The sequence below is a fragment of the Streptomyces sp. 142MFCol3.1 genome (genome assembly GCF_000424945.1).
Taxonomy (GTDB): Bacteria; Actinomycetota; Actinomycetes; order Streptomycetales; family Streptomycetaceae; genus Streptomyces; species Streptomyces siamensis.
This window is the reverse complement of record NZ_AUKV01000041.1, coordinates 1-55,892: the sequence shown is the minus strand read 5'-3', so window position 1 is coordinate 55,892 and position 55,892 is coordinate 1. Positions and strand designations below refer to the sequence as shown.

At 72.0% G+C, this 55,892-nt stretch carries 55 protein-coding genes and 1 pseudogene (1 of these 56 running past the window's edge); 22 read left to right on the top strand and 34 right to left on the bottom strand.

Annotation, left to right across the window (positions count from 1 at the left end; all coding sequences use genetic code 11):
• The 3 genes from H305_RS0138090 to H305_RS0138080 form a co-directional block, all read right to left on the bottom strand.
• Positions 1-168, bottom strand: the 5' end (the start) of a protein-coding gene (locus H305_RS0138090) for a serine/threonine-protein kinase (protein WP_028805076.1). The gene continues 2,211 nt to the left of window position 1, outside the view; the window shows 168 of its 2,379 coding nt (coding positions 1-168); its start codon is at positions 166-168; the stop codon falls past the left edge of the window.
• A gap of 146 nt (positions 169-314) precedes the next feature.
• Positions 315-2,225 (bottom strand): serine/threonine-protein kinase, encoded by a 1,911-nt coding sequence (locus tag H305_RS0138085; RefSeq protein ID WP_028805075.1) that lies wholly within the window; start codon positions 2,223-2,225, stop codon positions 315-317.
• Between the two features lie 101 nt (positions 2,226-2,326).
• A complete protein-coding gene (locus tag H305_RS0138080; RefSeq protein WP_028805074.1) occupies positions 2,327-3,175 on the bottom strand; it encodes a menaquinone biosynthetic enzyme MqnA/MqnD family protein in 849 nt (282 codons plus the stop codon).
• A gap of 332 nt (positions 3,176-3,507) precedes the next feature.
• On the opposite strand from H305_RS0138080, the gene H305_RS0138075 reads away from it, so the two are divergent.
• Entirely contained in the window at positions 3,508-3,711 is a 204-nt protein-coding gene (locus H305_RS0138075; protein WP_028805073.1) for a cold-shock protein, read from the top strand.
• 137 nt (positions 3,712-3,848) lie between these two features.
• On the opposite strand, the pseudogene H305_RS55895 reads toward H305_RS0138075, so the two are convergent.
• The 3 genes and pseudogenes from H305_RS55895 to H305_RS0138060 form a co-directional block, all read right to left on the bottom strand.
• Positions 3,849-4,361: pseudogene (locus H305_RS55895) on the bottom strand (helix-turn-helix domain-containing protein); the annotation flags it as partial.
• A gap of 74 nt (positions 4,362-4,435) precedes the next feature.
• On the bottom strand, positions 4,436-6,331 hold the full coding sequence (locus H305_RS0138065; RefSeq protein ID WP_028805072.1) for an AMP-dependent synthetase/ligase: 1,896 nt from the start codon (positions 6,329-6,331) through the stop codon (positions 4,436-4,438).
• Positions 6,332-6,767: 436 nt separating this feature from the next.
• The gene (locus H305_RS0138060) at positions 6,768-8,117 is read right to left on the bottom strand and encodes an acetyl-CoA C-acetyltransferase (RefSeq protein WP_028805071.1); all 1,350 of its coding nucleotides are present in this window, start codon (positions 8,115-8,117) and stop codon (positions 6,768-6,770) included.
• Between the two features lie 86 nt (positions 8,118-8,203).
• Here H305_RS0138060 and H305_RS0138055 point away from each other — a divergent pair, with 86 nt between their 5' ends.
• Together H305_RS0138055 and H305_RS0138050 are read left to right on the top strand one after the other, a co-directional pair.
• Complete coding sequence (locus tag H305_RS0138055; protein ID WP_028805070.1) at positions 8,204-9,586, top strand: 3-oxoacyl-ACP reductase; 1,383 nt, start codon at positions 8,204-8,206, stop codon at positions 9,584-9,586.
• Positions 9,587-9,811: 225 nt separating this feature from the next.
• Positions 9,812-10,756, top strand: coding sequence for a MaoC/PaaZ C-terminal domain-containing protein (locus H305_RS0138050; protein ID WP_028805069.1), 945 nt, complete (start codon positions 9,812-9,814; stop codon positions 10,754-10,756).
• Here the strand turns inward: H305_RS0138050 and H305_RS0138045 are convergent, their stop codons facing one another.
• The 8 genes from H305_RS0138045 to H305_RS0138010 form a co-directional block, all read right to left on the bottom strand.
• Entirely contained in the window at positions 10,757-11,404 is a 648-nt protein-coding gene (locus tag H305_RS0138045; protein ID WP_028805068.1) for a TetR/AcrR family transcriptional regulator, read from the bottom strand. It lies immediately after the preceding gene.
• A gap of 81 nt (positions 11,405-11,485) precedes the next feature.
• Positions 11,486-11,788, bottom strand: coding sequence for a DUF4229 domain-containing protein (locus tag H305_RS0138040; RefSeq protein WP_028805067.1), 303 nt, complete (start codon positions 11,786-11,788; stop codon positions 11,486-11,488).
• A gap of 127 nt (positions 11,789-11,915) precedes the next feature.
• A complete protein-coding gene (locus tag H305_RS0138035; protein ID WP_028805066.1) occupies positions 11,916-12,452 on the bottom strand; it encodes a GNAT family N-acetyltransferase in 537 nt (178 codons plus the stop codon).
• Positions 12,453-12,459: 7 nt separating this feature from the next.
• On the bottom strand, positions 12,460-13,623 hold the full coding sequence (gene mqnE / locus H305_RS0138030) for an aminofutalosine synthase MqnE (protein WP_028805065.1): 1,164 nt from the start codon (positions 13,621-13,623) through the stop codon (positions 12,460-12,462).
• Positions 13,624-13,709: 86 nt separating this feature from the next.
• Positions 13,710-14,165, bottom strand: coding sequence for an Lrp/AsnC family transcriptional regulator (locus tag H305_RS0138025; protein ID WP_028805064.1), 456 nt, complete (start codon positions 14,163-14,165; stop codon positions 13,710-13,712).
• A 184-nt stretch (positions 14,166-14,349) separates the two neighbouring features.
• Positions 14,350-15,030 (bottom strand): UbiX family flavin prenyltransferase, encoded by a 681-nt coding sequence (locus tag H305_RS0138020; RefSeq protein WP_051371424.1) that lies wholly within the window; start codon positions 15,028-15,030, stop codon positions 14,350-14,352.
• Positions 15,031-15,061: 31 nt separating this feature from the next.
• Entirely contained in the window at positions 15,062-15,964 is a 903-nt protein-coding gene (gene mqnP, locus H305_RS0138015) for a menaquinone biosynthesis prenyltransferase MqnP (protein WP_028805062.1), read from the bottom strand.
• The gene (locus H305_RS0138010) at positions 15,961-17,412 is read right to left on the bottom strand and encodes a menaquinone biosynthesis decarboxylase (protein ID WP_028805061.1); all 1,452 of its coding nucleotides are present in this window, start codon (positions 17,410-17,412) and stop codon (positions 15,961-15,963) included. The genes mqnP and H305_RS0138010 overlap by 4 nt, the downstream gene beginning before the upstream one ends.
• Positions 17,413-17,501: 89 nt before the next feature.
• Between H305_RS0138010 and H305_RS0138005 the strand changes: the two genes are divergently transcribed.
• Positions 17,502-17,897, top strand: a complete 396-nt coding sequence (locus H305_RS0138005) for a PLD nuclease N-terminal domain-containing protein (protein WP_028805060.1) — start codon at positions 17,502-17,504, stop codon at positions 17,895-17,897.
• Entirely contained in the window at positions 17,897-18,793 is an 897-nt protein-coding gene (locus H305_RS48285) for a LysR family transcriptional regulator (protein WP_037766667.1), read from the top strand. Before H305_RS0138005 ends, H305_RS48285 begins: the two co-directional genes overlap by 1 nt.
• On the opposite strand, the gene H305_RS0137995 is transcribed toward H305_RS48285, so the two are convergent.
• The 3 genes from H305_RS0137995 to H305_RS0137990 form a co-directional block, all read right to left on the bottom strand.
• Positions 18,690-19,649, bottom strand: coding sequence for a DMT family transporter (locus H305_RS0137995; protein ID WP_028805059.1), 960 nt, complete (start codon positions 19,647-19,649; stop codon positions 18,690-18,692). The genes H305_RS48285 and H305_RS0137995 overlap by 104 nt on opposite strands.
• 110 nt (positions 19,650-19,759) lie before the next feature.
• Positions 19,760-19,873: a DUF397 domain-containing protein gene (locus H305_RS56210; protein WP_324608134.1), complete on the bottom strand. Its 114-nt coding sequence runs from the start codon at positions 19,871-19,873 to the stop codon at positions 19,760-19,762.
• Entirely contained in the window at positions 19,836-20,783 is a 948-nt protein-coding gene (locus H305_RS0137990; protein WP_028805058.1) for a helix-turn-helix domain-containing protein, read from the bottom strand. The genes H305_RS56210 and H305_RS0137990 overlap by 38 nt, the downstream gene beginning before the upstream one ends.
• Positions 20,784-20,894: 111 nt before the next feature.
• On the opposite strand from H305_RS0137990, the gene H305_RS55360 reads away from it, so the two are divergent.
• On the top strand, positions 20,895-21,440 hold the full coding sequence (locus tag H305_RS55360) for a hypothetical protein (RefSeq protein WP_420708198.1): 546 nt from the start codon (positions 20,895-20,897) through the stop codon (positions 21,438-21,440).
• Here the strand turns inward: H305_RS55360 and H305_RS0137980 are convergent.
• On the bottom strand, positions 21,428-21,769 hold the full coding sequence (locus H305_RS0137980; RefSeq protein ID WP_028805057.1) for an ArsR/SmtB family transcription factor: 342 nt from the start codon (positions 21,767-21,769) through the stop codon (positions 21,428-21,430). The genes H305_RS55360 and H305_RS0137980 overlap by 13 nt on opposite strands.
• A 96-nt stretch (positions 21,770-21,865) precedes the next feature.
• Between H305_RS0137980 and H305_RS0137975 the strand changes: the two genes are divergently transcribed.
• From H305_RS0137975 to H305_RS48270, 4 genes are all read left to right on the top strand, one after another.
• A complete protein-coding gene (locus H305_RS0137975) occupies positions 21,866-22,840 on the top strand; it encodes a quinone oxidoreductase family protein (protein WP_028805056.1) in 975 nt (324 codons plus the stop codon).
• Positions 22,841-23,533: 693 nt separating this feature from the next.
• The gene (locus H305_RS0137970; RefSeq protein ID WP_028805055.1) at positions 23,534-23,992 is read left to right on the top strand and encodes a nucleoside deaminase; all 459 of its coding nucleotides are present in this window, start codon (positions 23,534-23,536) and stop codon (positions 23,990-23,992) included.
• Complete coding sequence (locus H305_RS0137965) at positions 23,985-24,968, top strand: isopenicillin N synthase family dioxygenase (RefSeq protein WP_028805054.1); 984 nt, start codon at positions 23,985-23,987, stop codon at positions 24,966-24,968. The genes H305_RS0137970 and H305_RS0137965 overlap by 8 nt, the downstream gene beginning before the upstream one ends.
• Before the next feature lie 128 nt (positions 24,969-25,096).
• Positions 25,097-27,271: a hypothetical protein gene (locus H305_RS48270; protein ID WP_051371421.1), complete on the top strand. Its 2,175-nt coding sequence runs from the start codon at positions 25,097-25,099 to the stop codon at positions 27,269-27,271.
• A gap of 116 nt (positions 27,272-27,387) precedes the next feature.
• Here the strand turns inward: H305_RS48270 and H305_RS0137955 are convergent, their stop codons facing one another.
• The 8 genes from H305_RS0137955 to hemL form a co-directional block, all read right to left on the bottom strand.
• A complete protein-coding gene (locus H305_RS0137955) occupies positions 27,388-27,795 on the bottom strand; it encodes an SRPBCC domain-containing protein (protein ID WP_028805053.1) in 408 nt (135 codons plus the stop codon).
• A gap of 114 nt (positions 27,796-27,909) precedes the next feature.
• On the bottom strand, positions 27,910-29,001 hold the full coding sequence (gene ccsB / locus H305_RS0137950; RefSeq protein WP_028805052.1) for a c-type cytochrome biogenesis protein CcsB: 1,092 nt from the start codon (positions 28,999-29,001) through the stop codon (positions 27,910-27,912).
• A complete protein-coding gene (gene resB, locus H305_RS0137945; RefSeq protein WP_028805051.1) occupies positions 28,998-30,785 on the bottom strand; it encodes a cytochrome c biogenesis protein ResB in 1,788 nt (595 codons plus the stop codon). The genes ccsB and resB overlap by 4 nt, the downstream gene beginning before the upstream one ends.
• A gap of 3 nt (positions 30,786-30,788) precedes the next feature.
• A complete protein-coding gene (locus H305_RS0137940; RefSeq protein WP_028805050.1) occupies positions 30,789-31,550 on the bottom strand; it encodes a cytochrome c biogenesis CcdA family protein in 762 nt (253 codons plus the stop codon).
• A 21-nt stretch (positions 31,551-31,571) separates the two neighbouring features.
• Positions 31,572-32,195 (bottom strand): TlpA family protein disulfide reductase, encoded by a 624-nt coding sequence (locus H305_RS0137935; protein ID WP_028805049.1) that lies wholly within the window; start codon positions 32,193-32,195, stop codon positions 31,572-31,574.
• Positions 32,196-32,344: 149 nt separating this feature from the next.
• Entirely contained in the window at positions 32,345-33,637 is a 1,293-nt protein-coding gene (locus H305_RS0137930) for a hypothetical protein (RefSeq protein ID WP_028805048.1), read from the bottom strand.
• A gap of 157 nt (positions 33,638-33,794) precedes the next feature.
• Positions 33,795-34,487: a histidine phosphatase family protein gene (locus H305_RS0137925; RefSeq protein WP_028805047.1), complete on the bottom strand. Its 693-nt coding sequence runs from the start codon at positions 34,485-34,487 to the stop codon at positions 33,795-33,797.
• Complete coding sequence (hemL, locus tag H305_RS0137920) at positions 34,484-35,800, bottom strand: glutamate-1-semialdehyde 2,1-aminomutase (RefSeq protein WP_028805046.1); 1,317 nt, start codon at positions 35,798-35,800, stop codon at positions 34,484-34,486. Before hemL ends, H305_RS0137925 begins: the two co-directional genes overlap by 4 nt.
• Positions 35,801-36,245: 445 nt before the next feature.
• On the opposite strand from hemL, the gene H305_RS0137915 reads away from it, so the two are divergent.
• The 3 genes from H305_RS0137915 to H305_RS0137905 all read left to right on the top strand — a co-directional run bounded on the left by H305_RS0137915 (position 36,246) and on the right by H305_RS0137905 (position 40,536).
• Entirely contained in the window at positions 36,246-36,899 is a 654-nt protein-coding gene (locus H305_RS0137915) for a hypothetical protein (RefSeq protein ID WP_199791518.1), read from the top strand.
• Positions 36,900-37,139: 240 nt separating this feature from the next.
• Entirely contained in the window at positions 37,140-38,186 is a 1,047-nt protein-coding gene (locus H305_RS0137910) for an alcohol dehydrogenase catalytic domain-containing protein (protein WP_037766664.1), read from the top strand.
• A 400-nt stretch (positions 38,187-38,586) separates the two neighbouring features.
• Positions 38,587-40,536: an APC family permease gene (locus H305_RS0137905; protein ID WP_028805044.1), complete on the top strand. Its 1,950-nt coding sequence runs from the start codon at positions 38,587-38,589 to the stop codon at positions 40,534-40,536.
• Between the two features lie 38 nt (positions 40,537-40,574).
• Here H305_RS0137905 and H305_RS0137900 read toward each other — a convergent pair whose 3' ends face one another.
• The 4 genes from H305_RS0137900 to H305_RS0137885 all read right to left on the bottom strand — a co-directional run bounded on the left by H305_RS0137900 (position 40,575) and on the right by H305_RS0137885 (position 44,707).
• Positions 40,575-42,029 carry a HAMP domain-containing sensor histidine kinase gene (locus H305_RS0137900; RefSeq protein ID WP_199791517.1) on the bottom strand — a complete coding sequence of 485 codons (1,455 nt, stop codon included), beginning with the start codon at positions 42,027-42,029 and terminating at the stop codon, positions 40,575-40,577.
• A 66-nt stretch (positions 42,030-42,095) separates the two neighbouring features.
• Positions 42,096-42,827, bottom strand: a complete 732-nt coding sequence (locus H305_RS0137895) for a response regulator transcription factor (RefSeq protein ID WP_028805042.1) — start codon at positions 42,825-42,827, stop codon at positions 42,096-42,098.
• A 111-nt stretch (positions 42,828-42,938) separates the two neighbouring features.
• Positions 42,939-43,622: a CE1759 family FMN reductase gene (locus tag H305_RS0137890; RefSeq protein WP_028805041.1), complete on the bottom strand. Its 684-nt coding sequence runs from the start codon at positions 43,620-43,622 to the stop codon at positions 42,939-42,941.
• On the bottom strand, positions 43,619-44,707 hold the full coding sequence (locus tag H305_RS0137885) for an LLM class flavin-dependent oxidoreductase (RefSeq protein ID WP_028805040.1): 1,089 nt from the start codon (positions 44,705-44,707) through the stop codon (positions 43,619-43,621). Before H305_RS0137885 ends, H305_RS0137890 begins: the two co-directional genes overlap by 4 nt.
• A gap of 131 nt (positions 44,708-44,838) precedes the next feature.
• Here H305_RS0137885 and H305_RS0137880 point away from each other — a divergent pair, with 131 nt between their 5' ends.
• Together H305_RS0137880 and H305_RS0137875 are read left to right on the top strand one after the other, a co-directional pair.
• Complete coding sequence (locus H305_RS0137880; RefSeq protein WP_028805039.1) at positions 44,839-45,675, top strand: helix-turn-helix domain-containing protein; 837 nt, start codon at positions 44,839-44,841, stop codon at positions 45,673-45,675.
• Between the two features lie 58 nt (positions 45,676-45,733).
• The gene (locus tag H305_RS0137875) at positions 45,734-47,152 is read left to right on the top strand and encodes an MFS transporter (protein ID WP_028805038.1); all 1,419 of its coding nucleotides are present in this window, start codon (positions 45,734-45,736) and stop codon (positions 47,150-47,152) included.
• Positions 47,153-47,215: 63 nt separating this feature from the next.
• Here the strand turns inward: H305_RS0137875 and H305_RS0137870 are convergent, their stop codons facing one another.
• A complete protein-coding gene (locus H305_RS0137870; protein WP_028805037.1) occupies positions 47,216-48,097 on the bottom strand; it encodes an NADP-dependent oxidoreductase in 882 nt (293 codons plus the stop codon).
• Positions 48,098-48,209: 112 nt separating this feature from the next.
• Here H305_RS0137870 and H305_RS0137865 point away from each other — a divergent pair, with 112 nt between their 5' ends.
• On the top strand, positions 48,210-48,608 hold the full coding sequence (locus tag H305_RS0137865; protein WP_028805036.1) for a winged helix-turn-helix transcriptional regulator: 399 nt from the start codon (positions 48,210-48,212) through the stop codon (positions 48,606-48,608).
• Here the strand turns inward: H305_RS0137865 and H305_RS0137860 are convergent.
• Together H305_RS0137860 and H305_RS0137855 are read right to left on the bottom strand one after the other, a co-directional pair.
• Entirely contained in the window at positions 48,590-49,072 is a 483-nt protein-coding gene (locus H305_RS0137860) for a MarR family winged helix-turn-helix transcriptional regulator (protein WP_037766661.1), read from the bottom strand. The genes H305_RS0137865 and H305_RS0137860 overlap by 19 nt on opposite strands.
• Before the next feature lie 357 nt (positions 49,073-49,429).
• Positions 49,430-49,894 (bottom strand): hypothetical protein, encoded by a 465-nt coding sequence (locus H305_RS0137855; RefSeq protein WP_037766658.1) that lies wholly within the window; start codon positions 49,892-49,894, stop codon positions 49,430-49,432.
• A gap of 205 nt (positions 49,895-50,099) precedes the next feature.
• Between H305_RS0137855 and H305_RS0137850 the strand changes: the two genes are divergently transcribed.
• From H305_RS0137850 to H305_RS53675, 3 genes are all read left to right on the top strand, one after another.
• Entirely contained in the window at positions 50,100-50,438 is a 339-nt protein-coding gene (locus tag H305_RS0137850; protein WP_028805033.1) for a YnfA family protein, read from the top strand.
• A gap of 148 nt (positions 50,439-50,586) precedes the next feature.
• Positions 50,587-51,369, top strand: a complete 783-nt coding sequence (locus H305_RS0137845; RefSeq protein WP_028805032.1) for an SDR family NAD(P)-dependent oxidoreductase — start codon at positions 50,587-50,589, stop codon at positions 51,367-51,369.
• Positions 51,366-51,608 (top strand): hypothetical protein, encoded by a 243-nt coding sequence (locus H305_RS53675; protein ID WP_158690651.1) that lies wholly within the window; start codon positions 51,366-51,368, stop codon positions 51,606-51,608. Before H305_RS0137845 ends, H305_RS53675 begins: the two co-directional genes overlap by 4 nt.
• 212 nt (positions 51,609-51,820) lie before the next feature.
• Here H305_RS53675 and H305_RS0137835 read toward each other — a convergent pair whose 3' ends face one another.
• Positions 51,821-53,014: an RtcB family protein gene (locus H305_RS0137835; RefSeq protein WP_028805031.1), complete on the bottom strand. Its 1,194-nt coding sequence runs from the start codon at positions 53,012-53,014 to the stop codon at positions 51,821-51,823.
• 203 nt (positions 53,015-53,217) lie between these two features.
• On the opposite strand from H305_RS0137835, the gene H305_RS0137830 reads away from it, so the two are divergent.
• From H305_RS0137830 to H305_RS0137820, 3 genes are all read left to right on the top strand, one after another.
• Entirely contained in the window at positions 53,218-54,060 is an 843-nt protein-coding gene (locus tag H305_RS0137830) for a hypothetical protein (RefSeq protein WP_028805030.1), read from the top strand.
• A gap of 147 nt (positions 54,061-54,207) precedes the next feature.
• Positions 54,208-55,071 (top strand): DUF3558 domain-containing protein, encoded by an 864-nt coding sequence (locus H305_RS0137825; RefSeq protein WP_078629445.1) that lies wholly within the window; start codon positions 54,208-54,210, stop codon positions 55,069-55,071.
• 163 nt (positions 55,072-55,234) lie between these two features.
• A partial coding sequence (locus H305_RS0137820) for a DUF2637 domain-containing protein (protein WP_028805028.1) occupies positions 55,235-55,892 on the top strand: 658 nt, incomplete at its 3' end.

The following is a 55,892-nucleotide window of genomic DNA, read 5'->3' as shown; positions in this document are numbered from 1 at the left end:
GCGGAAGTCGGCGTCCGCGGCCAGGTCGGGGCGCACCACCTTCACCGCGACCGTGCGTCCGCCGGGTGAACGGGCCAGGTACACCCGTCCCATGCCGCCCGCGCCCAGTCTTCGCAGCAGCCGGTAGCTCCCCAACTCCCGCGGATCGTCCGGCTGCAGTGTCTCCATGGTCGGGCCTTCCCCGTTGTCGACGCCCTGAACGGCGTCCCGTCGCGGTGTGGTTGCGAGCGGTGCGGTGATGTTCGCTATCGCAGACACAGTAGTGACGGGTGGGACGGGTGGGACGGGCGGGGCGGGCGGGGCGGGGCGGGCCGCTAGTCCACCTTGGACATGCGGGCCACCGGGTCCCCCGCCTCCGAGTTGTCCGTCTCGTACCTGAGGTCGTCGCCGACGGGGGTGAGCCGCACCTCGTGCCGGCCCTTCGTGCACACGTCGCGGTTGGACCTGGCCGCGACGCTCGTGGCGACGAGTTGCTGCCTGCTGACCTTCTTGAGCACGAACACGGCGTCGCAGATGCCGCCGATCTGGTCGGTCTGCCGGAAGGTGCCCAACTCCTCACCCACGGCGGCCTGGTGGAGGGTGACACGGAAGGTGCCCATGGGGAGCGTGCCGCCGAGGGCGAGGGCGTCGCCCTCCCAGGTGCCGAGGTACGCGGCGGGGACGGTGCCGGGGGCCTCGCCGGCGTCCGTGCCGGACGGGCCGGGAGTCGCGCTCGCGGTCGCGGCGGGACCGGTCTGCGCCGGGCCGGCACCCTGGTCGTTGGTGTGGTCGCCGCCGCCCGGCATCAGGTCGAACACGAACACCGAGCCCACCGTGACCGCTGCGAGGGCCCCCGCGACGGCCAGCGCGACGGTGCAACTGACCTTCCGCCCCCGTCCGTTCGCACCGGTGACCGAGGTGGCGGCGACGCTTACGGAGACCTTGCCGGGGTGGCCGGCGGAGGGGGACGTCCCCGCGGGCGCGGCGTCCTGCGACTGTGCCGGGCGCTGCTCGGGCAGGTGTGCCGGCCCGGGAGGCATGGTGGGCGGCGGCCCGAAGCCGGCCGGCGGCGGCCCGAAGCCCTGCGCGGGCGGCCCGAACGCCCCGCCGCCGGACGGGAGACCGCCGTCGGCGGACGCCGTGCCCGACTCGGCGGGCGCCTCCGTGGCGGAGCCCTGACCTGTCGGAGCGGACGTCCCCGGAACGGACGCTCCCGGGGCGGAAACCTGCCCGGGCCAGGAGTGCGCCGCCCCCGCGACAGGGGCGTCCGTGGCGCCGGACGTCCCGGACGCGCCGCCCACCGAGGGACTGCTGAACCCCACCGGCCCGGACGGCAGTGCGGTGTCCACCGCCTCCAGGTTCAGCAACTGCACGGCGCTGCGGCTGACTTGCTCCACCAGCGGGCCGGGCAGCCAGCCCGCCGTCACCAGCCGGGCCGCCCCTTCGGGGGCCAGGCGTCCGGCCACCTCGTCCGGCGCCGGGCGCGCGGCCGGGTCCTTGGCCAGGCAGGCCGCCACCAGTTCGCGCAACTCCCCCGGAACGGCGTCCAGCCGGGGCTCCTCGTGCACCACCTTGTAGAGGAGGGACGCGGAGGAGTCGCCGGGGAAGGGGGGTTCGCCCGTCGCCGCGTAGACGAGAACCGCACCCAGCGAGAAGACGTCCGCCGCCCCGGCGACGCCTTTGCCGAGGATCTGTTCGGGTGACATGTAGCCGGGGGAGCCGACCGAGACGCCCGTCGAGGTCAGGGAGGCGGTGCCGTCCGTGGCACGGGCGATGCCGAAGTCGATGAGGAGGGGGCCGTCGAGGGTGAGCAGGACGTTGGACGGCTTGACGTCGCGGTGCACCAGACCGAGCGTGTGGACCGCCGACAGCGCCTCGGCGAGGCCGGCGCCCAGCACCCGTACCGAGTGCGGGGGAAGGGGGCCGCGGCCGTCCGTGACGGCGGTGGCGAGAGAGGGGCCGGCCGCGTAGCCCGTGGCGACCCACGGGACGGACGCCTCGGGGTCCGCGTCGAGGACGGGCGCAGTCCACGCGCCGCCCACCCGTCGCGCGGCCTCGACCTCGCGGCGGAAGCGGGCACGGAACTCCTCGTCGAGCGCGAAGTGCGGGTGCACGATCTTGACGGCGACCGTGCGGCCGCCCGCGCTGCGCCCCAGGTACACGCGCCCCATGCCGCCGGAGCCCAGCCGGCCGAGCAGCCGGTAGGGCCCCACGACGGTGGGTTCGTCGGCTCCGAGCGGCTGCATGGCGTCATCCCCTCCCCCGTACGCTCTGGACGCACTGCCCAGCAGCGTAGTTCCGTACGCGCCCCGGGCCCCGGCACGCGCGGCCCGGGGACTCGGCGGACTCAGGCCTCCAGCAGCCGTACGTCCACGTCGGCCGGGAAGCCGGTGGTCGTGCCGACCCGGCGGGCGAACTCCCGTACGGCCTCCAACTGGGGGCCGCCGAACCGGAAGTCGAGCGTCGTGAAGTACTGCTCCAGGACCTGCTCGTCGAAGGCCTCCCAGCGGGCCGCCTGCTCGGCGACCTTGGTGACCTCGACGAGGGAGAGGTCCCGGGAGGACAGGAAGGCCTCGTGCACCTTGCGCGTGACGACGGGCTCGCGCTCCAGGTAGTCGCGCCGGGCGGCCCACACGGCGAAGACGAACGGCAGGCCCGTCCACTCCTTCCACAGGCTGCCGAGGTCGTGCACCTCCAGGCCGTACTTCGGGCCGTCGAGGAGGTTGGCGCGCAGGGCGGCGTCGCCGATGAGCACGGCGGCATCGGCCTCCTGCATCATCAGGCTGAGGTCCGGCGGACACGTGTAGTACGACGGCTGGACGCCGATCTTCTCGGCCAGCAGCAGCTGGGCGAGGCGCACGGAGGTGCGGGAGGTCGACCCGAGTGCGACCCGGGCGCCGTCCAGCTGGTCCAGCGGGACCTGCGAGACGATCACGCAGGACATCACCGGGCCGTCGCAGCCGACGGCGATGTCGGGGAAGGCGACGAGTTCGTCGGCGTGCTTGAGGAACTCGACGAGCGTGATGGGCCCGATGTCGAGATCGCCCTGCACCAGCTTCTCGCTGAGCTTCTCCGGGGTGTCCTTGGTGAGCTCGAAGTCGAGGAGCGTGCCCGTTCTCGCGAGCCCCCAGTACAGGGGCAGGCAGTTCAGGAACTGGATGTGGCCGACGCGCGGCCGGGTGCGAGAATTGTCCACATCGCGAGGCTAGCCCCCATGGGGTACCGTGCTGGCTCCAGGGTCCCCGACGGATACCGGAAAGGCCCTCGGCCCCTTCTGTCAACCCTCGTGACACCGCTACGTCAACCCGCTTCCGACCTGGGTCAAACATTCGGGTGACGTGATCTTGCCCTCTATTGCTTTCGGCTGCCTGCATGCTAGGCTCGCCGCAAGTTGCAGTTTGGTTTCCCTTGCAGTACAGAGCCTGCGGAGCATGTGACCGCGGGCTCTAGTCGTTTTCAGACGTATGCAGTTGTTTACACAATCGCAGGTTCTGGAGCAGGGCAACCCTTTGGGCCCAAGGAGGGCTTATGGCTACCGGAACCGTGAAGTGGTTCAACGCCGAAAAGGGCTTTGGTTTCATCGCCCAGGAAGGCGGCGGCCCGGACGTCTTCGTCCACTACTCCGCGATCAACGCGAGCGGCTTCCGCTCTCTCGAGGAGAACCAGTCGGTTTCCTTCGACGTCACGCAGGGCCCGAAGGGTCCGCAGGCGGAGAACGTCACCCCGATCTAAGCCTTCGGCTCCATGAGCCCGATGCTTTGACCCGGACCTGATAGCAGTACCCAAGGAGCCCCGTGCCGTTCGGCAGCGGGGCTCCTGCCTTTCCCCTCCGCTTTCCCGCCTTTTCCCCGCCGAGCGGGCGGAGCGCCTCACGCGTGCTGCATGACCAGGACGAAAGCCGTTCCGGGTGCAAGCGCCTCGTACGCGTGCGGAACGTCGCCCCGGTACGACATGTAGTCACCGGCGCCGAGTTCGACCGTCTCGCCGCGCGGGCCCGCCGCCAGCCGTCCGGCGCCCACGATCAGATGCTCCACCGTCCCCGGGATGTGCGGGTCCGGCTCACGGACCGCGCCGGGCTCCATCCGCAGGCGGTAGATGTCCCGCCGGGCCCCCGGAGGGCTCGCCGACAGGAGCGTCGCCGCGTGGTCGGCCCGCTCCGGGTGGACGGCCGGGCCCTCTCCCGCGCGGATCACCTGGACGGCCGGCGCCGGCGGTTCGACCAGCGCGCTGAACGGCACGCCGAGCGCGACGCCCAGCGCCCACAGCGTCTCCACGCTCGGGTTGCCGCCCGCCGTCTCCAGCTGGGACAGCGTGGACTTCGCCATGCCGGCGCGTTTGGCCAGCTCGGAGAGGGACAGCCCGGCGCGGGTCCGTTCGCGGCGCGGTGGTGGTGCTGGGAGCGGGCGCGACTACCACTGCCCTGCGGGCGGCGGGGCTGGGCTGAGCGCCCCGGCCCTCACTTCGCGTACAGGCCCTCGATCGCGTCGGCGAAGTCCCGGGCGATCGCTTCCCTGCGCAGCTTCATCGACGGGGTCAGATGGCCCGCCTCCTCGGTGAAGTCCCTCGGCAGGACGGTGAAGCGGCGGATCGACTCGGGCCGCGAGACGAGCCGGTTGGCGTCGTCGACGGCACGCTGGAGGATCGCGAGCAACTGCGGGTCGTCCGTGAGGAGTTCCGCGGGGACGGCGTGCTTGCCGTTCATCCGGCGCCAGTGGGCGACGCCCTCGGGGTCCAGCGTGATGAGGGCGGAGACGTACGGGCGGCGGTCGCCGACCACCATGCATTGCGCGATCAGCGGGTGGGAGCGCAGCCAGTCCTCCAGCGGTGCCGGGGCGACGTTCTTGCCGCCCGCGGTGATCAGGATCTCCTTCTTGCGGCCGGTGATGGCCAGATAGCCGCCGTCGTCGAGTTCCCCCAGGTCTCCCGTCGCGAACCAGCCGCCCGGCGCGGCGTCCACCACACCGCCCGCGTGCGGGTCCCAGTAGCCGCGGAAGACCTGGCCGCCGCTGAGCAGGATCTCGCCGTCGGCGGCGATCCGCACCCGGGTGCCCGGCAGGGGCCAGCCGACCGTGCCCAGCCGGGGTTTCTGCGGTGGGGTGACGGTGGCGGCGGCGGTGGTCTCGGTGAGGCCGTACCCCTCGTATATCTCGATGCCGGCGCCCGCGTAGAACGCGGCGAGACGACGGCCGAGCGGGGAGCCGCCGCAGATGGCGTAACGGACCCTGCCGCCCAGCGCGTTGCGGATGCGGCGGTAGACGAGCGGGTCGTACAGGGCGCGGGCGGCGCGCAGTCTGCGGCTGGGTCCGGGGCCCGTGCCGTGCTGCCGGGCCTCGACCGCCTCGCCGTAGCGGCGCGCTATCCCGGCCGCCCGGTCGAAGGAGGCGCCCCGGCCCATGCGTTCGGCCGTCGCACGGCCGGTGTTGAAGACCTTCTCCAGGACGTACGGGATGGCCAGCAGGAAGGTCGGTTTGAAGGAGCCGAGGTCCGCGAGCAGGTCGTCCGTCTGGAGGCTCGGCGCGTGGCCGATCTTCACCCGCGCGCGCAGACAGGCGATGGCGACCATGCGCCCGAAGACGTGGGACAGGGGCAGGAAGAGGAGCGTCGAGGCCGCGTCGGAGGTCTTGGCCTTGAAGATGGGATGGAGGAGTTCGATCGCGTTGTCGACCTCGGCGAAGAAGTTGCCGTGGGTCAGGGCGCAGCCCTTGGGGCGGCCGGTCGTGCCGGAGGTGTAGATGAGGGTGGCGAGGGTGTCGGGCCCCAGCACCCCGCGGCGCACGGCGGCTTCCTGGTCGGGGACCTCCTGGCCGAGTTCCGCGAGCCGCTCCACGTGCCCCTTCTCGAAGACCCACATGTGCCGCAGGTCGGGCATCCGGTCGAGTTCCGGGCCGAGCGCGGCGGCCTGGGACACGGACTCCGTGGCGAGCGCGACGGCACCGGAGTCCTGGAGGATCCACCGGGTCTGGAAGACCGAGGAGGTCGGGTAGACGGGCACGGTCACCAGCCCGGCGGCCCAGGCGGCGAAGTCGAGGAGCGTCCACTCGTACGTCGTGCGCGCCATGATGGCGATGCGGTCGCCCGGTACGAGCCCTTCCGCGATCAGCCCCTTCGCCACCGCGAGGACCTGCGCGGCGAACTCCGCGGCGGACACGTCCTTCCAGGTGCCGTCCTGCGCCTTGCGGCTCAGGACCACGTCGCCGGGCGCCGCGTCCGCGTTGTCGAAAGGGATGTCCGCGAGGGATCCGTGCCGCACCTGACCGACCAGAGGGGGGACGGAGACCTCGCGCACCACACCGTCCAGCCGCCTGATTTCGGGCTCCAGGAGGGGAGGTACGGGGGAGTACGGGCTGGGCACGGGGCGGCTCCTTGTCGACCGGGGGCCGAGGTGGTGTGAGGGTCGCGAACCCTCGTACGGCCCTGGGAGACGGGCGGTTCACGAGAGGTTTCGCGCGGGGCGCGGGGGTGTGGAGGGGGGACGGGGGCGCGGAGTGGCCGCAACCACGCGAGACGGGGATCGTACGGCTCCCACGTGTGGGGTTTGTGGGGCTTTGGGGCGGGCGCGGTGCGAGTTACCCCTGGTATCCGAGGTTTCTCCGGGGTCCGGCCTTCGCTTCTGCGCTTCGGATACGTCTTCCGCCACAACACCCCTCCGCGTCCACATCTCCTCCACCTCCGCGCCGCGGCCCCCCGCGACCGGACCGATCACGGGGGCAGGCCGGCACCGGCGGCGCGACCCGTTCCGGATCCGGCCCGGGGACGAGCCCGCGCGGGCCGGGCCGGGCGGACGACCCCTAGGCGGGCCGTTCCAGAATGGCGGTGACGCCCTGGCCGCCCGCCGCGCAGACGGAGATGAGGCCACGCCCCGGCGCGTCCCGTTCCGCGAGGAGCTTCGCCAGCGTCGCCACGATGCGGGCGCCCGTGGCGGCGAAGGGGTGTCCGGTCGCGAGAGACGAGCCCGCGACGTTCAGGCGGGCGCGGTCCACCGGCCCGAGGCCACGCTTCTCCCATGCGGCCAGGGTGGCGAGGACCTGGGAGGCGAACGCCTCGTGGACCTCGACGAAGTCGAAGTCGTCCAGGGCGAGTCCGGCGCGCTCCAGCATGCGCGGGACGGCGTGGGCGGGGGCCATCAGCAGACCGTCCTCGCCGCCCGCCACGTCGCCCCCGACGAAGTCGACGGCGGCCGTCTCGTACGCGGTCAGGTACGCGAGCGGTGCCAGACCGCGCGCCTTGGCCCACTCGTCGCTCGCGAGGAGGACCACGGCGGCGCCGTCCGTCAGGGGAGTCGAGTTCCCCGCTGTCATCGTCGGGCCGGGGCCGTCGAGCCCGAACACCGGCTTGAGGGCGGCGAGTTTCCCGGTGGTCGAACCGGGCCGCAGGTTCTGGTCGCGCTCCAGCCCCCGGAAGGGGACGACGAGGTCGTCCAGCAGCCCGCGTTCGTACGCCGCGGCCAGCCGCTGGTGGCTGGCGGCCGCGAGTTCGTCCTGCGCCTCGCGCGTCACGCCCCACGCGCGGGCGGTCACGGCGGCGTGCTCGCCCATGGACAGGCCGGTGCGCGGCTCCGCGTTGCGCGGGACGTCCGGGACGAGATGGGAGGGGCGGATCCGGGACAGCGCGCCGAGCCGCGCCCGCACCGACTTCGCGCGGCGCGCCTCGAGGAGGATGCGGCGCAGCGCGTCGTTGACGCCCAGCGGGGCGTCGCTCGCCGTGTCGGCGCCTCCGGCGACCGCGGACTCCGTCTGGCCGAGGGTGATCTTGTTGGCGGCGGCGACGACGGCCTGGAGGCCGGTGCCGCAGGCCTGCTGGATGTCGTACGCCGGGGTGCGGGCGTCGAGCGGCGAGCCGAGGACCGTCTCGCGGGCGAGGTTGAAGTCGCGGCTGTGCTTGAGGACCGCCCCGGCGACCAACTCCCCCACGGCGCCGGGGCCTTCCAGCCCGAAGCGCCGGACGAGGCCGTCGACCGCCGCGGTCAGCATCTCCTGGTTGGAGGCGGTGGCGTAGGGGCCGTCGGACCGGGCGAAGGGGATGCGGGTGCCGCCGACCACGGCGACGGGGCGGGTGCGCGCGAGTCCTGGTGCCGGTCGGTCCGGCCGCGGCCGGTCCGGCTCCGGCCGGCCGGGCGTCGGGGGTTCTTGGGGGCTCATCTCGACCTGTTCCTTGCCCTTGACGTAGCCTTACCCTCGGTAACCTTACTCCGGAGTAAATTTACGCCCTAGCAGGGAGTTGGACAATGGCCGACCGCTATCTGAGCTTCACCGGCACCGCGCCCGGCCGCTTCCTGACCCGTCGGCTCGGGCTGCCGCAGCCCGCCGCGCTGCACCGCTGGTCGGCCGGACGCCCGCTGCTGGAGGGCGGGTTGCTGCACCTCACGGCGGCCAGGCCGGGCCTCGACGGGCTGGCCGGTGTGCTGGCCAGCACGGGGCCGCACGCGCGGACCTTGGACGGCCTCTTCGCGGACTCCGTTCCGGCCGCCGAGGGGAGTTCCGGCAGCGGCGACGGGCGTTTCGCCGCCGTCGTCCTCGACGCGACCGGTGTCGCCGACGTGGACGCGCTCGCCGAGGTGCACGCGGCACTGCACCCCGTGGTGCGCTCGGTCGCCGACAGCGGCCGGGTGGTCGTCCTCGGTGCACCCCTCGACCCGGCCGACCACCGGCAGGCCGCCGCCCAGCAGGCCCTGGAGGGCTTCGTACGGTCGCTCGGCAAGGAGATCGGGCGGGGCCGGACGGTGACACTGCTGCGGCTCACCGACGCCGGCGCCGCCGAGTCGACGCTCCGCTTCTTCCTGTCGCCCAAGTCCGCCTACGTCAGCGGCCAGGTCGTCGAGGTGACCGCGCCGGGGCGGCCGGACGACGGCCTCGTCGAGGCCCCCGCGGACCCGGACCGGCCCCTGGCCGGGCGGACGGCGCTCGTCACCGGGGCCGCGCGGGGCATCGGCGAGGCCGTCGCCGAGACGCTGGCACGGGACGGCGCGCGGGTGGTGTGCCTGGACGTGCCGGCCGCCGGGGCCGGGCTCGACGCGCTCGCCGCGCGCCTCGGGGGTGTCGCGCTCCCGCTCGACATCACCGGCGCCGACGCGGGGGCGCGCATGGCGGCCGCCCTGCCCGACGGGCTGGACGTGCTCGTGCACAACGCGGGGATCACCCGCGACCGCAGGCTCGTCAACATGGCCGCGGAGCACTGGAGTTCGGTGCTCGACGTGAACCTGGCGAGTGTGCTGCGCACGACGGACGCGCTGCTCGGCGCCGGGACGCTGCGGCCGGGCGGGCGGATCGTCGCGACCGCCTCGATCGCCGGGATCGCGGGGAACGCCGGGCAGACCAACTACGCCGCGTCCAAGGCGGGGATCGTGGGGCTGGTGCGAGCCCTGGCACCCGGGGCCCTGGCGGAGCACGGCGTCACGGTGAACGCGGTGGCTCCCGGATTCATCGAGACGAAGATGACGGCGGCGGTGCCGCTGTTCATCCGCGAGGCCGGGCGACGGATGAACTCCCTGGCGCAGGGGGGACTTCCCGTGGACGTCGCCGAGACGACGGCGTGGCTCGCGCATCCGGGATCCGGGGCCGTGAACGGGCAGGTCGTCCGGGTGTGCGGGCAGAGTCTGCTCGGTGCGTGAGGGCGGGCCGGGGCGAGCCCGTCCGAGACCCTCGGCCCGACCGGACCCGTGGCCCGACCGCCTCTCCCCGACCACACCCCGGGCCCGACCCCCTCGCCCCGACCACACCCCGGGCCCGACCCCCTCGCCCCGACCGCACGCCGGGCTCCGGCCCCCAGTCCCCTTCTCGGCCCGAACGACCCGTCCCCCGAACGCCGGACCGACCGCCATCCCTCTGGAGCCCCCATGGACACCCGCACGCTCACCTCCTCACCGGCCCTCCTCCCGGCACTCGCCCGCGGTGCGCTGCTCTCGCCCCTGCGACGGCCCCGGTCCGACGCACCCGTGCCGCCGGCCCGGCTCGTCCTGCCCGGGGTGCGCGTCGATCTCGCCCGGCTGGCCGCCTACGAGCGGGTGTGCGGCTTCGCGACGGGATCGCGGGCGCTGCCGCCGACCTATCCGCATGTGCTGGGGTTTCCGCTGGCCATGCGGATCATGGCGGGCTGGGGGTTCCCACTTCCGCTGCTCGGCCTCGTGCACACGTCGATCGAGATCACGCAGTGGAGCGCACCGCCCGTGACGGCCGAGTACGAACTCGCCGTGCACGTCGAGCGGCTGGTGCCGCACCGGCGGGGCACCGAGGCGCGGGTGGTGACCGAGGCTCGGGTCGACGGCGGACTGGTGTGGGAGTCGAGGAGCACGTATCTGGCACGGCACCGTCGACGCGACGGCGATACGGCCCCCGAAGCCGCGACCACGGACCCGAGCGGCGCGGACGGGACGGGCAGCACGGACGGGACGGGCAGGACGGGCAGCGCGGACGGCGCAATCGGCACGGAGGGCACGAGCGGCACGGAAGGCACGTCGCTTCCCTCGCGGGCCGAGTGGCGGCTGGCCGGGGACGTCGGGCGCCGGTACGCGGCCGTGTCCGGGGACCGCAACCCCATTCACCTGCACCCTTTCACCGCCCGCCTCTTCGGCTTCCCGCGTGCGATCGCCCACGGCATGTGGACCGTCGCCCGCTGTCTCGCCGAGTACGGGCCGGGGGACGAGGTGACCGTTCGCGCCGATTTCAGGGCGCCGGTCCTGCTGCCGGGCACGGTGACGTACACCGCCGAGGGCCCGGCCTTCGAGCTCCGGGGCGGAGACCGCGTGCACCTCACTGGCCAGGTGCGCCCGGCCCTGTGGTGATCAGTCCTGCGGCGGCGGGGACCAGGGACGGCCCTCCATCAGGTTGCCGAGGCCCGACCAGGCGAAGTTCATGAGCGTGGCCGCGGCCTGCTTGGCGGAGATGCCGGGGGTGGCGTTGGCCCAGGCCGCGAGGGACTCGGCGGCGCCGACAAGGGCCTCGGCGAGTCCCGCGACCTCCCGTTCGGGCAGGGACGGGTCGCGGTGCGCCTCGCGGGCGGCGACGACGATCAACTGGGTGACGAACACGACGAGTTCCTCGCGCATGGCGAGCACCTCGGCGGCGAACGGCTCCCCGTGCGTCCGGGCCTGGAGGTGCAGGACCGCCCAGCCGTCCGGGTTCTCGGCGGTATGCGTGAAGAACGCCCGCAGCCCTTCCCAGAGTTGGCGGTCGGCGGGAATGCCCGGCCGGACGCCGGCGCGGACGGCATCGGTGAGCGCCTCGGCCTCACGGCGGATGCAGGCGGTGAAGAGGTCTTCCTTGGAGTTGAGGTACAGGTACACCAACGGCTTGGACACGCCCGCCAGATCGGCGATCTCGTCCATCGAGGCGGCCCGGTACCCGCGCTGGCCGAAGGTCCGTACGGCGGCGTCCAGCATCTGCTGTTCACGCACCGCGCGCGGCATCCGCTTGTTCTTCACAGCACCCATGCGGGCAAGCGTACGATCGGCCGCCGCCGGGGCGGACCGTACGGAGCGCGAGGTGCGGCCGCCGGGGGACCGCGCGGGGCCCTAGGAGGGCTGGCCCTGCGCCCCGCGGGCGGCGTCGTCGGCGATGTCCTCCTGGCCGCGGTTGCGGTCCAGGTTGGCCTTGGCGCGGTCCACGCGTGCGACGACATGGGCCGAGGCGCGGTCGCGTTCCTTGCGCAGGACGACGAAGCTGATCGGCGCGGAGATCACCAGGGCGAGCAGGACGACCCACATGAAGTTGGAGTCGCCGAGGCCACGGGGGGCGATCCCGGAGTAGACGAGGCCCCAGACGACCACGAGGCAGCCCGCGAAGATCCCAAGGCGCATCAGTGTGTAGCGGAGCATGTCCATCCACTCTTCCGTTCCGAGGGCGTCCGCCCGGCCCGGGCGGGGCCCGGAACCCGGGAAAACGTCCCAAAGGTCACCGTCCAGTGAAGCACGAGCGGACGGCGATCTTTCCGGGGGGTCCGACTCAGGCCGCGATCCGCGACAGGGGCCGCAGCATCGTGATGTCGTCCCGGTCGTCGCCGGGCGCGACCCGGATGGCCTCGGGGACCCGGCCGACCTCCTTGTAGCCGCAGGAGGCGTAGAAGTTCTCCAGACCGAGGCCGCCGCGGCAGGTCAGCCGTATCGCCTCGACGCCGTCGAGGCCGCACGCGGCGTCCTCGGCGGCGGCCAGCAGGTCGCGCCCGTACCCCTTGCCCTGGTGACGCGGGTGCACCATCACCGTGTACAGCCACACCCAGTGCCGCATGAGCCGGTGGGTGTTGTGCGTGAGGAACGCCGTCGCGGCGACGGCGCCGTCCTCGTCCCGGCCGACCAGCAGCCGGGTGCGGCCCTCCACCATGGCGACGAGGTGCTTCAGGAGTTCGGGCCGTACGTCGTCCCGGGCGACGGGCGGCACGAAGCCGACGGAGCCGCCGGCGTTCGTGACGTCCACCCACAGATCCAGCAGTTCGTCCCGCAGGGCGGGGGTCGTCGCGGGATCCAGTTCGAAGCTCAGTGCCACGTGCCTGTCACACCCGCATCGGCTGGGGCGACTCGCGGCGCGCCGGGTCGGGACCGTCGTACTCGCGGATGATCTCGTACCGGGTGTTCCGCTCCACCGGGCGGAAGCCCGCGTCGCGGATCAGGTCGAGGAGGTCCTCACGCGTCAGCTTGTTCGGCGTGCCGTAGTTGTCCGCGTCGTGCGTGATCTTGTACTCGACGACCGAGCCGTCCATGTCGTCGGCGCCGTGCTGGAGGGCGAGCTGGGCGGTCTGCACGCCGTGCATCACCCAGAACACCTTGACGTGCGGCACGTTGTCGAAGAGGAGACGGGACACGGCGAAGGTCTTCAGCGCCTCGACCCCCGTCGCCATCTGGGTGCGCGCCTGGAGACGGTTGCGGACCTTGCCGTCCTTCATGTCGACGAAGTCGTGCTGGTAGCGCAGCGGGATGAAGACCTGGAAGCCGCCCGTCTCGTCCTGGAGCTCACGCAGGCGCAGCACGTGGTCGACGCGGTGGCGGGGCTCCTCGATGTGCCCGTACAGCATCGTGCACGGGGTCTTCAGACCCTTCTCGTGCGCGAGGCGGTGGATGCGCGACCAGTCCTCCCAGTGGGTGCGGTGGTCGACGATGTGCTGCCGGACCTCCCAGTCGAAGATCTCGGCGCCGCCGCCGGTGAGGGACTCCAGACCGGCGTCGATCAGCTCGTCGAGGATCTCCGAGGCGGACAGCCCGGAGATCGTCTCGAAGTGGTGGATCTCCGTGGCGGTGAAGGCCTTCAGCGAGACGTCGGGCAAGGCCTTCTTCAGCTCGCTGAGCGAGCGCGGGTAGTAGCGCCAGGGCAGGTTCGGGTGCAGTCCGTTGACGATGTGCAGCTCGGTGAGGTTCTCGCTCTCCATCGCCTTGGCGAGGCGGACGGCCTCCTCGATGCGCATCGTGTACGCGTCCTTCTCGCCCGGCTTGCGCTGGAACGAGCAGTACGCGCAGGACGCGGTGCACACGTTCGTCATGTTGAGGTGACGGTTGACGTTGAAGTGGACCACGTCGCCGTTCTTGCGGGTGCGCACCTCGTGGGCGAGCCCGCCGAGCCAGGCCAGATCGTCCGACTCGTACAGCGCGATGCCGTCCTCGCGGGTCAGCCGCTCACCGGCCCGGACCTTGTCCTCCAGCTCGCGCTTGAGCCCGACGTCCATGCTCTTACCTCTCCTCGTGACGAACCGTGACAACCGTACTCCCCCGACTTCGCGGCGGGAGCGGCCCCCATCAGGGGCTTCGTGCCCTACTCCTCCTCGGGCAGCTCGCCGACCCGGTTCTCCCACTTCGTGGAGAGGACGATGGTCGTGCGGGTGCGGGAGACGCCCTTGGTGCCCGACAGGCGCCGGATGGTCTTCTCCAGGCCGTCCACGTCGCTCGACCGCACCTTGAGCATGAAGGAGTCGTCGCCCGCGATGAACCAGCAGTCCTCGATCTCGCCGAGGTCCCGCAGCCGGCGGGCCACGTCCTCGTGGTCGGCGGCGTCGGAGAGCGAGATGCCGATCAGGGCGGTGACGCCGAGGCCGAGCGAGGCCGAGTCGACCGTCGCGCGATATCCGGTGATGACACCGGCCGCCTCCAGCCGGTTGATGCGGTCGGTGACGCTGGGTCCCGACAGACCGACGAGGCGCCCCAGCTCCGCGTAGGAGGCCCGGCCGTTCTCCCTCAGGGCCTGGATGAGCTGCCTGTCCACCGCGTCCATGCGATCGATAGCCTTCCGCTGAAGAGTTCTGAAAAGTCCTGAACCGAACTGCCTGTACTGAACCGTCTGTGCTGAACGAACTGCCTGGTGTGAACCGTCCGTGCCGCGCTGTCCGTGCTGATCCGACCGAGTCGTACCGTCCGAAGCGAGGTGCCTGCGCCTGCCGCGCGGGTGGTGCGGCCTCTCAGGTGGCGCCGCCGCGGGAGCCCCCGCCGAGTTCGCCCTCCCACCGGCGGTACAGGTCGTGTTCCACGCCCGCCGCGTCGAGGACCCGTCCGGCCACGAAGTCCACCAGGTCCTGGATGTGCGTGGCCCCCGCGTAGAAGGCCGGTGAGGCCGGCAGCACGGTGGCGCCCGCCTCGTCCAGGGAGACCAGGTGCCGCAGCGTCTGGCCGTTCAGCGGGGTTTCCCGGACGGCGACGACCAGCTTGCGCGACTCCTTGAGCGTGACGCTCGCGGCGCGTTGCAGCAGGTCCTTGGAGAGGCCGAGGGCGACCCCCGCCACGCAGGCGGTCGAGGCGGGCACGATGAGCATGCCCTTCGCCGGGTACGAGCCCGACGAGGGGCCCGCCGCGAGGTCGCCCGCGCTCCAGTGGCGTACGCCGTCGACGCTCACGTCGAAGGTGCCGGGCTTGCCGTCGGCGCCCCGGGCCAGCCACTCGCGCAGGTCGTCCTGCCAGTGGGCGTCCCGGAAGGGCAGGCCGGTCTCGTCGAGCAGCGTGAGCCGCGAGGCCCTGCTGACGACCAGGTCGACGTTCTCCCCGGCCGCCAGGAGCGCACGCAGCACCGCGGCGGCGTACGGCGTACCGGAGGCGCCCGACACCCCCACGATCCAAGGCCGGCGCTGCGTCTGTCCTGGCTTCATGATGTCGAGCCTATCCGGCCACTGCCCGGTTTCAGACCGTGAGCCCGCGCACCAGCAGATCGAGCAGGGCGCAGACGAACAGGGCGATGCCGATGAATCCGTTGACGCTGAAGAACGCGCGGTTCAGGCGGGACAGGTCGTGCGGCTTGACGATGGAGTGCTCGTAGAGGAAGGCGCCCGCCACGATCACCAGGCCGAGCCAGAAGAACGCGCCGGCGCCGGTGGCGACGGCGTACCAGACGAACAGGCCCGTGGTGACGGCGTGGCAGCCGCGCGCGCCCCAGATCGCGGCCGGGATGCCGAAGCGCGCCGGTACCGACATGACGCCGATCTCGCGGTCCGTCTCGACGTCCTGGCACGCGTAGATCAGGTCGAAGCCGCCGATCCAGATGCCGACGGCGAGACCGAGGACGACGGCCTCCCAGGACCATTCGCCGGTGATCGCGAGCCAGCCGCCGACCGGGCCCATGGCCTGGGCGAGGCCGAGGATGGCCTGCGGGAAGTTCGTGAACCGCTTGCCGTAGGGGTAGACCACCATCGGGATCACCGCGACGGGGGCGAGGGCGAGACAGAGCGGGTTGAGCAGCGCCGCCGAGCCCAGGAAGATCACGACCGCGATGAGGGCGCCCGTCCAGGCGTGCTTGACCGACATCGCGCCGGTGACGAGCTCGCGGTGGGCGGTGCGCGGATTGCGGGCGTCGATCTCCCGGTCGATGATCCGGTTGACCGCCATCGCGAAGGTCCGCAGGCCCACCATGCAGACGGTGACCAGCAGCAGCCGGCCCCAGTGGATGTTCTTGTCCCACTGGAACATCGCGGTGAGGGCGGCGATGTACGCGAAGGGCAGCGCGAACACCGAGTGCTCGATCATCACGAGGCGCAGGAACGCCTTGGTGCGGCCCGGCTGCGGGATCGCCGCGGAAGCTGAACTCACAGGCCGTACTCCTTCCAGCGGCGGTCGACCTTCGCCGCCGTCTCCGGGTCGGACAGGACCATCTCGGGCCAGCCGCCGTCCCGGGTGTAGCCCTCCTCGGGCCACTTCTTCGTCGCGTCGATGCCCGCCTTGCCGCCCCAGAACTGCTGGTAGGAGGCGTGGTCGAGATGGTCGACGGGGCCGTCGACGACGCTGAGGTCGCGGGCGTAGTCCGTGTTGCCCAGCGCCCGCCAGGCCACTTCGTGCAGATCGTGCACGTCGCAGTCCGCGTCGACGACCACGATGAGTTTGGTGAGGGACATCATGTGGGCGCCCCAGACGGCGTGCATCACCTTCTGGGCGTGTTTGGGGTACTTCTTGTCGATCGAGACGATCGCGCAGTTGTGGAAGCCGCCCGCCTCGGGCAGGTGGTAGTCCACGATGTCCGGCACGATGATCTTCAGCAGGGGCAGGAAGAACCGCTCCGTCGCCCGGCCGAGCGGCCCGTCCTCGGTGGGTGGACGGCCGACCACGATCGACTGGAGCAGCGGCCGCTTGCGCATGGTGACGCAGTCGATGGTGAGGGCCGGGAAGGGCTCCTGCGGGGTGTAGAACCCGGTGTGGTCGCCGAACGGCCCCTCCGGGAGCATCTCGCCCGGCTCCAGCCAACCCTCCAGGACGACCTCGGCCTGCGCCGGGACCTGGAGCGGCACGGTCTTGCAGTCGACCATCTCGATCCGCTTGCCCTGGATGAACCCGGCGAAGAGGTACTCGTCGATGTCACCGGGCAGCGGGGCGGTCGAGGCGTACGTCACGGCCGGCGGGCACCCGAAGGCGATCGCGACCGGCAGCCGCTCGCCGCGGCGGGCCGCGACCTGGTAGTGGTTCCGGCTGTCCTTGTGGATCTGCCAGTGCATGCCGATGGTGCGCTTGTCGTGGCGCTGGAGCCGGTACAGCCCGAGATTGCGGATGCCGCTCTCCGGGTCCTTGGTGTGCGTGAGCCCCAGGTTGAAGAAGGAGCCGCCGTCCTGCGGCCAGGTGAACAGGGCCGGAAGGGTGTCGAGGTCCACGTCGTCGCCGCGCAGCACCACCTCCTGCACCGGCGCGTCCTTGACCTTCTTCGGCGGCACGTGGGTCATCGCGCCGAGCTTCCCGAAGGCCTCGCGCACCCCGACGAAGCCGTGCGGCAGTTCGGGCCTGAGCAGTCCGCCGATCTTGTCGGAGATCTCGGCGTATGACTTCAGCCCGAGGGCCTTCAGCAGCCGCCGGTCGGTCCCGAAGACGTTCATCGCGAGGGGCATCGCGGAGCCGCGCACGTTCTCGAAGAGCAGCGCGGGCCCGCCGGACTTCTGCACCCGGTCGACGATCTCCCCGACCTCCAGATACGGGTCGACCTCGGCCTTGATGCGCTTGAGGTCGCCCTCGCGCTCCAGCGCCCGGAGCAGGGAGCGAAGATCGTCGTAAGCCATGTGTCCAAGTATCGGCCACCGGCTACCCTGTGCCCGTCACCGGGGCCCCTGTGCCGCCCCGCAACTGCTCACTGGGGGTTCGTTCGGGCATGGTCAGGTATCTGCCGTTCCTTCTGGTCCTGGCGCTGTGGATCTACGCGTTCATCGACTGTCTGAACACGCCGGAGGAAGAGGTCCGTGGCCTGCCGAAGGTGGTGTGGGTGATCATCATCCTGCTCTTCGGCGAGGTGCTGGTCGGGCCCATCGCCTGGCTGGCGGCCGGCAGGACCCGCCGGGCCCCGGTGGGCGGTTCCACCCCGTCGGAGTGGCACCGCAACGCCCGCACCCAGTACGTCGCCCCGGACGACAATCCCGAGTTCCTCAAGTCCCTGAAGGCGGAGAACACCAAGGACGAGGCGCTCCTGAAGGACTGGGAGGCGGACCTGCGACGCCGCGAGGAGGAGCTGCGCCGCCGTGAGCACGGCGAGGAACCGAAGGACAGCTGATGGAACTGCGGCTGCTGGTCACCTTCGAGAAGGTCGCGACGGTACTGAGCTTCACGCAGGCAGCCGCCGAGCTGAAGTACGCCCAGTCCAGCGTGACCGGTCAGATCCGTGCGCTGGAGTCCTCGCTGGGCACGGAGCTGTTCGACCGGCTGGGCAGCCGTATCCGGCTGACGGAGTCAGGTGAGCGGCTGCTGCCCTACGCCCGGCAGATCATCGAGCTGACCGAGGAGGCCCGGGCCGCGGTCGTGGGCGCCGAGGAGCCCTCCGGTGCGCTGACCGTCGGCACCATGGAGTCGCTGACCTCGTACCGGCTGCTGCCGCTGCTGGAACTGTTCCACCACCGCTACCCGGGGGTGCGGCTGTCGCTGCGCACGACGATCGGGGACGAGACCCGTCAGGCGTTGCGGCAGGGCGTGTACGACGTGGGCTTCCTGATGGAGGAGGAGACCCGGCACGCGGGGCTGGACGTCGCGGTGCTCGCGGTGGAGCCGCTGGCGCTGGTGGCGGCGCCGGGCCACGCCCTCGCGGGGGCGCGGGCCGCGCGGACCGCGGATCTCGTCGGGCAGTCGCTGCTGGCGACCGAACCGGGCTGCGCCTACCGGGACTTGTTCGAGCGGGAGCTCAACTCCGTCGAACCGGCGGGCTCCGGGGTGTCCTTCACGGAGTTCGGCACGATCGAGGCGACCAAGCGGGCCGCGGCGGCCGGCCTCGGGATCGCGTTGCTGCCCGAGGTGACGGTCGCCGCGGAACTCGCGGAGGGAGCGCTGGTGCGGTTGCCGTGGGAGGCGCCGTTCACGCTTCGGACGCAACTGGCGTGGCGGGCCGGGAAGCGGCTTCCCGGTCATGTGCGGCTGTTCGTGGAGCAGGCGCGGCGGCTGGTGTCCGAGGAAGGGTGACCCGCAGGCTCGCGGTCACGATCAGCGGGACGCCGAGGGCCTGCACGAGCCCGATGTGGTGCCCGTAGACCACCCAGTCCATGACCATGGCGACGGCCGGGTAGGTGAAGGCCAGCACGGCGATCTTCGCGGTGGGGAGCTTGGCGTACGCCGCGTACATCAGCACGTACATCAGGCCGGTGTGGATGATGCCGAGGCCGACCAGCCAGCCCCAGTCCGCGCCGGTGCCCCGCATGGCGCCGAAGTCGGCGAGGGGCAGCAGCAGCGGGATGCCGACGAGGACCTGGACGAGGGCGATGAGGTGCGGGCGGACGCCCGTGATGCGCTTGGTGACCAGTGTGGACAGGCCGTACAGCAGCGCGGCGAGGAGGGCCTGGCCGACGCCGAGGAGGTAGGTGCCGCCGCTGGTGAAGTCGGCGGGGGTGACGCCCGAGACGAGGACGAGTCCCGCGAAGGCGACCGCGACCCAGCCGATCTTCGACGCGGTGAGCCGCTCGCGGAAGAGCAGGGCGCCCAGCAGGACCACGTAGAACGGCTGGGTGTGGTAGACGACCGTGGCGACGGAGATCGAGGTGTTCTCGTACGACTGGAAGAGCAGGACCCAGTTGAAGACGATGAACACGCCGCCGAGCGCGGCGAGTCCGAGGGTGCGCGGGGTGAAGCCGTGACCGCGGAAGTAGCCGCGGGCGAGGGCGTAGCCGCCGAGGGCGAGCGCCCCGAAGAGCACACGGAAGAAGACCACGTTGAAGGGAGAGGCTCCGGACTCGACGACGAAGACGCCGAGGGTCCCGGAGAGCATCATGGCGGCGGTGAGCTGGGCGGTGCCCTTGCTCTCGAGTGCGCTCTTGGAGGTCATGGGCACGAAGGTAGGAGCGGGTGCCGGGGTGGGGCCACGGGCCAGTGGGGCGTCCTGCCGATGGCCCCATCGGCGGCGTCGATGAGACCTCGTCGGGGCCCGGTGGTCGGTCAGCGCAGCGCCGCGGTGAACGCCGCCCACGCGGTCCGGGTGATCAACAGGACAGGTCCGTCAGGGGTCTTGCTGTCACGGACGGGGACGAGACCGGGGGTAGCGGGGGCCACTTCGACGCAGTCGCCGCCGTTTGCTCCGCTGTAACTGCTCGTGATCCAGCGGGCTGTGCTCAGATCGTGGCTCTTCATGATGCTCGTACCCTTCCATCACGTCGCTGATCAGAGCGGCGGACTGAGGGGCTGACAGAGCGTCCGCCCGGAGCACATCATAGGTCCGGCTGTGGCGCGCGAAGAGGGCCGGATCGTCGCTGAAATGCCCCCGGTCCAGGGACTCCGAGTAGACCCACCGGTGCCTGTCGGGCAGCTCGATCAGTGACAGGGAGGTGTCCGGGCGGTCGATGTCGGCACGCTCCAACGGGACTACCTGGATACGGATGTTGGGGCGCCGGCCGATGCCGAGCAGGTGCGCGCACTGGTCCCGCATCACTGAGGGGCTCCCCACCACATGGCGCAGACAGATCTCGTCCAGCACCACGAGGTAGAGCGGTCCGTCGTCGGCGTGGAAGCGCTGCTGTCGGCTCAGACGTGCCCTGACCCGCTCCGCCACGTCGTCGGGCCGGGCAAGGCGACGAGCGAACAGGGCGGTTGCGTAGTCGGCCGTCTGCAACAGACCCGGTACCACCTGCGTCTGATACGCGCGTACGGCGACAGCCTCGGCGTCCATCCGCGCCCTGCGGTCGAACCAGTCCGGATGCTCCACCTGCGGATACCAGTCGATGCGGCCCCACAGTCGCGTCAACACCCCGCCCGAGCCCAGCAGTTTGTCGCACCGCTTGGCGAAGGTGTCCTGTGGCACCCGGGTCCCCGCCTCGACGCGGGCCACGTGGGACCGGTCGCAGGGGATCTCGCGCGCGAGGCCTTCCTGGGTGAGGAGCGCGACCTCACGGAAGTGCTTCAGCACCTCGCCGAACACGGCGGCGGTACTGGCCGCCGCCCCTCCCTCCGCGTTGCGTCGGCTCACGGCACCCCCCTCCGTGACAGTGCGCCACTGTCACGCGTCCGGCATTGATACCGACCGTTCCCCTCCGCGACGCTCGGTACACACAGGGTGACCGATCGGTGCGGAGCGAACATGGCCGGGCAGGCGAAGCAGTGGGAACCGGGAGCGATCGTCCACGACCCGCGGACGGGCAGGGTGGGCGAATACCGCGGCCAGGCGGGCCCGTACGCGATACTGCGGCCCGTCGGCGGCGGCCGGGAGTGGGAGGCGGACCCGGCGCTGATCCGCCCGGCGACACCGGAGGAACGGCTCGGCGCGGGCGTGCGGGCCGCCAACGCCCGTTCCGCGAAGGCCACGGACAGGCGCCGCGTCTTCCGGTACGTCCCGTACGTGATCGTGCAGGACACGACGGCGGAGCCGGAGTACGAGGCGCGCTGCGTCTCGGGGGACGAGGCCGACTGCGGCGCGGGGTCCGGCCCGCGTCCGGACCCGGCCGAGGTCGAGGAATGGCAGCGTCTGCACACCCAGGACACCCGGCACACGCGCTACCGGCGCCATTTCGCGGACTACGCGGTCCTGGAAGCGGCCGAACCCGTCGGCGCGACGCCCCCGCCGCCCGCCGTCACGGGTCCGCCGCCCGGGCAGGGGCGGCACCCCGCTGCGCCTCAGCCGTCCTGAGCGTCCCGCAGGACGAGCGCGAGGAGGCCGGGGAAGCGGGTGTCGAACTCGTCGCGGCGCAGGCGGTTGACACGCTTCGGCCCTTCGTCGCGCTGCTCCACGAGTCCCGCGCCGCGCAGCACCGCGAAGTGATGACTGAGGGCCGCCTTGCCGACGGGCACGTCGAAGCTGCCGCAACTGCGGCTCCACTCCGCGGAGTCGGCCAACTCCCGCACCAGCGTGATGCGTACGGGGTCGGCGAGGGCGGCCAGGGCGGTCTGCACGGAGACCTGGTCCGGGTGGGTGTGCTCGGGCGCGGCCCGATGGCTGGTGCCGGTCCGCTGTGCCACGCCGTGCTCCCCTGGTCGCCCCTTGCAGAGTGTTCGATGAAAACCATACACTCCCGAGTGTTCGCTTTTCGTTGAACACTCGCGGAGGGGTGTGCCATGCGCGCGGTCGAGTTCGAGGAGTACGGCGGTCCCGAGGTCCTTCGGGTCGTGGAGACGCAGGTCCCGGAGCCGGGACCCGGGCAGGTGAGCGTCGACGTCGCGTACACCGGCGTGAACTTCGCCGACCTCAAGGCGAGGTCCGAGGGCTACCGGGTGCCGGGCCTCCCGTTCGTGCCCGGGCTGGAGGTGTCCGGCCGGATCAGAGCGGTCGGGGCCGGCGTCGAGGGACTGACCGTCGGCCAGGAGGTCGCCGCGCTGACGGAGGGCGGCGCGTACGCGGAGGTGACCGTGGCCGACGCGGTGACCGTGTTCCCGCTCCCGGCCGGGGTCGACCTGCGCACCGGCGCCACCCTCCCCACGGTCCTGCCGACCGCCTACGCCCTGCTGCACACCGTCGGCCGGCTCCAGCCCGCCGAGACCGTGCTCGTGCAGGGTGCAGCGGGCGGGGTCGGCACCGTCCTGGGACAGTTGGCGAAGGCGGCGGGCGCCGGGACGGTGTACGGCGTGGTGTCGGCCGCCGCGAAGGCGGAGTACGCCGCCGAGCAGGGCTACGACGAGGTCTTCGTGGGCTCCTTCACCGACGAGGTCCGCGCGGCGACCGACGGCCGCGGCGTCGACCTGGCCCTGGACCCGGTCGGCGGCGACACCCTGCGCGGCAGCCTCGCCTCCCTCGCCCCCTTCGGCCGCCTGGTCTCCTACGGGAACGCGGGCGGCGCGGAACCCTGGACGGTGGGCCAGCCCGAGCTCTACCCCACCGGCCTGTCCGTCGCGGGCTTCTCCATCCTCGGCCTCGCCCGGACCGCCCCCGCCGCGCTCCGCGAGATCGCCCAGAAGGCCTTCCGTACGGTCGTCGACGGCTCGGTGTCCCTGCCGGTGACGGCGGAGTTCCCGCTGAAGGACGCGCCGGAGGCGCACCGGCTCATGGGGTCCCGGACCAGCACCGGGAAGCTGCTCCTGAGGGTGGCCGACTGAGCTCCGCGCCGGCGGCGAGCCCGGCGGCGACCGCACGGGTTCGAGAGCCTCGGAGAGGACCGGACGGAGGAGCGGATCGCGAGGCGAAGAAGGCACCGGCCGTGCAACCGTTCGGGAGCGGCAGGAGTCCAGCGCTCGCAGGGCTGGACTCCTGGAAGACACCGTTCGTTCGCCCGCGTCCCGACAGAGGTTCCCTCCATGCCGATGCCCCCACGCAACCGTCGCACCTCCGGTGCCGCTGTCGCCGCCGTGGGGGCTCGACGGGCGGTTCGGCAGGCGGCTCGACCGGGTCGGCCAACGGCTCGACCAACGGCTCGGACGGTTCGACCGGCGGGTCGTCGTCGACCGGCGGAGCGTCGTCGACCGGCGGCGACGGGGCGACGGGGCGACGACGAACGGCGGCAACCTGGCGGAGACCGGCTCCTCGACGCTGCCGATCGCGGGCGCGGCTGCCGCGGCGGTGGTCACGGGTGCGGGCGCACTCCTCGTCGTGCGCCGTCGCCGGGCCCAGAGTCCGAGCTGCCACCCGTCCGACGCGAAGACCACGGCCGGCAGCACCCGCCTCGACCGCGACCGCGGACGGTCCGCGGCCGGTTCCCCGACTCACCGGCCTGACGGCGAGGACGCGGCGCGGCGCGACCGGCGGCGCGCCACGTCGTTGCCCCGGCGTTCCGGCCACAGGAGAGTGGGGGCATGGAGCGCATCGATCAGGCACGGGCGCGCGCGTGGCTCGCCGTCGCCCTCGCGGAGGCCCGCGCCGGGCTCGCCGAGGGCGGCATCCCCATCGGGGCGGCGCTGTACGGCGCGGACGGCACCCTGCTGGGCCGCGGCCACAACCGCCGGGTCCAGGACGGCGACCCCTCGGCGCACGCCGAGACGGCCGCCTTCCGGGCCGCGGGACGGCAGCGGTCCTACCGCGGGACGACCATGGTGACCACGCTCTCGCCGTGCTGGTACTGCAGCGGCCTGGTCCGGCAGTTCGGCATCTCCCGGGTCGTCGTCGGCGAGGCGGAGACCTTCCACGGCGGCCACGACTGGCTCGCCGGGCACGGTGTGGAGATCGTCGTGCTGGACGACCCGGAATGCACCGCGCTGATGCGCGCCTTCATCGAGGACGACCCCGCCCTGTGGAACGAGGACATCGGTGAGTGACCCGAAGGCCCCGGCCGGCCCCCACATCCCCACCATCGACCTGCGGCCCTGGCTCTCCGGCGACCCGGACGCCCGCGCCGCCACCGCCCGCACCGTCGACGACGCCCTTCGCACGGCGGGCTTCCTCCTGGTCACCGGGCACGGCGTCGACCCGGCGCTGCGCGCCCGCATCCGCACCGCCGCCCGCGCCTTCTTCACCCTGCCCGCCGCCGTGAAGCAGCCGTACGCCGCCCGGGTCGGGGGGCGCGGCTGGCTCGGCCCGGGGGCCGAGGCCAACGCCTACGCGGAGGGCACCGAGACGCCGCCCGACCTCAAGGAGTCGCTGACCTTCGCCACGCACGAGCCCTTCGAGGACCCCGAGGTCAACGCCGAGTGGTACGCGCCGAACGTCTGGCCGGCCGAGGTCCCGGAGCTGCGGGAGCTGTGCGAGGAGTACCTGGCGCGGATGGGCGAGCTGGAGAACCGGCTGCTCGTCCTGCTCGGTGAGGCCCTGGGGCTGGCACCGGACTTCTTCACCCGGCACATGGGCCACCCGACGTACGGCTTCAACATCAACTGGTATCCGGGGACGGAGGTGCTCGGCGAGCCCGAGCCGGGCCAGTTCCGCATCGGCCCGCACACCGACTTCGGCACGGTCACGATCCTCGACCGGCAGGCGGGCCGGGGCGGTCTCCAGGTGTACACGGACGAGGGCGGCTGGCAGGACGCGCCCTTCGACCCGGCGGCGTTCACCATCAACATCGGTGACCTGATGGCCCGTTGGACGGGCGACCGGTGGCGTTCGGGGCGCCACCGGGTGCTGCCACCACCCTCGGACGCACCGGCGGAGGAGCTGATGTCGCTGGTCTACTTCGGCGAGTGCACGCCCGGGACCCTCGTCGAGTCCGTCCCCGCGCCCGTGGGCCGTGTCGCGTACGAGCCCGTCGACTCGCACGTCTACCTGCGCGAGAAGCTGAACTCGATCACAGTCGGCTGACCGGCGGACACTTTTCGTAACCCATCGGACACCGTGCGCTCTATACCGAACCAACTCCCCCTTCTTACGCTGGTGTTGATACACCTCACAGCAGCACATCGGACCGGACCGCGCCAGGGGGAGATGCGGTGCACACAGGGCTGCACGGCCGGGGAGCGCTGTTCGACACCGATCCGCCCGGACTCGCGTCCCGGCTCGTCGGTCTGCGTCCGTACCAACTCCGCTCGACGCCGTACGAACACCCCGGCGAACCGCCCTTCGTGGTGTTCGCGGGCGGGCGCGGGCTCGGCAAGAGCGCCGTGCTGCGGGAGCTGCGCGACGCCTACCGCGGGCACACGCCCGTCGCGCTGATCGACGGCGAGGACCGCCAGTTCGCCGCCCCGCCGTCCGAGCGTCCCGCGGAGGCCTGGTCACCGGTCGGACAGGCGCTCACCACGATCGCCGAACAGCTCGCCGAGCCGGTGACGGGCGCCGGGCGGATCGGTTTTCCGAGACTCGCGGCAGGACTGCTCACCGTGGCCGCGGGCGGCTGGAGCAACCGCGACGTGCCGCGCATCCGGCAGGAGGCGGAACGCATCCTGCTGCTCAACGAGAACGGCTCGTGGCTGTCGGGCTTCGCCGGCCGCTGGGTGAGCAAGGTCATCTCCAGGCTCGTCGCCTCGATGAGCGGCACCGGCCCGGTGGTGGAACCGATCATCGAGGCGACCCTGGAGGCGTTCGCCGAGGGCGTCGCCCCGGCCCACCGCCGACTGCGCAAGGCCGCCACCTGGTACCGGGACTACCCGAACGCGGGCGGCAGCCCCAAGCTGGCGCTCATCCTGCTGTCCCGGCACTTCCGGGCGGGCGGCGACTCGCTCCGGCACGCCGAACGCCATCTCGTACGGGCCCTGCTCGCCGACCTCGACGACGCCTACTCGGGCGTCATACAGCGTTCGCACCGGCCTGGGCGCCCCGTCGTCCTCATCGACAACGTGCAGGAACCGGCGGGCCTCCGTCTGCTGGAGCCGGTCCTGCGCGACCGCGCCGACGGCATCGCCGACCAGGTCGTCTTCTGCGCGACGCTGCGCGGCTACGCCCACCCCGCCCTGCGCAACGCGGGCCGCCGCACTCTCCCCGAGGCGGCCCGGGAGAGCGGCTGGGAGCCGGGCACCTCACCGTCCTCGCGCGCACTGCTCGTCTCCCTGCCGCCGCTGACGCCCGACGACACCCTGCACATCGTCGACACCGTCGCCCAGGTCCCGTCCCCGGCACCCGGCGCCGCGGACGTGCCCCCGCACCTCCCGCACGCCACGCACCGGCTGACCGGCGGCAGCCCGCTCGGCATCACCCTGCTCGCCGGCTCGGCACGCCAGAACCTGCCCCAAGGAGCCGACTCCCTCGGCCGGTTGCTCACGGCCGAGGTCGTCCTGCACGAGGCCCGGGACGGCCGCCCCACCTATCAGGAGCTCCTCGCCCACCTGGTGCCCGGCGGGCGGCTCGATGAGCTGACCGTGCTCGCCGCGGCGCACGACCGCGACTCGGCGTGCGTGCTCGCCGAGGCCCAACTCCCCGAGGACTTCGGCGCGTCGGGCGTCCTCGACCTGGAGGAACGGCTCACCGCGGAGGGCTGGCCGACGGCCTGCGGACAGTTCGTCGGGGACCCCTTCCTGCGCGCCCTGCTCCTGCTGCGGCTGCACCACGGCGACCCGGACCACGCGCGCTGGCGGGCCGTGCACCGCACCCTCGCCGACCACTACCAGGACCCCGGCGAGGCGGCCGCGCGGGACACCACCCGCTATCGGCTGCACCACGAACTCGCCCTGGGCAAGGCCGACTCCGCGGTGGCTCATCTGCGCGACACCTTCTCGCGCACCGATACGCGGGCCTGGCTGTCGTCGCTGCTCTTCATCGCGTCCGCGCCGTACTTCCACCCGCACGACCCGGACGGCCGGGACTTCGACGGCCACGACCCCCGGGCCTCCGTCGCACTCGGCCACACCGACGCGGCGCAGCAGCCCCCGGACAGCGTGGACGCCGTGCCGCACCTGCGGGTGCGGCGGCTGTTGCACGCCGTCTGGCTGCTGACCGACCCACTGGTCCTGCCGGACCCGAAGGTGACCGAGCGGCTGCGCTTCGAGCTGGAGCAGCTGTCGAACCTGCGGCCGGCGGGCAGCGCCCTGCTGTGGCGGGCCTCGCGGGACTGGCCGGCGGAGGCCCTGGCCGGCCGCCCCTTGCGCGTCCCGGGCGACGACGGCGAGACCGGGACTGTGAACCGGCGGTCGACGCAACCGCGTGCCCCCAAGGAGTGCCTGCCGCCGTCGTAGGGGCGCCGGCGCGGGGCACGGCCCCCGGGCGCTCGCCCCGGTGGCTCGATCCGGACGACGAGTCCGGTCCCGGGCGTCCCCGGCGGCGGGTCCCCGGCACCGGGATGCGGCGGATGCTAGCCGCCGAGCTGCCGGGCCAGGCGTTCGAAGCGGACCCGCCACTCCGGGTCCCGCTCCGCCTCGGTCTCATGGGTGAAGCGGACCGTGGTGCCCTCGGGCACGCCCTGCTCCAGATGGAACCGGACCCGGCCGCGCCCCTCGACGGTGTACTCCGCGATGCGCTCCACGTCCCAGGCGGTGATCCGTCCGGCGCCCAGCCCGCTCAGGGTGACGGCCCCGCCGAGCCGCGGCTCGAACGGGTCGGCGACGGCCAGCCAACCGCGCAGTCCCGCGGGGGTGGCCAGCGCCGCCCAGACCTTTTCCACAGGCTGGGGAAGACGCAGCAGGAAGTGCAGGACCCGCGCGTTCCCCCGCATCTCCGTGGCGCCCTCTTCGATCGGTGGCCGCTCGATGGGTTGGGTCATGACTCCAGCGTGGCCCGTGGCGGCCGGTTCCGCACGTGACCGGACCTGACCTGCGTTTTCTTCGCCCAGGGTGGTCGGCCGGCCGCCTCGGGGCGGCCGGCCGGACGACGTCGGCTAGACGCCCGCGTAGGAGTGCTTGCCGCTCACGAAGATGTTCACGCCGTAGTAGTTGAACAGCCAGCAGGCGAAGGCGATCAGGGCGATGTACGCCGCCTTGCGGCCCTTCCAGCCGGCCGTCGCCCGGGCGTGCAGGTAGCAGGCGTAGGCGACCCAGGTGATGAACGCCCACGTCTCCTTGGGGTCCCAGCCCCAGTAGCGGCCCCAGGCGTCGCCCGCCCAGATGGCGCCCGCGATGATCGTGAAGGTCCACAGCGGGAAGACGGCGGCGTTCACGCGGTAGGAGAACTTGTCGAGCGAGGCCGAGGCGGGCAGCCGCTCCAGCACGGAGGTCGCGAAGCGTCCGGGCTTCCCGCCGCCGGCCAGCTTGTTCTCGTACGAGTCCTTGAACAGGTAGAGCAGCGTGCCGACGGCCCCCACGTAGAAGACGGCGCCGCACAGGATCGCGGTCGAGACGTGGATGTACAGCCAGTACGAGTGCAGGGCCGGGACCAGCTGGTCGCTCGCCGTGTACAGGACGGTGACGGCGAGACCGAGGTCGAGCAGGACCGTGGTGACCAGGAAGAGGCCCATCCAGCGCACGTTCTTCTTCAGGGCCAGCAGCGCGAGGTACACGCCCACCGCGACCGTGGAGAAGGTGATGTTGAACTCGTACATGTTGCCCCACGGCGCGCGCTGCACCGACAGGGCCCGGGAGAGCACGCCGGCGGCCTCGACGGCCCAGGCGAGCACGGTGAGGGACACCGCGATCCGGCCGTAGAGGTCGCCCTGCTCGTCGCCGCCGTGCGCGCCGGGCCCGTCGGGCACGTCGCGGGCGCCGGCCGCGGAGCGGGTGACGACCTTCGGCCGCTCCAGCACGGCGGTGCCGCCGGCCGTCTGCACGGTGACCGCGGGGGCGGTCGCGGCGCCGGCGCCCTGCTCGCCCTTGGCGGTGAGCGCCTGCGCGGTGCGGGCGACCTTGCTGCGGCTGCCGAAGAGCCACTCGGCGATGTGCGCGAAGAAGGCCAGGGTGTAGACGGCCATCGAGGAGTAGATCAGCACGTTGCTGATGTGAGCGAGGTGTTCGTTGGTGGCGGTGGCGAGAGTCACTGCTTCTCAGCCCCTTCGGCGGCAGATACGGCGTGCGGGTCGGGGGTGTCCTGATCGGACCCGGGCGTGTCCGGGCCGGGTTCGGGGGCGCTGGGCGCCTGTTCGTGCACGAGCGCGGCGAGGTCGCCGAGCTCCTCGGGGAGCTTCGCGGACTCGCTGCGGCCGAGGCCCGCCATCTCGACGACGGTGACGCCGTCGGTGCCGGTGGTGGCCCGCACCCAGACGCGGCGGCGCTGGATGAACAGGGATCCGGCGAGGCCGAAGATCGCGACGAAGGCTCCCACCAGCGCCCAGTCGCTGCCGGGCTGCTGGGTGACCTGGAAGCCCGCCCACTCCTTGATGCCCTTGTCGAAGGTGATCGAGCCGGCACCGTCCGGCAGCTTCATGGTCTCGCCGGGCAGCAGCCTCGCCTTGAGGATGCCGCCCTTCGCGTCCTTGAACTGCGTCATCTTGGAGGTCTCGAGCTGGTACACGTTCTGCGGGAGGCCCGAGTCGACCCCGAGGCTGCCGTGGTAGGCGTTCAGCGCGAGCACGGGGAAGTCCAGGGCGGGGAACTGGGAGAACATGGTGCCCTTGCCGGCACCGGCGAACGTCGGCACGAAGACGGCGGAGAAGCCGAGCTGCTCGCTGCGGCCCTGCGCGTTCCGGTAACCGTCCATCACCTTGATCGCGCCGACCGAGGTGACGTTCCCGTCCTGCGGCAGCAGCGGCACGGGCTGGTGGAAGACGACCTCGCCCTTGCCGTCCCGGACGGTGACGACGGGCGCGTAGCCGTGGCTGACCAGGTAGACCTTCGAGTCGCCGACCTCCAGCGGCTCGTTGACCTTGATGGTCTTCTTCCGCGGCTTGCCGTACGCGCCCTCGCTGTAGGTGACCTCCGCCTGGAACGTGCGCGGGGTGCCCTTGTTGGGCCCGGTCCGTTCGTAGGTGCCGGTGAAGTTCTTCAGGTCGAAGCTGAACGGCGTCAGGTCGTCGTTGCTGAAGAGGTTGCCCGACTTGAAGTCGTCGTACTGGAGCAGCGTGTTGGAGAAGCCGTCGCCCTCGACGATCAGCTTGTTGCCCTCGGACTTGAAGAGCTGGCCCCAGGCGAAGGCGACGAGCATCACGACGAGCGCGACGTGGAAGAGCAGGTTGCCGGTCTCGCGCAGATAGCCCTTCTCCGCCGCCACGGCGTCGCCGTCGAGGTGTGCGCGGAACCGCCGCTGCTTCAGCACCTTCAGGGCGGCCTCGCGGACCTTCTCGGGCGCGGCCTCGGTACGCCACGTGGCATACGCGGGAAGCCGCGTCAGCCGCTTCGGGGCGCCCGGCGGACGGCCCCGCAGCTGTCCGACGAACTGCCAGGTGCGCGGCACGATGCAGCCGACGAGCGAGACGAACAGCAGGATGTAGATCGCCGAGAACCACACCGAGCTGTACACATGGAACAGCCCCAGCTTGTCGTAGACCGGCCCCAGCAGGCTGTGCCGGTCCTTGAAGTCGGCGACCTTCTGCGCGTCGGTCCCGGACTGCGGGATCAGCGAGCCGGGGATCGCGCCGAGCGACAGCAGGAAGAGCAGGATCAGCGCGACCCGCATCGAGGTCAGCTGCCGCCAGAACCAGCGGGCCCAGCCGACGGCCTCGCGTCCGGTCCAGGTGATCCAGCCGATGGCGCCGGGCGCCCGCGAACCGCCGAAGGAGCCGGGCATCGCCGTCTCCACGGGCGCGGTGGACAGCTGCGAGCCGGCCGCGCCGAATTCGCCCGCCGCGTCCGGTTCCGTCGTCTTGCCGGTGTCAGTGGTGCTCATGGGTCAGATCCCTACCGTGAAGCCGTCGGACCAGGTTTGCATCTGCTGCACGAGGCTGTCCCACGCACCCGTGAGCAGGAGCAGGCCGGTCACGATCATCATTCCGCCGCCGATCCGCATCACCCAGGTGTAGTGCCGCTTGACCCAGCCGAAGGCGCCGAGCGCCTTGCGGAAGGCGACCGCGGCCAGGACGAAGGGGATGCCGAGCCCGAGGCAGTACGCGACGGTCAGTATGGCGCCCCGTCCGGCGCTCGCCTGGTTCGCGGCGAGGATCTGCACGGAGGAGAGGGTCGGGCCGAGGCAGGGGGTCCAGCCGATCCCGAAGAGCGCGCCGAGCAGCGGCGCTCCCGCGAGACCGGCCACCGGCCGCTTGTGGAAGCGGAATTCGCGCTGCGTCAGGAAGGGCATGCCGCCCACGAAGAACACGCCCATGAGCACCATGAGCGCGCCGAGCACCTTGGACAGGACCGCCTGGTACTCGTGCAGGGTGGAGCCGAAGTAGCCGAAGAGCGCGCCGCCGGACACGAACACGACGGTGAAGCCCAGCACGAACAGGCTCGCGCCGACCGCCATGCGCCCGCGTCTGGCCTCCGCCAGGTCGGTGCCGCTGACCCCGGTGACGTAGGAGAGGTAGCCGGGGACCAGGGGCAGCACGCACGGGGAGAAGAAGGAGACGAGCCCCCCGACCACGGCGATCGGGAAGGCGAGCAGCAGCGCGCCGCTGTAGACCGTCTCGTTCCTGCCGGTGGACTCGGCCAGGGACATGGCGAGGAGGGACACGTCAGGTCACTTCTCCGCGAGCACGGGGTCGAGCATCTTGCGCAGGTTGTCCTCGCTGAGCGCCTGGAGCGTCCGGGCGGCGACCTTGCCCTCGCGGTCGATGACGAGGGTGGAGGGGATCAGCTGCGGGTTGAGCGTGCCCTTCTTGAAGCGGAGCATCAGCTTGCCCGTGGGGTCGAAAAGGCTCGGGTAGCTGACGCCGTGTTCCTTCTCGAAGGCGAGGGCCGGGCCGGTGCCGGCGTCGCGGGTGTTGATGCCCACGAACTGCACGCCCTGGTCCTTGGTGTCCTGGTAGACCCGCTCGAAGTTGGCGGCCTCGGCCCGGCACGGTCCGCACCACGAGCCCCAGACGTTGAGGACGACGACCTTGCCCTTGAAGTCGCGGACGTCGAGCTGCTTGCCGTCGACGGTCTTGCCCGACAGGTCCGGGATCGCGGTCCGGTGGCCCTTGGCCGCGGTGTCGACGCCGTTCTTGCCGGCGACGAAGTTGGTGTTGCCCGCTCCTCCCGACGTACCTCCGGAAGTGCACGCGGACAGGACGAGCGCGGCGACGGCGGCCCCGGCGGCGAGCAGGGCGACGCGGCTACGGGTGCGGTTCGGGCGCTGGTCGGCGCGGCAGGCGGCACTCATGTGAAAAGTTTCGCATGCCCGTTTCGGGGATCTTCCGCACCCCCCTTGCGGGCGGAAACCCGCATATCAGGCGGCCTTTCGGGCTCCTCGTCGAGGCCCGTGCGGGTGCTCCCACCCGCACGGGCGCGATCCGCCCGTCCCGCACCGTTTCAGGTGTCGCTGTCCGTATCGGTCCCGGAGCCCCGGCCCGAATTCTTGCCGACGTCCCGCAGGAACGTCTTCCAGCCGCCCGCCGGCCGCTCCCCCACCTCCAACGACCGGAGCTTGGCGAGGACCTCGGGCCGCTGCACGTCCAGCCAGTCCGCGAAGTCCCGGAAGGAGACCATGCGGACGTCCGCGCCGTCCTCCCGCTGCCGGGCGACGTGCGTGAAGGCCTGCTCGACGGCGTCCATGTAGATGCCGCCGTTCCACTCCTCGAAGTGGTTGCCGATGAAGAACGGGGCGCGGTTGGTCTCGTAGGCCCGCTGGAACCCGGAGATGTAGGACTGGGCGGCCTGGGTGCGCCAGGCCGGGTAGTTGTACGACGGCGCCCTGGTCGTGTTGACCGACTGGTTGGCGAGGATGTTGTAGTCCATCGAGAGGACCTCGAAGGTATGCCCCGGGAAGGGCATCTCCTGGAGGGGCAGGTCCCACAGGCCCTGGTTCTTCCGCGGCCAGCGCTGTCGGCCGCCGGGCGAGGAGGCGTCGTAGCGCCAGCCGAGCTTCCGCGCGGTGGGCAGCAGGTTCTCCTGGCCGAGCAGGCACGGGGTGCGCCCGCCGACGAGTTCCTTGTCGTAGTCGAAGGGCAGTGCGGGCAGATCGGTCCAGCCCGTGTTGGTCCGCCACTCCTTCACGAAGGACTTGGCCTGTTCGATCTCGCTGCGCCACTGGGAAGGGGTCCAGTCGGCGACCGAACCGGGGCCGGCGCAGAAGTGGCCGTTGAAGTGGGTGCCGATCTCGTGGCCGGCGAGCCAGGCGCGGCGGACGAGCTTCAGCGTCTGCCTGATGTGGTCGTCGGTGAGGTAGCCGATGTCCGAGGCGCCCCTGGCGTTGTTGGGCGGGTCGTACATGCGCTTGTTCGACTCGGGCAGCAGGTAGAGCCCGGAGAGGAAGAACGTCATCCGGGCGTCGTACTTCTCGGCGAGTCCGAGGAAGCGGTCGAAGAGGCCGGTGCCGACCTCGCCCGCGCCGTCCCAGGAGAAGACCACGAACTGCGGTGGGGTCTCGCCGGGCTGCAGGGGCTCGGGCCTGCCCGGCCGGCCCGGCTGCTCGCCGGTGAAGGCGGTGGAGCCGTCGCCGATCGGCTTGGCGGCCTGTCTCGGGGCGCCGGGGTGTCCCTCGCCCCGGGAACCGCCGCCCCGGCCCGGCACGTCCTGTGGGGTGGTACCGCACGCGGCGAGTCCCAGGCCGGCCGCGGCACCTGCCCCGAGGCCGATCATTCCCCTCCGGCTGATGTCCCGCATGCGGTCCCCATTTCATCGCGCCCTCTCAGCTGGCTCTCAGCTGGCACTCCATGAGAGGGCACGACGAAGACGGGGGTTCAGTCCCACACGCACCTATTTATGTGATTTTACGAAGATACGCTCATACGGCAGTGCATCCAGGGGGCTCGACGGGCCGTCAGGCGCCGAACGCCTTGCCCGCGCCCTTCACCGGCTTCGCGCCCGCGAGGAGATGCGCCGGCACGAGGTCCCGGGCGGGCTCGGTGTAGCCCACGGAAACGATCTTGTCACCCCGGTAGGTGAACGTCGTCAGGGACGCCAGCGTGCACTGCCGCTTGCGCGGGTCGTGCCACAGCCGCCGCCGCTCGACATGGCTGCGCACGATCCAGATCGGCAGCTGGTGGCTGACCAGCACCGCCTCGTGCCCACGCGCCGCGTCCTTGGCCGCGTCCAGCGCGCCCATCATCCGGACCACCTGGTCGACGTACGGCTCGCCCCAGGACGGCTTGAACGGATTGACCAGGTGCCTCCAGTTCTCCGGGCGCCGCAGCGCACCGTCCCCGACACCGAAGGTCTTGCCCTGGAAGACGTTGTCGGCCTCGACGAGCCGCCCGTCGGTCGCGAGGTCGAGCCCGTGCGCCTTCGCGATCGGGGTCGCCGTCTCCTGCGCCCGCTCCAGGGGCGAGGCGACGACGTGGGTGACGTCGCGGGACGCCAGGTGGTCGGCGACCCGGTCGGCCATCTTCCGCCCCAGTTCGGACAGGTGGTAGCCGGGCAGCCGCCCGTACAGCACCCCGTCCGGGTTGGCGACCTCGCCGTGCCGCATCAGGTGGACGACGGTGATGTCCGTGGTGTTGCCGTTGTCACTCATGCACTGGCCTCCGCCGCTGCCCGCGCCGCCGCCGGAAGGGCGTCGGCGATCCGCTGAACCGCCTGCTCGTCGTGCGCCGTCGACACGAACCACGACTCGAAGGAGGACGGCGGCAGGTACACGCCCTGCGCCAGCATCGAGTGGAAGAAGGCGGTGTACCGGAAGGACTCCTGCGCCTTCGCGTCCTCGTAGTCACGCACCTCCCGCCCGGTGAAGAAGACGGAGAACATGTTGGAGGCGCTCTGCAGCCGGTGCGCGACGCCCTCCTTGGCCAGTGCCTCGGACACCAGCGTCCGGACCCGCTCGGAGACCGCGTCGATCTTCTCGTAGGCGGCGTCGTCGAGCAGTCGCAGCTGCGCGAGACCGGCGGCGGTGGCGACCGGGTTCCCGGACAGCGTGCCCGCCTGGTAGACCGGCCCGGCCGGCGCGAGGTGCGCCATCACGTCGGCACGGCCGCCGAAGGCCGCGGCGGGGAAGCCGCCGCCCATCACCTTGCCGAAGGTCATGAGGTCGGGACGCACGCCGTCGATCCCGTACCAGCCGGCCCTGCTCGTGCGGAAGCCGGTCATGACCTCGTCGGAGATGAACAGGGCGCCGTTCTTCGCGCAGGCGTCCTTGAGGCCCTGGTTGAAGCCGGGCCGCGGCGGCACGACGCCCATGTTCCCGGGCGAGGCCTCGGTGATCACGCAGGCGATCTCGCCGGGGTGCGCGTGGAAGGCGGCGTTCACCGCCTCGAGGTCGTTGTACGGGAGGACGATCGTGTCGCCCGCCTGGGCGCCGGTGACGCCCGGGGTGTCGGGGAGCGCGAAGGTGGCGACGCCGGAGCCCGCCGCGGCGAGCAGCGAGTCGACGTGCCCGTGGTAGCAGCCGGCGAACTTGATCACCTTGGAGCGCCGGGTGAACCCGCGGGCGAGCCGGATCGCCGACATGGTCGCCTCGGTGCCGCTGGAGACGAGCCGGACCTGCTCGACGGGCTCGACGCGCGCGACGATCTCCTCGGCGAGCGCGACCTCGCCCTCACCGGGAGTGCCGAAGGACGTACCGCGGGAGACTGCTTCCTGCACCGCCGCGACGACCTCGGGCCGAGAGTGTCCGAGAATCATCGGCCCCCAGGAACAGACGAGGTCGACGTACTCACGACCGTCGGCGTCCGTGAGGTACGCACCCGCACCGGACACCATGAACCGGGGCGTACCGCCCACGGCGCGGAAGGCCCGCACGGGAGAGTTCACGCCACCGGGCGTGACGGCCGCCGCACGGTCGAATAGGGCCTGCGAGGCCGGTGCTTCGTAGGGATAGGGCAGTTCGGTCATGACCTGCGACGTCTCCGACTCCGGGGGGCTAGTGACCTCCTCAGGGTAGGCCAGGGTCCGAGGGCGGCCGTGAGGGGAAGAGCACGCGGGCATGAACGCGGGAACCCGGCACGACGTACGGCTTCTCGTAGGCGTCCCCCGACGGCTCCCGCTCCCGGGAAGCCGTAGGGGACCGCGTACGTTGCAGGTACGCAAGGTCCCGGGATCGCGGGGATCCGGTGGGCCGGTGCCCGGCAGGAGGACCGGGCGGCGCCCCCGGCCATCTGCGAAACTGGGGCCCGGCAGGGACAGCTCACAGGAACGGTGGTGTTCAGAGGCCGCGAAGATCCCGCGGAACAGTGTTTCAGCGCACGTTTCGGCGTGCGGCCGTGGGGGAGGTCACTGTCACGATGATCGGGTTGCGTGGCGGGGGTCGCGCGCCTTAGAAAAGCAGTCGGGTGGAGATATGCATCGCGGTGGCGGACTGGGCGAGGGGACCGACGACCTCGGGCCTCGGCGTGCCCGGCGGGGAAGGCACCGGCGCGAAGCGGAGGAAGCGGCCGAGGCACGCAGGACCCAGGGGTCGCAGGGATCCCAGCTGTCTCCGGGAGCGCAAGGTGAGCCCGAGCGGAGCGACCGCAGGGTCGATCGGCTGAGGGCCGGGAGCGGGAATGGTGGCCGGGTGGGGGTGACGTACAAATACTTCGGCGCGCCGGACGGCGCCACGGCGGCACGTGTCCCGATCTCGATGCGCCCCGAAGAACTCGGCGGCGACGAACTCGGCATGAACGGCATGTTCACCAAGATCAAGCCGGAGACGATGGCCGCGATGGTCCTCACCGGCATCGAGGGCGTCCCCCTGCACAAGGTGCCGCCCCTGGAACTGGTCGTCCTCCACCCCGACTACGCCGTCGTGAAACTCCCCATGACCGTCGTGGACCCGCTGCGCGGCATCGGCGAGGAGGCGGTCGGCGCGGCCGCCTTCATCTGGTCGACCGTCCCGGACCGGGGTGGCCCCCGGGACGCGTTCAACGTGTACCAGCTGCTGCACGAGTGGCAGGACTTCTCCCATCGCCTGCACGAGGCAGGTCACCAGCCGTACTGCCTGGTCTGGCCCTGAGCCCGGTCCCTCGGACTCGTCCGGTCCCCCGGGCTCCTCGGGCGTCGCCGGGCGGTGGCTTGTCCGGTCCCGCCGCCTGCGCGGTGCGTGCGCCGGCCGTCCGCGGACATGCCGATGGGGCGCGGGCCTGCCTATCGTCGAAGAGGGAGACCGCGGCGGACCACCCTCGGCCGGTCACGTCCTGACGAGCGAGTGCGTGCGGCCCGTCCCCGGCCCCACACCGCTACGAAGGGCTGGATCATGTCTGCTTCCACCGCTTCCGCCTCCCCCGGCACCCTGCGTGCCGCGCAGGTCTCCGAGCCCGGCGGCACCCCGGAACTCGCCCAGGTCGCCGCGCGGGAGCCGGGTCCCGGGTCCGTGCGGATCACCGTCGAGGCCTGCGGGGTGTGCCATTCCGACCTGCTGATCGCCTCGGGCGCGCTGCCCGGGACCACGTTCCCGCTCACGCCGGGTCATGAGATCGCCGGCCGGATCGACACCCTCGGCGAGAACGTCACCGGCTGGCAGGTCGGGGACCGGGTCGCCGTCGGCTGGTACGGCGGCAGTTGCGGACACTGCGACGCCTGCCGCAGCGGCGACGCGGTCATGTGCCCCGAACTGGCCATCCCGGGCGTCGCCTACCCCGGCGGGTACGCCGACTCGGTCGTGGTGCCCGCCGTCGCCCTCGCGGCGATCCCGGACGAGCTGACCGCGGTCGAAGCGGCACCGCTGGCCTGCGCGGGCGTGACGGTCTTCAACGCCCTGCGCCACACCACCGCCGGCCCCGGCGACACCGTCGCCGTACTGGGCCTGGGCGGCCTCGGCCACCTCGGTGTGCAGTTCGCGCAGAAGATGGGCTTCGACACCGTCGCCATCGCGCGCGGTCAGGAGAAGAAGGACCTGGCGCACAAGCTCGGCGCCGCCCACTACATCGACAGCACCACCGAGGAGGTCGCCGAGGCTCTCCAGGCGCTCGGCGGCGCCAAGGTGGTCCTGGCCACCGTCACGAACGCAACCGCGATGTCCGCCACGATCGACGGACTCGGCCGCCGCGGCGAACTCGCCATCGTCGGCATCTCCCCCGAACCGCTCCAGGTCAACGGTCTGCAACTGCTGCGCGGGGCACGGAAGGTCTACGCCCACGCCTCCGGCGCCGCCGTCGACACCCAGGACACCCTGCGCTTCGCCGCCCGGAGCGGGGTGCGCGCCTGGACCGAGGAGGTTCCGCTGGAGGAGACGGCCGCCGCGGTCGAGAAGATGACGAACGGTCAGGCCCGGTTCCGCATGGTGCTCACCACCGGGCACTGAGGCACCGGGGCGGGCCGGCCGAAGGCGTGCGAGCGGTCGAGGCCCTCGTGCGCCTTCGGCGCGCGCTGCGGTGGAGCCCCGTCCACCTCGGCGGTGTGCGCGGTCCGGCGAGGCCCGCTCCGCTGCGGCGGTGTACGCGTGGCCCGATGGAGCGATCCGCCGCGGGGTGCCCCGCGGGACGCGGCCGGCCGGCTCGCGCGACCGACGACACGGGTGACCGGCGCGTCCTGACGCAGTTGACCAGTGGATCTTGACGCGGCCTTGACGCGTCTTAACGCGCTCTTGATGCGTTCGGCCCTCGCATCCACGGGCCCGGGGATCACTCTCTGCTTACGCTGGTCTCGCCGTCTCCGCGATGGCCGGACACCGATCGCAGAGCCGCCTGTCAGGAGTGCGCACGATGGCGACCACCACACCCGCCCGGGCGAACCGCTTGCGGGCCTGGATGCTGGAAGGCCTGTCCGACATGGCCAAGACCCCCCAGGGGGCGCAGGCCACGCCGGAGCAGGCCCACAAGGGCCGGCGGTGGTGGCGGGTGATGTGCCTGACCGGCGTCGACTACTTCTCCACCCTCGGCTACCAGCCGGGCATCGCCGCGCTGGCGGCCGGACTGCTGTCGCCCGTGGCGACCATCGTGCTGGTGATCGTCACCCTCGCGGGCGCGCTGCCGGTCTACCGCCGGGTGGCCGAGGAGAGCCCGCACGGCGAGGGTTCGATCGCCATGCTGGAACGGCTGCTGTCGTTCTGGAAGGGCAAGCTGTTCGTCCTCACCCTGCTCGGCTTCGCCGCCACCGACTTCCTGATCACCATCACCCTCTCCGCGGCGGACGCCTCCACCCACCTGGTGGAGAACCCGCACCTGAACGGCGTCCTGCACGACAAGCAGATGCTGATCACCCTGATACTCGTCGCCCTGCTGGGCGCGGTGTTCCTCAAGGGATTCCTGGAGGCGATCGGCGTCGCCGTCGTCCTCGTCGGGATCTATCTGTCCCTCAACCTCGTGGTCGTGATCAGCGGCCTGTGGCACGTGATCACCGCGGGCCATGTGATCACCGACTGGGCCGGCGCCCTCACCACGGAGCACGGCAACGTCTTCGCGATGGTCGGTGTGGCCCTCCTGGTCTTCCCGAAACTCGCGCTCGGCCTCTCCGGCTTCGAGACCGGCGTCGCGGTGATGCCCCACGTCGAGGGCGACCCGACGGACACCGAGGAGAAGCCGACCGGCCGCATCCGCGGCACGAAGAAGCTGCTGACCACCGCCGCCGTGATCATGAGCGCCTTCCTGATCTGCACGAGCTTCATCACGACGCTCCTGATCCCTGAGGACGCGTTCAAGTCGGGCGGCCAGGCCAACGGACGCGCGCTGGCCTACCTGGCGCACGAGTACCTGGGCAACGCCTTCGGCACGGTCTACGACGCCTCCACCATCGCGATCCTGTGGTTCGCCGGCGCCTCCGCCATGGCCGGGCTGCTCAACCTGATGCCCCGCTACCTGCCCCGCTACGGAATGGCCCCGCACTGGGCGCGCGCCGTACGGCCCATGGTGATCGTCTTCATCCTGGTCGCGTTCCTGGTCACCTGGATCTTCGACGCCGACGTCGACGCGCAGGGCGGCGCGTACGCCACCGGTGTGCTGGTGCTCATCAGCTCCGCCGCCATCGCGGTGACCATCGCCGCGCGCAAGGCCCGCCAGCGGGGCTGGACCGTCGGCTTCGCGGTGATCTCCGCGGTGTTCCTGTACACGACCGTCGTGAACGTCATCGAGCGGCCGGACGGCGTGAAGATCGGTGCCTGCTTCATCGCGGGGATCATCCTGGTCTCGCTGCTGTCCCGGCTCGCCCGCGCCTTCGAGCTGCGCGTCACCAGCGTGACGCTCGACGACATGGCGGAACGATTCATCAGAGACATGGCCACCCGCCGGATCCGGTTCATCGCCAACGAGCCCGGACAGCGGGACAAGGCCGAGTACCGCGAGAAGATCGAGCAGATCCGGCAGGACAACGACGTCCCCCTCCAGGAGGACTTCGTGTTCGTCGAGGTCACCGTGGGGGACCCCTCGGAGTTCGAGGCGGGTCTCACCGTGCGCGGCGAGGTGCTGCACGACCGCTACCGCGTGCTGACCCTGGAGTCGGCGTCCATCCCCAACGCGCTGGCCGCGCTGCTGCTGCACGTCCGCGACGCCACCCGGTGCACCCCGCACATCTACTTCGAGTGGACCGAGGGCGACCCGTTCACCAACTTCCTCCGCTTCTTCCTCTTCGGGCAGGGCGAGGTCGCCCCCGTCACCCGGGAGGTCCTCCGCGAGGCCGAGCCGGACCGCTCCCGCCGCCCCCGGGTCCACGTGGGCTGACCGGCGAGCTCCCCCGGGGCGTCGGGGCCGGGCATCGGCTACCGGCCGTCGTCCCCGGCCCGCTGCACCCCCACGGTGAACCCGATCACCGTGCCCCCGCCCTCCCGCCGGAAGGCGAACGCCGCACCCCCGTGCGCCGTGGCCACCTCACGGACGATGGACAGACCGAGCCCCGACCCGGGCAGACTCCGCGCGTCGGCGGCCCGGTAGAACCGGTCGAAGACGCGGACGAGGTCCTCGTCCGCCATCCCCGGCCCCCGGTCGAGCACCTCGACCCGCACGGGCCCGGGATGCTCCGCACCCGGAGCGGACGGGTCCACGCCGGCCGCCGCGCCCGGCCGCCGCCGGCCCGACACCACCACCTCGATCGGCGCCGCCCCGCCCCGGTCGAACTTCGCCGCGTTCTCCACGAGGTTGGAGACCGCCCGTTGCAGAGCGGTGGGCCGCCCCTCCACCGTCGTGTCGCCGCGCGCGGTGACCGTGATGTCCCGCCCGGACCGGCGCCGCGCGACGATCGCGACGTCCTCGGCGAGCTCCGCGAGGTCGAGCCGCCGGACGGGCTCGGTGTCGGATTGCCCGGCCGCCAGCGCGACGAGTTCGTTGACGAGGTCGGTCAGCTCGCGGGACTCCAGCGCGAGGTCGGCGACGAGTTCCTCCCGGACGCCGGGCGGCAGTTCGTCGATGCGCCGGAGCATGGAGATGTTGGTGCGCAGCGAGGTCAGCGGCGTCCGCAGTTCGTGGCCCGCGTCCTGGACCAGCCGCCGCTGGTCCTCCTCGGACTGGGCGAGCCGCACCAGCATCCGGTCGAAGGAACGGCCGAGCCGGCCGACCTCGTCGTATCCGGTGACGGGCACCTGGATGCCGAGGCGGCCGGTGCGGGCGACGTCCTCGGCGGCGCCGGCGAGCCGGACCAGACGGCGGGTGATGCGCCGGGCCAGCCACCAGCCGAACAGCCCCGCGGCGACCACGACGGCCGCGACGAGCAGCACGGTCCGCTGCTGGAGTTCGCGCAGCAGGTCCTCGGTGTCGCTGAACTGCTGGGCGACCTGCACCGCGCCCCGCCCGCCACCGAGGGCGACCGTGGCGACCCGGTAACGGTCGCCCCCGACGTCGACCTCCTTGTGCTCGTCCAGCCCGCCCGCCGTCCCGTGGTCGGCGACGGCCCGGTCCGCGGCGCGCACGGGCAGCGGCGGGCTGCCCCGGTCGACGATCGCGCCGCCGGGGCCGAGGACCTGCACGTCGGTGCGGCTCGGCCGGATGATGTCGTCGAGCGGCCCGTCGTGATCGGAGTCGGAGGCGGCGAAGTCGGCCGGGTGCAGGGCCCGCTCGCGCACCTGGTCGCGCAGGTCCTGGACGACCTCCGCGAAGACGGTCTGCTGGTCGACGCGCACGAGCCGGGCGGCGGCGTCGTAGCTGAGGAAGCCGACGAGGACGGTGACGGCGGCGGCGACGGCCGCGAAGGACAGGGTGAACGTGGCCCGCAGGGAGGACACCCGCCGGAATCTGGCCCGGGGGAACCTGATCCACCCCGCCCCGCCCGCGGTGGGCCGGCGCGGCACTCAGTCCTCCCTCAGCACGTACCCCACGCCCCGCACCGTGTGGATGAGCGCCGGCGCTCCCGGCTGGTCGAGCTTGCGCCGCAGGTAGCCGACGTACACGGCGAGGTTCTTGGAACCGGGCCCGAAGTCGTAGCCCCAGATGCGGTCGTAGATGGTGGCGTGGTCGAGGACGATGCCGGTGTTGCGGACGAGGAGTTCGAGGAGTTCGAACTCGGTGCGGGTCAGTTCCAGCTCCCGCTGCCCACGCCAGGCCCGCCGTGCCTGGACGTCCATGCGGATGCCCGCGGCGGCGACCTGCCCCGGGGTGTCCTTCGCGGCGGCGGCCGGCGCAGGCGCCGGGGCCGGTGTCGCGCCGGCGGCGCGGTCGCCGGTGCGGCGCAACAGGGCGCGCAGCCGGGCGAAGACCTCCTCGACGTCGAACGGCTTGACCACGTAGTCGTCGGCGCCGGCGTCGAGGCCGGCGATGCGGTCGACGGTCTCGACGAGCGCGGTGAGCATGAGGATGGGCGTGCGGTCGCCCTCCGCGCGCAGCACGCGGCACACCTGGAGGCCGTCGATGCCGGGCATCATCACGTCCAGCACGAGCACGTCCGGCGGGGTGCGGTGGGCCTGCGCGAGCGCCTCGACGCCGTCGGCGACGGCCGTCACCTCGTACCCCTCCAGCGTCAGCGCCCTCTCCAGGGCGTGGCGGATGGCGCGGTCGTCCTCGGCGAGCAGCACAGTCTGGGGCACCCCACCAGTCTGCCAAGCCCGTGGCGGCACACCACCTGATGATCATGGGTGCGGGGGGCTTCTTACCCGGATCACACCTCCGGGGCGAAGCCCGCCACGGGCCTCGCGGCGCTACGGCCGCAGCGCCGCGAGCTGCTGCTCGAAGGGGACGACCGTGAACGCGTCGGCCGAGTCCACCGAGGTGACGGCGCCCTTGAGGGAACGGGGCGCGATGGCCGCGGCCGTGTCGGTGTCCGGGACCGCCGGGGCCGTCCCGGCGCGGGCCGCGGGAACCGTCCCGGCCGCCGGCGCCGCCATGAACCGGGCCAGCTCCGCGCCGGCCCGTTCGACGCGCCCTTCCAGTCCCTCGTCGCCCCAGTCCTCGGAGGCCGCGTAGACGGCGGTCGGCAGGACCACGGCGCGCAGGTACGTGAAGAGCGGGCGAAGGGCGTGTTCGGTGACCAGGGAGTGGCGCGGGGTTCCGCCGGTCGCGCCGACGAGCACCGGCTTCCCGGTCAGCGAGTCCTTGTCGATGACGTCGAAGAAGGACTTGAACAGCCCGCTGTAGGACGCCGAGAAGACGGGTGTCACGGCGATCAGGCCGTCCGCCGCGGCCACCGCGTCCAGCGCGGCGGCCAGGCGCCGCACCGGGAAGCCGGTGACCATGTGGTGGGCGATGTCGGTGGCCAGGTCGCGCAGTTCGACGACCTGGACGTCGACGTCGGCGTGCCGGGCGGTCGCCGCGGCGAGCCGGTCGGCGAGCAGCCGGGTGGACGACGGGGAGCTCAGCCCCGCCGAGACGACGACGAGCTTCATGCGACGGTCACCTCCTTGGCGGCGGCCACGCGGGCCGCGTGGGTGGGGGCCTCGGGCACGTCGGCCGGACGCCCCTTGGCGAACTCCTCGCGCAGGACGGGCACGACCTCCTCGCCCAGCATGTCGAGCTGTTCGAGGACGGTCTTCAGCGGCAGTCCCGCGTGGTCGATCAGGAAGAGCTGGCGCTGGTAGTCGCCGGCGTAGTCCCGGAAGGACAGGGTCTTCTCGATCACCTGCTGCGGCGAGCCCACGGTCAGCGGGGTCTGCTCGGTGAAGTCCTCCAGGGACGGCCCGTGCCCGTAGACCGGCGCGTTGTCGAAGTACGGCCGGAACTCGCGCACGGCGTCCTGGGAGTTCTTCCGCATGAACACCTGGCCGCCGAGCCCGACGATGGCCTGCTCCGGGGTGCCGTGCCCGTAGTGGGCGTAGCGCTGGCGGTACAGGTTCACCATCTGCTTGGTGTGGGAGGCGGGCCAGAAGATGTTGTTGTGGAAGAACCCGTCGCCGTAGTAGGCGGCCTGCTCGGCGATCTCGGGGGAACGGATCGAGCCGTGCCACACGAAGGGCGCGACGCCGTCGAGCGGGCGCGGGGTGGAGGTGAAGGACTGGAGGGGCGTGCGGAACTTGCCCTCCCACGTCACCACGTCCTCGTCCCACAGGCGGCGCAGCAGGGCGTAGTTCTCGACGGCGAGGTTGATGCCCTCGCGGATGTCCTTGCCGAACCAGGGGTAGACGGGACCGGTGTTGCCGCGGCCCATCATCAGGTCGACGCGGCCGTCCGCGACGTGCTGGAGCATCGCGAAGTCCTCGGCGATCTTCACCGGGTCGTTCGTGGTGATGAGGGTCGTGGAGGTGGACAGGACGAGGTTCTCGGTGCGGGCGGCTATGTAGCCGAGCATCGTCGTGGGCGAGGACGGGACGAAGGGCGGGTTGTGGTGCTCGCCGGTGGCGAAGACGTCGAGCCCGACCTCCTCGGCCTTCTGGGCGATGGCGAGCATGGCCTTGATGCGCTCGCCCTCGCTCGGCGTCCGGCCGTTCGTCGGGTCGGTCGTGACGTCGCCGACGGTGAAGATCCCGAACTGCATGACTGCTCACCCTCCAAGTTGTTGATTGTTCAACTATACCCACAGAACCGCACCCCGTCCTCACCTATTCCCCGCCCCGCGGACCATCCGGTCTCCACCCCCCGCCACGGCGGCCGACGTACGATCCGGCCATGGCAGAACCCCGTCGCGACACCCGCGGGATCGTCGACCCGTCCGCACTGCTGACCCGCGTACGGTTCCGCCGCCACCTGCCCGCCGAAGCGCTGCGCCGGCACGTGGAGACGTACTGGTTCATCGACTGGGACCTGCCGGAGCCGTACGCCTCGCACCTCGTCCCGCACCCCTCGGTGAACGTCACGTTCCAGTGGGACGAGGACGAGGGCCCGCCCTACGGCGAGGTGACCGGTGTCGCGCTCGGCCTGTTCACACGGAAGCTGACCGGGCGGGGCCGGGTGTGCGGGGCGAAGTTCTGGCCCGGGGCCTTCCGGCCGTTCGCGCCGTGGGCGCCGGCGTCGCGCTGGACCGGTCACGCGCTGCCGGTCCAGGACGTGTTCACACGGGCCGCCTTCGCCGCGGCCCCGGAGGACACCGCCCGCGCGGTCGTGACCCCCGCCGACGACCGCGCCCGGGCGGCCGCGCTCGACGCCGTCCTGCTCTCGCTCACCCCGGAGCCCGACCCGCAGGCCGACCTCGCCAGGGAACTGGTCGGCCGCATCCGCTCCGACCGGGAGATGCGCCGCGTCGGCGATCTCGCCCGCTCGGCGGACCTCTCGGTACGCGCGCTCCAGCGGCTCTTCTCCGCGTACGTCGGTGTCAGCCCCAAGTGGATCATCCTGCGCTACCGCATCCACGAGGCCCTGGAGCTCGCCGGGACCCGCCGGGACGTCGACTGGGCAGCACTCGCCGCCGACCTCGGCTATGCCGACCAGGCCCACCTGGTAAGGGACTTCACGGCGACGGTGGGCGCGCCTCCGACGGTGTACGCGGCCGCGCAGCAGGCCTCCTGACGCACCCCGTCGCCAATTCGCTTGACCTCGCCGCACCTCGTGCCGCACATTTATCTGCGTGACACAGACACTGCGCAACGCAAAAGAAACGGCCCATCCGCCCGCACGCATCCGCTGGGCGATCCTGGCCGTCGTCCTCGCCGCCGACGTCCTCGACCTCCTCGACGCCACCATCACGAACATCGCGGCCCCGACGATCGCCGAGGACCTGCACGGCGGCACGAGCCTCGTCCAGTGGCTCGGCGCCTCCTACGCCCTCGCCCTCGGCGTGCTCCTCGTGCTCGGCGGACGCCTCGGCGACAAGTACGGCCGCCGCCGCCTCTTCCTCACCGGCCTCGCCGGTTTCACCGCCGCCTCGGTCGCCTGCGGCCTGGCACCGGACCCCCGGACCCTCGTCGCGGCCCGCCTCGTCCAGGGGGCCTTCGGCGCGCTCGTCGTCCCGCAGGGCTTCGGCATCCTCGGCGCGGCCTGGCCCCGCGACCGGATCGGCACGGCGTACAGCCTCTTCGGACCGGTGATGGGCCTCTCGGCCGTCGGCGGCCCGGTCCTCGCCGGCTTCCTCGTCGACACGGACATCGCCGGCCTCGGCTGGCGCGCCACGTTCCTCATCAACCTGCTCCTCGGCGGCGCCGCGCTCGCCGCCGCCGTCCGGCTCCTCCCGCGCGACAGCGGCGACCGCGCCGTCACCGTCGACGGCCCCGGCTCCGCGCTCCTCGCCACCACCATGCTCGGCCTGCTGTCCGGCCTGATCGACGGCTCCGCACACGGCTGGACCCTCAGGAGCATCGCCCTGATGACCGCCGGACTCCTCTTCTTCGCGGCCTTCTGCCACCGCCAGCGCACCGCCGCGACCCCCCTGATCCAGCCCTCCCTCCTGCACAACCGGGGCTTCACCTCCGGACTCCTGACCGGCGTCGTGTTCTTCGCCGCGGTCTCCGGACTCCTCTACGTCGTCTCCCTCTTCCTCCAGCAGGGACTCGGCCGGTCCCCCGCGGGCGCCGCGCTCGGCCTGACCCCCCTGTCCGCCGGCATCGTCGTCGCCTCGATCGCCTGCTACCGCCTGATCGGTGCACTGGGCCGCCGGCTGACCCTCGCCGGTTTCCTGATCACGTCCGCCGGGACCGGCTGGCTGCTCGCCCTCGTCGCGAGCTCCGGCACCGGCACCGGCACCTGGGCCCTCGTCCCGCCCCTGCTGGTCGTCGGCCTCGGGATGGGCACCTGCTTCGGCTCCCTGTACGACGTCACCATCGGGGACATCGCCCCCGCCGAGGCCGGCAGCGCGGGCGGCTCGCTCGGCGCGGTCCAGCAGCTCGCCAACGCGCTCGGCGCCGCCGCGGTCACCACCCTGTATTTCGGGACGGACGGCGGCGAGGCCCGCGCCACCGCCGTGAGCCTCGCCGCCGTCACCGCCGTCGCCCTGCTGTGCTGTCCCCTGGTGCTGCTCCTCCCCCGCGAGGCACAGGAGGAGCAGCACTAGGCCGTCCGGCAGTACCCGCCCGCCCGACACCCTCCGGCGACGCCGGAACGTGTCGGACCGGCCCTAAGGGACGAGCACCAGCCGCCCCCGCAGCCCGCCCTCCGCCAGCCGCGCGTGCGCCTTGGCCGCCTCGTCCAGCGGGTAGGTCTCAGCGACCCGCGTCGTCAGCACCCCCGCGTCGACGAGCCGTACCAGCTCCGCGAGCCGTTCCCCGTCCGGCGCGACCTCCACCGAGCCGGTCCGCACCCCGCGCACGGACTCCGGGTGGGCGCCCGGAATGACCCCCACGAAGGCGCCCCCGTCGCGCACCCACTCCAGCGCGGTGCCACCGAGCAGCGCCGCGTCCAGGACCCCGTCCACACCGGCGGGCTGCGGCCCGAAGCGGTCGGCTCCCAGCGACCGCACGAGGTCCTCGTCGGCGGCCCGCGCCACGCCCGTCACCCTCAGACCACGGTGGGCGGCGAGCTGGACGGCGTACCCGCCCACCGCACCCGCGGCACCGGTGACCAGCAGGCTCTGGCCGGGCTCCAGGCCGAGCAGGTCGAGGGCCTGCGAGGCGGTCAGCGCGTTCAGCGGCAGCGTCGCGGCGTGCACGGCGTCGACCGAGCCGGGCGCCGACGCCACCGCGCCGGCGTCGACGACCACGTGGTCGGCGTGCGTACCGAGCGTCTTGCCGGGACCGTAGGCCAGAGCCACCACCTCGTCCCCCACGTTCCACCCGGTGGCCACGCCCACCGCGTCGACGGTCCCGGCCACGTCCCAGCCGAGCCCGAGCCGCTTGCCCGCACCGCCGAAGACACCGGCCCGCACCCCCGCGTCGACCGGGTTGAGGGCGGCGGCAGCCACCTTGATCCGTACCTGCCCGGCCCCGGGCTCGGGAACCTCGACCTCACCGACCTCCACGACGTCGGGCCCACCGAACCGATTCACCAGTACCGCACGCATGGCAACGCTCCCCACTTCATGGGTCTCTTTTCCGTTGCAACAACCCTAGGAAGAGTTACTATCCATCAGTAAGTAGGCACCTGAAGGTGCGTACGTCACCCGGAGGTGAGCCATGGCGACCACGACGGCGGCCCAGCGGCGCGAGCAGGCACGCATCGAGTACGACGCGTTCATCAAGAGCTGCCCCACCAACCAGCTCCTCGACCGGATCAGCGACAAGTGGGTCAGCCTGGTCGTCAGCGCGCTCGCGGGGGGATCCATGCGCTACAGCGACCTCGGCCGCAAGATCGCGGGCGTCAGCCCCAAGATGCTGACGCAGACGCTGCGTTCACTGGAGCGCGACGGGATCGTCGCCCGCACGGTCACCCCGGCCGTACCCGTCCGCGTCGACTACGAACTCACGCCCCTCGGCGCCAGCCTCAGCTGCCTGCTCTCCGCCGTGAAGGACTGGGCGGAACTGCACATCGAGGAGGTCAACGACGCCCGGGAGCGCTACGACTCCGCACCCTGAAGGCCGCCGCCCCGCAGCCGGGCGATCTGCTCACCGGTGAACTCCACGGTGCGTCGCATGTGCCCGATGATCAGGGCGAGTTCCTCTTCCTCCAGCCCGTCGAACAGAGCGAACCAGCCGCCGCCCAACCGGTCCCACATCCGCCCGAACTCGGCCATCTTCTCCGGCACGACCGCCACGAGCACCCGCCGCCGGTCGGCCGCGTCGCGCTCCCGCACGACGTACCCGGCCTTCTCCAGCCGGTCCACCAGCCGGGTCGCCGACCCGGTGGTCAGCCCGGTCAGCTCCCCGATCCGCCCGATCGTCACGGGCCCGTCCTCCAGGCTGAGCAGGTTCACGCACTGCAGATCGGTCGGATGCAGGTTCAGATGATCGGCGACGGCCTGGTTGAAGAGCGCGTACGACGCCATGTAGCGCCGCGACACCGTGGCCAACTCCCCCATCAGATGCTCCCGAGCCGCCATCACCACACCTTTCAGCAGGACACACCATCGTAAGCACCATCACCGCACCACACGCCCCCGCTCAAAAGGGGACCGACCCCCACAGGGACCGTCCCCCGTGGCACCCGCACCCGCCCACTCCCCGCAGAGGCCGTACCCCTCCACCACCCGCACCCGCCCTCTCACGGAAGGGACCGTGCCGGTGAATCACATGCCCGTTGCGGACGGCGCCACCCCCTCACGGAGGTCCCACCGGCACCGTCCCGCACAAGGGCCGCAACGGGCGGATCACCGGCACGGACCCGACCCACCCACCGGACCGTCCCACCCACCGGACCGACGGCGACCCACCGGACAAGCGGCACCCGGCCCGAACTCCTAGAAGGCGTAGAGGTCCCCCGTGTCCAGCACCAGCACCCGCTGCCGGTCATTGGCCCGGTTGGAATCCACCGCCCCGCCACCCCACACGGTGTCGGTTCCCAGCGTCACCTCCGAGGGCGCCCCTTTCAGCAGCACCGACATCCGGATCTCCCGCCCCGCCCCGTCCGCGGACAGCGCCCCGGTGCGGCACACCAGGTCCCGCGCCCCCGCCCGCGCACAGCCGTCCGGCAGCCACTGCACATCGGCCAGCACGGCCGACCAGCGCAGCCGCACGGTCGCGTCCATGACGGCGTTCGGCCCGTGGTTCCGCGGCGTCAACCGCAGGGCAACGCGCCCCGCGTCCATGGACACCCGCCCGTGATAGGCGAGATCGGCCTCGGGGGCCGCCGCGCTCACCGGAGTCACGCCCGCCACCGTGAGCCCCACGCCCGCACCCACCACACACAGCGTCCGCACCCACATGACGTCATTACCTCCGCTAGGGCCACCGCGTCCGTCACGTGGATGTATCCCACCCCCGCCACCCCCCAGGCGCCGTCCATCAGGTGAAGCCCGACGCACCGCGATCCACCCCCCACCGGCCTCACCCACACACCGCGCCCCACCACTCCCGTCGACCCCACCCACGCACCGCACCCCCCTCACACCCCCATGCAAGATTGACGGCATGCTCATCGCCCGCTCAGCAGCACTCTTCGTCGTCGCCGCCCTCTTCGAGATCGGCGGCGCATGGCTGATCTGGCAGGGCCTGCGCGAGCACCGAGGCTGGCTCTGGATCACCGGCGGCATCCTCGCCCTCGGCGCCTACGGCTTCGCCGCCACCTTCCAGCCGGACGCGCACTTCGGCCGCATCCTCGCGGCGTACGGCGGGATCTTCGTCGCCGGCTCGATCCTGTGGGGCGTGGTCGCGGACGGCTACCGCCCCGACCGCTGGGACATCGCCGGGGCGGCGATCTGCCTGGCCGGAATGGCCGTGATCATGTGGGCGCCGAGGAACGGCGGCTGATCTCCCACCCCTCGGACCGTCGAGCCGCCCACCGACCCCGTCGCCTACCCTGACAGAGCCGATGCCGGCACCGATCGCCCCGCCAGGACCGATCGCCGCGCACGGCGGACACCGCCGCGACACCCCCGCGCCAGCCGAGGAGCCAGACATGACCGCGCCCGCCGCGCCCGCCTCCCCCTCCCGCATCGCCGTCGTCACCGGCGCGAGCAGCGGTATCGGCGCGGCAACGGCGAGGCAGCTCGCCGCGGCCGGCTACCGCGTCGTGCTGACGGCCCGCCGCAAGGACCGCATCGAGGCGCTCGCGGAGGAGATCGGCGCGGCCGGCGGCCAGGCGACGGCGTACGCGCTCGACGTCACGGACCGCGCGGCGGTCGACGAGTTCGCCACCGCGTTCAAGACGATCGGCGTCCTGGTCAACAACGCGGGCGGCGCGCTCGGCGCGGACCCGGTGTCGACCGGCGACCCCGCCGACTGGCGCCAGATGTACGAGACGAACGTCATCGGCACCCTGAACGTCACGCAGGCCCTCCTGCCCGCGCTCACCGCGAGCGGCGACGGCACCGTGGTGGTGCTGTCCTCGACTGCGGGCCACGGCACGTACGAGGGCGGTGGCGGCTACGTCGCGGCCAAGCACGCCGAGCATGTGCTGGCCGAGACCCTGCGCCTGGAGATCGTCGGCACACCGGTCCGCGTGATCGAGGTGGCGCCGGGCATGGTCAAGACGGAGGAGTTCGCGCTGACCCGCTTCGGCGGGGACACCGAGAAGGCCGCCAAGGTGTACGCGGGCGTCGCCGCGCCGCTCACGGCGGACGACGTCGCGGACACCATCACATGGGCGGTGACCCGGCCCAGCCACGTCAACATCGACCTGCTCGTCGTCCGCCCCCGCGCGCAGGCGTCGAACACGAAGCTCCACCGGGACCTCGGATGAACGACCCCACCGCAGAACCTCCCACTCCAGAGCCCACCGCCGCAGAACCCACCGCCGGAGAATCCACCGCCGCAGAACCCACCGCCGGAGAACCCCCCACCGTGCCCACGCTCGAACAACGCCGCCTGGTCGAGGAGAAGAAGAACGAGCGGTTGGTCTGGTACTACCTGGCGTACTTCCTCTTCGGCATCCACATCGTGGCGTTCGTCATGATCTACGCGGTGCGGCACGCGAAGTGACCGCACCCGTCGCCGACGCACCGTCCACGTACGCTCGCACGATGTGAACGGACACATATCGCTCGGGCGTCCGCGCAACTTCCGTGACCTGGGCGGCCGCACGACGGCGGACGGCCGCACCCCCGGAAGCGGGCCGCCCCACCGGGCCCCGCACGACGAAGGGCCACGGACCGTACGGTCCGTGGCCCGCCGCGGCGGTGGGGCGCCGGCCGTCAGCCCTTCACGCAGACGACCTGCTTGAGCTTCGCCACGACCTCCACGAGGTCGCTCTGCTGGTCGATGACCTGCTCGATCGGCTTGTAGGCGCCCGGGATCTCGTCGACGACGCCCGAGTCCTTGCGGCACTCGACCCCACGCGTCTGCTCCTCCAGGTCCTTCGTGGAGAAGCGGCGCTTGGCCGCGTTGCGGCTCATGCGCCGCCCGGCGCCGTGCGAGGCGGAGTTGAACGCCTTCTCGTTGCCGAGACCCTTCACGATGTACGAACCGGTGCCCATCGAGCCGGGGATGATCCCGTACTCGCCGGAGCCCGCACGGATCGCGCCCTTGCGGGTGACGAGGAGGTCCATGCCCTCGTACCGCTCCTCCGCCACGTAGTTGTGGTGGCAGGAGATCTCCTGCTCGAAGGTCGGCTTCGCCTTCCGGAACTCCTTGCGGATCACGTCCTTGAGGAGGCCCATCATGAGCGCGCGGTTGTGCTTCGCGTACTCCTGCGCCCAGAACAGGTCGTTGCGGTAGGCGGCCATCTGCGGGGTGTCGGCGACGAAGACCGCGAGGTCGCGGTCGACGAGGCCCTGGTTGTGCGGAAGCTTCTGGGCGACGCCGATGTGGTGCTCGGCGAGTTCCTTGCCGATGTTGCGCGAACCCGAGTGCAGCATGAGCCACACCGCTCCGGACGTGTCGACGCACACCTCGACGAAGTGATTGCCGCCGCCGAGCGTCCCCATCTGGAGGGAGGCCCGCTCCTGCCGGAACTTGACCGCGTCCGCGACCCCGTCGAACCGGCCCCAGAAGTCGTCCCACCCGGCGGTGGCCACGCCGTGGAAGCGTCCCGGCTCGACCGGGGAGTCGTGCATCCCGCGGCCCACCGGAATGGCCTCCTCGACCTTGGAGCGCAGCCGCGACAGGTCGCCCGGGAGGTCGTTCTCGGTCAGCGAGGTCCTGACGGCGGACATTCCGCAGCCGATGTCCACGCCCACCGCGGCAGGGCACACGGCGTCCCGCATCGCGATGACGGAGCCGACGGTCGCGCCCTTGCCGTAGTGCACGTCGGGCATCACCGCGAGGCCCTTGATCCACGGGAGGGTCGCCACGTTCTGGAGCTGGCGCAGCGCCACGTCCTCCACGGACGCCGGATCGGTCCACATGCGGATGGGGACCTTCGCGCCCGGCACCTCTACGTAACTCATATCGTCCTCATTCCCCCGAAAACCATCAGAAGTCGTAAATCGCAAAACCGGCGCCAAGGTCGACGTATGGGACAACGGACCGGCGTCCACGGCAGTGCGTGCGATACACATTGTCTCCAGGTGCCGCCCTCGGGCGGCAACCGATTAAGCACTGGGCACCCCGCGCGGACGAGCCGCCGGGACGCGTCGAAAGGAGCCTGGCCGTGCGGCGGAAGGCATACGTACCCGGCGTCGCCGCGCTCCTGGCGGCGCTGCTGGCGGGCTGCACGGGCGGTTCGGCCGACGGCGGCTCGGAGACGGACTCCAAGGGCAGCGACACGGGCACGGTGGCGCCGGCCCGGCCCGGCAAGTACCGCACGCTCCCGGAGGCCTGCAGCGCGGTCGGCCACGACACCCTCGACACGCTGCTGCCCGGGATCGAGCAGATCGCCGACGAGAAGCAGCGCGAGAAGGCGTACGCGGGCGAGGCCACGCCCACCTACGACACGGACCGGCGCGACGGCTGCCGCTGGAAGGTGGAGTCGACGTCCGCCTCCGACCGCCTGCTCGTCGACTTCGAGCGCGTCGCCTCGTACGACAACACGGTGAGCGACGACAACAAGGCCCGGGAGATCTACGCGGGCAAGGAGACGGCGGCCGACCTGCCCGAGCCGGCCGGCTCCGGTTCCGCCTCCGGCCCCACCGCCGGATCCGGCACCGGTGCGCCCGGCAGCGACGCGTCGGCCTCGTCCACCCCGTCCGCCCCGTCCTCCTCTTCCTCCGCCTCCGCCTCGGCCCCCTCCGCGTCCGCGAGCGTGACCCCGGCGGACCTCCAGCCCCGCACGCTCGACGACGTCGGCGACGAGGCGTTCCTCGACGACCGGCTGAGCGCCGCCGCGACGGCGCGGGCGCGCACGGTGACTGTGGTCTTCCGCACGTCGAACGTGATCGTGACGATCGAGTACGCGGAGCAGCCGACCGCCTCCACGGAGGCTCCGGACAGCAAGGAAATGCAGGACAGAGCACGGAAACTGGCCCAGAAGCTGGCCGACACACTCGACGGTTAGCGGGCCCGGGGCTCCGGCCCGCCCCCGTGGCCGAACCGCCCGAAGGGGAACCGCCGGGCCGTGTCACCGCGTACCGTGGCCCCTCGGACCCGACCGGTCGCACGCGCCACGTGCGGCCGTACCACGAGCCCTACGAGTGAAGGAACCATGCACCGACCAGCACAGCGAGCAGGCCGAGCACCGCGATTCACCCGCATCCTTGTCAGCGCAGCCGCCGTTCCGGCGATGCTCGTCGCCGCGGGCTGCTCCTCCGACTCCGGCTCCGGTGGCGACGCGAAGAAGAGCGGCGGTGCGAGCCCGGACGCGAAGGCGTCGGCGAGTGCCAGTGCGAACGCCGTGCAGCCGGCCGCGTACGCGAAGCTGCCCGAGCCGTGCGCGGTGCTGTCGAAGAAGACGCTGGGTGAACTGGTCCCCAAGGGCGTCAAATCCGGCAAAGAGGGCAAGTCCGACGATGTGTCGTCGCGGGGCAACTGCTACTGGAACAGCCTCGACAACAACGGCGTGAAGGGCTCGCAGTTCCGCTGGCTGAACGTGGCACTGCTGCGGTTCGACTCGGACTCGCGCGGCGAGGGCGACCAGCAGGCGCACAGCTACTTCGAGAAGCAGGCCAAGGGCGCGCAGACCGCGACGGGCGCGAAGAACACCAAGTCCGAGCCGGTCTCAGGGACGGGCGACGAGGCGACCGCCGTCAGCTACGACCTGAAGAAGAAGGAAGGCACCTTCAAGCAGCAGACGATCGTGGCGCGCGTCGAGAACGTGGTCGTCACCCTCGACTACAACGGCGCCGGTCTCGCGGGCGAGAAGTCCCCGAGCGCGGCAGACCTGCTGAAGGCCGCGAAGAAGGCCGCCAAGGAGGCGGTGGCCGCGGTCACCGCCGCCAACGAGGACGGGGGCGCCGACGCGGGCACCTCCCCGTCGGGGTCGGCCTCCAAGCCGGCGTCGAAGTCGGCGTCGCCGTCCAAGAGCTCCTCGAAGAGCGCGAAGCCCTCCGCCTCCGCGAAGAGGAGCTGACGTGTTTCCCGTCCGGTCCACGACCCAACTCGTGGTCCGGTAAGGGCTTTTGCCCGGGCCCGGTCCCTTTCGGGACCGGGCTCGTTCCATGCCGGGCGCCCGTGAGCCGCACACATGTGCCACCCTGTTGCGCGCAACAACACGCACTGGGAGGGGAGTACGGGTGGCCGCGCCACTGCAGCTGACACGGATGCACCGCATACTCATCGGCGTGGTCGTCACCGGTGCGGTGATCATCGCCGGTATCGGCTTCGCCGGTTCGTACGCCGCCGTCCGCGAGCTCGCGATCCAGAAGGGCTTCGGGAACTTCTCCTACGTCTTCCCGATCGGCATCGACGCCGGCATCTGTGTCCTGCTCGCTCTGGACCTGCTGCTGACCTGGATCAGGATCCCCTTCCCGCTGCTGCGCCAGACGGCATGGCTGCTGACGGCCGCCACCATCGCGTTCAACGGCGCGGCGGCCTGGCCCGACCCGCTCGGCGTCGGCATGCACGCCGTCATCCCGATCCTCTTCGTCGTCTCCGTCGAAGCCGCCCGGCACGCCATCGGCCGGATCGCCGACATCACCGCCGACAAGCACATGGAAGGCGTCCGCCTCACCCGCTGGCTGCTCTCCCCGGTGCCCACCTTCCTCCTGTGGCGCCGCATGAAGCTGTGGGAACTGCGCTCCTACGAAGCGGTCATCAAGCTCGAACAGGAACGCCTCGTCTACCAGGCCCGGCTGCGCTCCCGCTTCGGCCGCGCCTGGCGCCGCAAAGCCCCCGTCGAATCCCTGATGCCCCTGCGCCTCGCCCGCTACGGCGTCCCCCTCGCCGAAACCG

Bases quoted from the DNA above. Each gene is read 5' to 3' on its own strand.
- H305_RS0137835 (WP_028805031.1), bottom strand. From the start codon at position 53,014: ATGAGTTACGTAGAGGTGCCGGGCGCGAAGGTCCCCATCCGCATGTGG.
- H305_RS0137975 (WP_028805056.1), top strand. From the start codon at position 21,866: ATGCGCGCGGTCGAGTTCGAGGAGTACGGCGGTCCCGAGGTCCTTCGG.
- H305_RS0137850 (WP_028805033.1), top strand. From the start codon at position 50,100: ATGCTCATCGCCCGCTCAGCAGCACTCTTCGTCGTCGCCGCCCTCTTC.
- H305_RS0137880 (WP_028805039.1), top strand. From the start codon at position 44,839: ATGGCAGAACCCCGTCGCGACACCCGCGGGATCGTCGACCCGTCCGCA.
- H305_RS0137925 (WP_028805047.1), bottom strand. From the start codon at position 34,487: ATGAGTGACAACGGCAACACCACGGACATCACCGTCGTCCACCTGATG.
- H305_RS0137870 (WP_028805037.1), bottom strand. From the start codon at position 48,097: ATGCGTGCGGTACTGGTGAATCGGTTCGGTGGGCCCGACGTCGTGGAG.
- H305_RS0138025 (WP_028805064.1), bottom strand. From the start codon at position 14,165: ATGGACGCGGTGGACAGGCAGCTCATCCAGGCCCTGAGGGAGAACGGC.
- H305_RS0138075 (WP_028805073.1), top strand. From the start codon at position 3,508: ATGGCTACCGGAACCGTGAAGTGGTTCAACGCCGAAAAGGGCTTTGGT.
- H305_RS0137955 (WP_028805053.1), bottom strand. From the start codon at position 27,795: ATGACCCAACCCATCGAGCGGCCACCGATCGAAGAGGGCGCCACGGAG.
- H305_RS0138055 (WP_028805070.1), top strand. From the start codon at position 8,204: ATGGCCGACCGCTATCTGAGCTTCACCGGCACCGCGCCCGGCCGCTTC.
- H305_RS0137845 (WP_028805032.1), top strand. From the start codon at position 50,587: ATGACCGCGCCCGCCGCGCCCGCCTCCCCCTCCCGCATCGCCGTCGTC.
- mqnE (WP_028805065.1), bottom strand. From the start codon at position 13,623: ATGGACGTCGGGCTCAAGCGCGAGCTGGAGGACAAGGTCCGGGCCGGT.
- H305_RS0137905 (WP_028805044.1), top strand. From the start codon at position 38,587: ATGGCGACCACCACACCCGCCCGGGCGAACCGCTTGCGGGCCTGGATG.
- H305_RS0137910 (WP_037766664.1), top strand. From the start codon at position 37,140: ATGTCTGCTTCCACCGCTTCCGCCTCCCCCGGCACCCTGCGTGCCGCG.
- H305_RS55360 (WP_420708198.1), top strand. From the start codon at position 20,895: ATGGCCGGGCAGGCGAAGCAGTGGGAACCGGGAGCGATCGTCCACGAC.
- H305_RS0137825 (WP_078629445.1), top strand. From the start codon at position 54,208: ATGCACCGACCAGCACAGCGAGCAGGCCGAGCACCGCGATTCACCCGC.
- H305_RS0138045 (WP_028805068.1), bottom strand. From the start codon at position 11,404: ATGGGTGCTGTGAAGAACAAGCGGATGCCGCGCGCGGTGCGTGAACAG.
- H305_RS0137865 (WP_028805036.1), top strand. From the start codon at position 48,210: ATGGCGACCACGACGGCGGCCCAGCGGCGCGAGCAGGCACGCATCGAG.
- H305_RS0137915 (WP_199791518.1), top strand. From the start codon at position 36,246: ATGCATCGCGGTGGCGGACTGGGCGAGGGGACCGACGACCTCGGGCCT.
- H305_RS0137885 (WP_028805040.1), bottom strand. From the start codon at position 44,707: ATGCAGTTCGGGATCTTCACCGTCGGCGACGTCACGACCGACCCGACG.
- H305_RS0137930 (WP_028805048.1), bottom strand. From the start codon at position 33,637: ATGCGGGACATCAGCCGGAGGGGAATGATCGGCCTCGGGGCAGGTGCC.
- H305_RS0137940 (WP_028805050.1), bottom strand. From the start codon at position 31,550: ATGTCCCTGGCCGAGTCCACCGGCAGGAACGAGACGGTCTACAGCGGC.
- H305_RS0138040 (WP_028805067.1), bottom strand. From the start codon at position 11,788: ATGCTCCGCTACACACTGATGCGCCTTGGGATCTTCGCGGGCTGCCTC.
- H305_RS0138060 (WP_028805071.1), bottom strand. From the start codon at position 8,117: ATGAGCCCCCAAGAACCCCCGACGCCCGGCCGGCCGGAGCCGGACCGG.
- H305_RS0137855 (WP_037766658.1), bottom strand. From the start codon at position 49,894: ATGTGGGTGCGGACGCTGTGTGTGGTGGGTGCGGGCGTGGGGCTCACG.
- H305_RS0137970 (WP_028805055.1), top strand. From the start codon at position 23,534: ATGGAGCGCATCGATCAGGCACGGGCGCGCGCGTGGCTCGCCGTCGCC.
- H305_RS0137890 (WP_028805041.1), bottom strand. From the start codon at position 43,622: ATGAAGCTCGTCGTCGTCTCGGCGGGGCTGAGCTCCCCGTCGTCCACC.
- H305_RS0138085 (WP_028805075.1), bottom strand. From the start codon at position 2,225: ATGCAGCCGCTCGGAGCCGACGAACCCACCGTCGTGGGGCCCTACCGG.
- H305_RS48285 (WP_037766667.1), top strand. From the start codon at position 17,897: ATGGAACTGCGGCTGCTGGTCACCTTCGAGAAGGTCGCGACGGTACTG.
- H305_RS0137995 (WP_028805059.1), bottom strand. From the start codon at position 19,649: ATGACCTCCAAGAGCGCACTCGAGAGCAAGGGCACCGCCCAGCTCACC.
- H305_RS0138020 (WP_051371424.1), bottom strand. From the start codon at position 15,030: ATGAAGCCAGGACAGACGCAGCGCCGGCCTTGGATCGTGGGGGTGTCG.
- resB (WP_028805051.1), bottom strand. From the start codon at position 30,785: ATGAGCACCACTGACACCGGCAAGACGACGGAACCGGACGCGGCGGGC.
- H305_RS0137935 (WP_028805049.1), bottom strand. From the start codon at position 32,195: ATGAGTGCCGCCTGCCGCGCCGACCAGCGCCCGAACCGCACCCGTAGC.
- H305_RS0137860 (WP_037766661.1), bottom strand. From the start codon at position 49,072: ATGGCGGCTCGGGAGCATCTGATGGGGGAGTTGGCCACGGTGTCGCGG.
- H305_RS0138010 (WP_028805061.1), bottom strand. From the start codon at position 17,412: ATGGCTTACGACGATCTTCGCTCCCTGCTCCGGGCGCTGGAGCGCGAG.
- H305_RS0138050 (WP_028805069.1), top strand. From the start codon at position 9,812: ATGGACACCCGCACGCTCACCTCCTCACCGGCCCTCCTCCCGGCACTC.
- H305_RS0138005 (WP_028805060.1), top strand. From the start codon at position 17,502: ATGGTCAGGTATCTGCCGTTCCTTCTGGTCCTGGCGCTGTGGATCTAC.
- hemL (WP_028805046.1), bottom strand. From the start codon at position 35,800: ATGACCGAACTGCCCTATCCCTACGAAGCACCGGCCTCGCAGGCCCTA.
- H305_RS53675 (WP_158690651.1), top strand. From the start codon at position 51,366: ATGAACGACCCCACCGCAGAACCTCCCACTCCAGAGCCCACCGCCGCA.